The organism is Longimicrobium sp. (genome assembly GCA_036377595.1).
Classification (GTDB): Bacteria; Gemmatimonadota; Gemmatimonadetes; order Longimicrobiales; family Longimicrobiaceae; genus Longimicrobium.
In genome coordinates, this window is record DASUYB010000208.1 from 1 (window position 1) to 41,587 (window position 41,587).

The following is a 41,587-nucleotide window of genomic DNA, read 5'->3' on the forward strand; positions in this document are numbered from 1 at the left end:
GCGCTCGCCCTCGACCAGCTGGAGGTAGCGGGCGTCGGGGCCGCGCTTGCGGGGTGAGACGACCTCGCGCAGGTACATGTGCAACAGGATAGGTGCATGCCTGTTGCTGAGTCAATGCACATCGAAAATCCGTGTACAACAAAAAATCGGTAAATCCAGTGTTTTGAGCGCGAAAAACCCAGGATTGGCGCCAATCCTGGGTCTCGCATGTAGCCGGAACTGTCGAACGCCTGCTGTGAGAGGCCTCAAGAAAAGCGGGCGCCGCACGAGATCCTCGTGCGGCGCCCGTCGATTCTCAGCGCGATCAGGCTGTGGATTCGGGAGGCCGGCCGAGGTCGCGCTTCCCGAGGCGGCCGATCTCGATGTGGACCTTGGTCAGGTCGCCGGACAGGTCGGTGATCTTCTCGGTCAGGTCCAGCACGGCGCGCACGCCGTCGCCCCACACCTCGGCCACGTAGCGGTCGCCGGCCTTGAACATCACCCGCTGTGCCTCCTCCAGCGTCTGGATGGCCTCCCACAGCATCTCGCGGGCGCGCTCCAGGTGCTCGTTCGCGTTGGGCTCGTGCTCGGACATGCGCGGTGGAACGAGGTGGGCGGGAAACGTTCGGCCATCTACAACCTAGCGCCTCGCGCCGATGCCGTCACGATGCGCACGCCACCGCGTCACTTCACGTACGGCTGTACGGTCACGAGGCCCGGCACCGAACGGAAGTGCTTCACGTTGAACGTACACAGCTCGGCTCCGATCTCGATCGCCGTCGTCGCGATGAGCGAATCGAGCAAGCCGAGGCTTTGCGACAGGTGAAGGGTGGAGAAGATCGTGAGCGCTCTCGCGCAGCTTTCACGATCCGGCCAGACCACCGGCATCCGCGAGACGAATCGCAGCGCCCGTTCTACTTCACGCGTGTTCCTCGCCGACTGTACCAGCTCCATGACCACGAAGCCCGGAACCGCGGGCGATTCCGGGAGCGAGTAGAGCCATTCCGCAGCCGGCGCATAGCCACGCTGAACGTCGATGAGAACGTCGGTATCCAGCAGGTACACGGCTATTCGCGGATCCGGCGCTCCGCCCGCCGCCGCAGCTCTCGCGCGTACTCCACCGAATCGGTGATGTCCGGCCGATCGCCGATCAAACCTTCACGCCTCCAGAAGTCGACCAGCTCCGCACCGGTCCGGGCAATCGGGCTCTCGTCAGCAGAAACGCGGCCCTCCGCCAGCACGCGAAGCGCATATTCCTCGAGAGGGATCCCGAGCTCGGCGGCCTCGGCAGCCAGAGCGCGCTCGAGCTCGTTGGGCAGATCAAGGGTGAGGGTCACGTCCATCCTCCATCGGACTTGTTCCTGCCATCCGGACGGTGCTCGCCAAGGTGACAATTGTAATCTGCCGGCCTCGTGCCCATCCGTCCATCTCACCGCCGCGCCAGCGTCGCCAGCCGTTCGGCGGCGGCGGTGAGGGTCGCGTCGGTCTTGCAGAAGCAGAAGCGCACCTGGCGGTCGCCGCCCAGCTCGCGCGCGTGGTCGGCGAAGTAGAACGACGAGCCGGGTACCACCGCCACCCCCACGTCGCGCACCAGCCAGCGGGTGAACTCCACGTCGTCCGCGTGCCCCAGGTGCGCGAACGGGGTGATGTCGGTCATCACGTAGTACGCCCCGTCGGGGTCGGTGAACGCGAACCCGGCCTCGCGCAGCGCGCCGCACAGGAAGTCGCGCCGGCGGCGGTAGGCGGCCTGCAGCTCGTCGTAGTACTCGCGCGACATCCGCAGCGCGTGCGCGCCCGCGGCCTGCAGCGGCGCCGCCGCGCCCACCGTCAGGAAGTCGTGCACCTTGCGGATCCCGCTCGTGATCTCCGCCGGCGCGATCGCCCATCCCACCCGCCACCCGGTCACCGAGTACGTCTTCGACATCGAGTTGATCACCACCGTCCGCTCGCGCATCCCCTCCATCTGCGCCATGGAGATGTGCTCGCAGGGCCGCTCGCCGGCCGGGTAGAGGATGTGCTCGTAGATCTCGTCCGAGAAGCAGAGCACGTCGTGCTCCACGCACAGCCCGGCGATGAACTCCATCTCCTCGCGGCTGAACACCTTCCCCGTGGGGTTGTTGGGGTTGCAGAGGATGATGGCGCGCGTGCGGTCGGTGAACGCGGCGCTCAGCTCGTCGCGGTCGAAGCTCCAGTCGGGCCACCGCAGCGGCACGTAGCGCGGCGTGGCATCGGCGAGGATGGCGTCCGGCCCGTAGTTCTCGTAGAAGGGCTCGAAGACGATCACCTCGTCGCCCGGGTCCACCGTGGCCATCATCGCCGCGATCATCGCCTCGGTCGAGCCGCAGGTGACCACGATCTCGCGCTCGGGGTCCACGTCCAGCCCCAGGTGCCAGCCCGCTTTATCGGCGATGGCGTCGCGCAGGTCCTTGGAGCCCCAGGTGATGGCGTACTGGTTGACGTCGGCGGCGATGGCGCGCGCGGCCGCCTCCTTGATCGCCTCGGGCGCGGCGAAGTCGGGGAAGCCCTGCGACAGGTTCACCGCGCCGTGCTTCAGCGCCTCGCGCGTCATCTCGCGGATCACCGACTCGGTGAAGCGCGCGGCCTTGCGCGACACGCGCGCGTGCGGACTCAGGAGCGTGGACATTCGGGTCTTGTGGATGGGGAGGATGGACGACGCTCGACCGGTCCCGAACCTTCGCACCGTCGTCGCGCGGAAGCAAGTCGCCATCACCGCGTCCACCACACGGATGCCTCCTTACGCGACGTAATATTGGTTGATCCGGAAGTCCGCGGAGGCGGACTGTGTGCCGTTGTAGCCGCGGTTTCAGCCTCATCGTCCTCCCCCTGGTTCCCCCGTCGTCTTTCCCTCGATCGCGGTCGATCCCCGTTTCGATCAGCCCCGTTCCGGATCGTGATCCCCATCCCCCGCAGCGCGACTGCCTGATTGCGCCCCGGCGAGGGACTTGCGGCGTGGCTCGCGCGGGACGCATCATCCGTCCCCCTGATCCCGATCGAACCGAACGACCCTTCGCCGCGCGGCCGGAGACCCACGATGGCATCCACGGAACAGACGCTCGACACCCTGCTCCAGGAAGACCGCACCTTCCCGCCGCCGCCCGATTTCGCCGCGCGGGCGCACGTGCGCGACCGCGCCGTCTACGCCGAGGCAGAGCAGGATCCCGAGGCGTACTGGGCGCGCTGGGCCGAGCAGCTGCACTGGTTCCACAGGTGGGACCGCGTGCTGGAGTGGGAGCCGCCGTTCAGCAAGTGGTTCATCGGGGGACGGATCAACGCCAGCTACAACTGCCTGGACCGTCACGTCGAGGACGGCCGCGGCGGCAGGACGGCGATGATGTGGGAGGGCGAGCCGGGCGACCGGCGCGCCTTCACCTACGCCGAGCTCCGGCGCGAGGTGGCGAAGGCCGCCAACGCGCTGAAGAAGCTAGGGGTGAAGAAGGGCGACCGCGTCGCCATCTACCTCCCCATGATCCCCGAGGCGGCCATCGCCATGCTCGCCTGCGCCCGCATCGGCGCGCCGCACAGCGTGGTGTTCGGGGGATTCAGCGCCGAGAGCCTGCGCGACCGCATCCGCGACGCCGAGGCGCGCGTGCTGATCACCGCCGACGGGGGATACCGCCGCGGCGGAACCGTCGCCCTGAAGCGCGCGGCCGACGAGGCGGTGGAGGAGGAGGGTGGCTGCCCCACCATCCAGCACGTGGTCGTCGTCCGCCGCCACGGCGCCGGCGGCGAGGCGATGGGTGACGCGAAGATGAAGGACGGCCGCGACGTCTGGTGGCACGACCTGGTCGCCGGCGAGTCGGAGGAGTGTCCGGCGGAGGAGATGGACAGCGAGGACCTGCTGTACATCCTCTACACCTCCGGCACGACGGGGAAGCCGAAGGGGATCATGCACACCACCGGCGGCTACCTCACGCAGTGCTACGCGACCACCAAGTGGGTGTTCGACCTCAAGGACGACGACATCTACTGGTGCACGGCCGACGTGGGCTGGGTGACGGGGCACTCGTACATCGTCTACGGCCCGCTGGCCAACGGCGCCACCGTGCTGATGTACGAGGGCGCGCCCGACTGGCCCGACCGCGCGCGCTTCTGGAAGCTGATCGAGGACTACCGCGTCACCATCTTCTACACCGCGCCGACCGCCATCCGCGCGTTCATGAAGTGGGGGACGGAGCATCCGGCCCGGCACGACCTCTCCTCGCTCCGGCTGCTGGGCACGGTGGGCGAGCCCATCAACCCCGAGGCGTGGATCTGGTACCACAAGCACATCGGCCACGAGCGCTGCCCCATCGTCGACACCTGGTGGCAGACGGAGACGGGGGCGATCATGATCACCCCGCTCCCCGGCGTGACGGAGACGGTGCCCGGGTCCGCGACGACGCCCTTCCCCGGCATCCGCGCGGAGATCCTGACGCTGAACGGCGAGGTGGTGCCGCAGGGCGGGGGATTCCTGGCCCTCCGCCGCCCTTGGCCGTCGATGCTGCGCGGCATCTGGGGCGACCCCGAGCGCTACCGCAACACCTACTGGAGCAAGTGGGAGGGGAAGACGGTTTCCTCGGGAGACGACGCGCAGCCGGGCGAGAGCGTCTACTTCCCCGGCGATGGCGCCAAGCGCGACGAGCGCGGCTACTTCTGGGTGATCGGCCGCATCGACGACGTGCTGAACGTGGCCGGCCACCGCATCGGCACCATGGAGGTGGAGTCCGCGCTGGTCGACCATCCGGCCGTCGCGGAAGCCGCGGTGGTGGGGAAGGCGCACGAGCTGAAGGGCCAGGCCGTGGCCGCCTTCGTGACGTTGAAGGAGGGGCAGACGCCCACCGAGGAGCTCAAGCGCGAGCTGAGCGACCACGTGGTACGGAAGATCGGCGCCATCGCCCGCCCCGACGCCATCCTCTTTGCCGGCGATCTGCCCAAGACAAGATCGGGCAAGATCATGCGCCGCCTCCTCAAGGACATCGCCGAAGGCCGCGCGCTGGGCGACACGACCACCCTCGCCGATCCAAGCGTCGTCGCCCGCCTCAAGGGCGAGTACGAATCCCGCGAAGGGTGATCACTTCAGGAGTGGAGATAAGTAAGGAGGCGCCGACGCGAAGTCGGCGCCTCTTCTTCATTGGGGGCGACACGCAGTCTTGGGAGAGACGTCATCCTGAGGCCGGCCAGACCGTAACCGGCGTCTACGCAACCGCTTGCAGGCCGAAGGATCTATCATCGACGCCGCACGATCATCTCCAACCCGCATCGACACCTGACCGCGGGGATTCGATCTACCGCGGCCGCGAGCTCTGCATCGTCGTGTAGATGAAATCTCCCAGCGGCGAGTCGTCCTTGTTCGCCGATGTCCCCGCGGCGTGGAAGACGACCTCGCCCGCGGCCGGATCGGGCGCCGTCCACTCCACCGTCCACTCGACGCGGCCGGCGGTGGTGAGCTGGATTCCAGGCCGCGTGTGGCTGGCGTACTGCACGCCCGACGGCGCTGCCTTCACCTGCACGCGATCGTCCGTCGTGCGCAGTGTCCCAGCCTGCTTCCCCGCCGACGGCCCATCCTTGACCCGCGCCGCCAGTTGGAACCCGCCCGCCTGCATCGCCCCGCGCTGCAGCGCGATGGTGATGCGATACGTCTGCCCCGGCACGTAGCCCTGCGGCAGGCCGGAGATGGTGAGCGATCCGCCCGCCGCGTTCTCCTCCCCATCGAAGTGGCAGGCGTGGCAGGTCTGCTCGCCGAACCCGCCCGTCCGCGCGAGCGGCGGCCCATCGGGAAACGCCGGTCCGGGGTGATCCGCGCGCCCGATCGACGCCCCGCCGGCGAGCGCGAACCCGATCGCCCCGGCGAGCAGCGGCACGCGGTACCTCACGGCAGCTTCGCGCGGCCGATGGTGTTGTTGTCCGTGCCGAACCAGATCTCGCGCGCGGGCCGGTGGAAGAACATGTGCCGCACCACGCCGCCGCCGCTGGGAATCGGAGTGATGCCGAAGAACTGCTCCGTCCGGGGATCGAAGCCGACGAAGCGGTTCGGCTGCGCACCTGTCTCTACCGCCCAGATCTTGTCGGTGTCGTCGACCGCCATCGCGTAGGGGCGCGCTTGGGCGCCGCCGGGCATCTGCCACTCCTTGAACTGCCGCGTGGCCGGGTCGTAGCGCCCGAGGTAGCCGCCCGCGTAGTCCACGTACCACAGCTTCCCGTCCGAGGTGATGCCGATGCGCCGCCCGCGCGCCGACTCGCGCGGCATCGCCACCTCGGTGAGCTGCATCGTGGCCGGGTCGATGGTGCCCACCTTGTTGGTGCCGAACAGGTTGAACCACGGCCGCCCGCGCGCGTCCAGCACGATCCCGTACGGCCGCGATCCCGGCGTCGGCATCCGCACCAGCCGCACCTCGCCGCCCGCGCTCATCCGCCCGACGAAGTTGCCGCCCTGCACGGTGAACCAGAAGTCGCCGTTCGGCGCCTGGATGAGCGTGTGCGGGTCGCGCGCGGCCGCGTCGGGCATGCGGATGATGCGGATCTGTCCCGTCGCAGGGTCCAGCCGGCCGATCGAGCCGTTCCCGTTCCCCGCATACCACACCGCGCCGTCGCGACCCACGACCAGGTTGTGCGGCAGCGCGCCGTCCTCGAGCTCGTAGCGACGGAACTGCCCGCTCGCCGGTTCGAGGTAGGCGACGTAGTTCCCCCGCTGCCCCACGAACCACACCCGCCCCTGCCCGTCCACGTACGGATCGCGCGGCCGGCTCTGCTCCCAGGGCACTGGCCACTCGCGGATCTCGACCTGCTGGTAGGAGCCAGCCGCGACGCTCGCCGCCGAAAGCGCAAGGATGACGGTTTTGTTCAACATCATAGCTCTCCCGGTTGGATCCATTGGCGAATTCGCGGTGGGGCCGAATGCCTAGGATCCATGATGCTTGCGAAGCTGCAGATGTCAACCGTTCGGCAGGAGATCAACGCGCAGTTTGATGCGAGGCGAGACTTTGCACCATCGGTAATTAATGCCTCACTGCGAGACGCCCTTCTCGCTGATGATTCACAGCTTTCGCGAGAAAAACCCATCCACGGAAAATCCGCTGCTGCCGGCCATCTGTTTGTTCGTTCCGCGCCGCCTTTCAAGGGCGCAGCACCTCCTGCGTTTATCAGGAAGAGCATACCATGCATACTTCATCGGACAACACCGCCACACTCAACCGCTATCGTGGACCGCGGTCAGCGCTCCGCGAGATCCCCCGCCTCAAACGGAAAGCCATCCGTCGGGAGGTGTCGTGGTGTACAACCGTTATGGTTGCGACGGTGTCCCTCGTATGCTCGCCGCTCGCGGCACAACGGCACCAGACGGTGAAGAACCGCTGCAACAACGCGAATGGTGACATCGTTCATGTGCAGTGGCGGCTGAAGGGCGACACGCTTCCCTGCGAGACCACGCTGCATACCGGTGCAGTGGTTCGCGTCACGGTACGCGGAGCCAATCCGGCTGTCGCGCAGTACTCGCTCAGATCCGCATCCGTGACAGTCGATTCGGTCGCGACGGCCCCGCGAGTCCCAGCACCGTCGGATTCATCGACCCAGAGCATTGCGGCCCCGGCTCGCCCGGTGCTTCTAGACAACAACATCCCGCAGCGACCCGCCTTCCCGATCTTCGTTTCGGTCGCGAATAAGGAAGAGCCGGACACCATGACGAAGCGGGCTCAGAACCGGTATCACATCGTCGAGCATCTCGACTTGGCGAACCGGCTTCTGGAGGAGATCGCCAGCGCGAGAGCGGCGAAGCGGCCGGAGATGGACGTCATCTGCGACGGGTATGCTCCCAGGATGAGCACGCTTACCATGCAACCGAACGACTACTGGGCTGTCGCAGAGAATGCCGTATTTCTTCGGCGGACTGTACGAAACGCACTTAAAGAGGTGCTTCCTCCCGTCCGGCCGACCCAGTTGCGGAATGCGCAGCGGTGCATCGATGAGCTGACTTCTTCACCAACGTGGGGTGCTTTCATGACACTTGGGGCTGCGACGGCAGGACAGGCGTACGCGGAGTCCCGGGCGCTGCTACGTAGCTACGTGCAGCGTGCGACACCGCTTCGAGACACCCTGCAAAGCCTCGCGATCTCCACGGCAGGGTGGGATCCTGGCCAGCAGGAAGCAATCACCAACTACCGGAACGCGCTGCTCGTAAGCCTCACCCAACTGATAAACTCGGCCCAGATCGCGTACGACAACGATTTCACCTCCGATGGGCTCGCCAGCGTCACGGCCGGGTTGCGGGACGCTGCACGCTGGGCGGACGTGATCGCCCGATCGGACAGCATTGCCATCGTTCAAACGACTGTCAGCGGCGGGCGAGGACGCTCGCGAAACCTCGAGTTGGACTGGGTCCCGAACGCGGGGATTCCGAACGCGCAGTCCGGTTCCGAAATCGTACTGGTTGACCGGTTTCGTGGATTCCTACTGACCGTCACCGGTGCCGCTGGATTCGCGGGAACCCAGGTGCACGATGTGGTGACGCGCGCGGCGTTCACCCCTCAAGGTGTACTGATCGCGGATTCTCTCGATGTTGTCGAGAACCGTCACCTGGTATGGCGACCGGCGCTTTCCACGGGCCTCTCGTTGAATTGGGTAGCGAGAAGTGGCTTCTTGGTGGGTCTGGGTACTGAGTTCGCGGTGCTCAGTAGCGACGCCGGCGGTGCCACCACACGGATCGTCGCGCCGGTGTTTCACTTCGGACGCGACGATCTGCGGATCTTCGTGGGGAACTTGCTCGGGGGTCAGGATCAGTTCTCTCTGCCACCGAACGTGGATCACCTGCGGATCGCACGCACTGATTCAATTCCCACGGATCTGGTCGTGCACCGGAGGCGTAACTGGCCTCCGGACTTCTACATTGGAATCGTGGTCGGGTCGAAAAGCCTGAATCCCACGACAACCCAGCATTGATCCCGGACCGATTGAGGCGAATGGCCGTGAGCACTTCTTCGGTCAGTCCGGAGCGCGTTCACACCGCCCCCAGCCCCGTGTTCGCGCGGACGTTGAGCTCGCTGTAGAGCTCGGCGTCCGGGCGGGCGCGTGTCAGGAGCGAGCCTAGAACCGCCGCCAGGAACCCCAGCGGCACCGACACGATCGCCGGGTTGTCGAGCGGGAAGATGGGCTCGGCCTGGATCAGGTGCTTCGTCGCGGCCGTCGGCGCGTCGATCCCCATCACCGCGGGGCTCAGGATGATGAGGACGACCGAGGCGAGCAGGCCCACCACCATCCCCGCCACCATCCCGTTGGTGTTGAACCGGCGCCAGTACAGCGTCAGCAGGATCGCGGGAACGTTCGCGCTCGCCGCGACGGCGAAGGCGAGGCCGACCAGGAAGGCCACGTTCAGCGTCCGCAGCGAAATCGCCAGGACGATGGAGAGCGCGCCGATGCACGCGGCGGCGATGCGGGCCACCAGCACCTGCTCGCGGTCCACGAAGCTGCGGCCGCGCTTGACCACGCTGAACCAGATGTCGTGCGCGAACGCGCTCGAGCTGGCGATCGTCAGCCCCGCGACCACGGCCAGGATCGTCGCGAAGGCGATGGCCGCGACGAAGGAGAGGAACACCTCGCCGCCCAGCTTCTCGGCCAGCAGCGGCGCGGCCAGGTTCTGGTTGGGCACCAGCGCGCCGTCCTTCATCACCCCGATGTTCTGCTTGCCGACCAGCGTGGCCGCGCCGAAGCCCAGGAACGTGGTCATGATGTAGAACGAGCCGATCAGGATCATCGCCCAGACCACGCTCGTCCGCGCGGCCTTGGACGACGGCACCGTGTAGAAGCGCACCAGGATGTGCGGCAACCCGGCGGTGCCGAAGATCAGTGCCACGCCCAGCGAGATCAGCGACAGCGGGCCCCACTTCCCGTGGTAGTACAGCCCCGGCTGGGTGAAGTCGCGCGTCACCGGCGCGCCGCCGCCGGGGCAGGCGCCGTCCTTCAGCGCGCCCACCTCGCAGTACTTCCCCGTCACCTTCGCCACGGCGCCGAAGAACTCGGTCAGCGAGAAGCCGAAGCGCGCCATCACCAGGATCGACAGCAGGATGGTGCCGCCCATCAGCAGCACCGCCTTGATGATCTGCACCCACGTCGTGGCCAGCATCCCCCCGAAGATCACGTAGACGAGCATCAGCACGCCCACGATGACGATGGCGGTGCGGAAGCCGATCTGCGGGATCAGCAGCGAGACGATAGAGCCGGCGCCCACCATCTGCGCGATCATGTAGACCAGGGAGACGACGAGGGTGGAGATGGCGGCCACGGTGCGCACCGCCGGCTGGCGGAAGCGGAACGCCAGCACGTCGGCCATCGTGTACCGCCCCGTGTTGCGCAGCGGCTCGGCGACGAGGAGGAGCACGGTCAGGTAGGCGACCAGCCAGCCCACCGAGTACATGAACCCGTCGTAGCCGTAGAAGGCGATCAGCCCCGCGATCCCCAGGAACGACGCCGCCGACATGTAGTCGCCCGCCACCGCCCACCCGTTCTGGAAGCCGGTGATGCTGCGCCCGGCGCTGTAGAACTCCGTCGTCGTATGCGTGCGCCGCGACGCCCAGTACGTGATGCCGAGCGTGAGGAGGATGAAGGCGATGAACATCACCAGCGCGGTGCTCACGAGGCCCTCCCCGCGTGCCGGCCCACGATCTCGTGCTCGCGCGCGTCGAAGTCGCGTGCGCGGCGGACGTACATCGCCATTACCACCCACGCCATCGCGAACTGCGACAGGGCGAAGAGATAGGCCACGTTGATCTCCCCGATCACGTCCTTCTCCATCATCCCCGGGAAGTAGCCCACGAGGACGGGAAGGGCGAAGTAGTAGACGATGAAGAAGACGGTGGCGGGGAGGATGAACCGCCGCTTGGCGCCGACCAAGTCGCGGAAGGCGGGCTCCGCCTCGATCGCGGGCCAGTCTGGCGCGGTGGGGGGATGGGGATGCGGCGTGGGATCAGGCATCGCGCGCTCCGGCGAGGGTTGGGCGGCGGTCCGTCCTGCACTGGGCTGGAGATTGGGAACGCATGGTACGCGCCCGGCCTGTCTTCCACAAGAACGGACGGCCTCACGCGGAGACGCGGAGTCGCGGAGAGCTCACCGCACGGGCTGAGTTTCTCCGCGACTCCGCGTCTCCGCGTGAGAGCCGGCGATCTCCGTCGAACGAGCGATCAGCGCCTCCGCGGGAGATTGTAGAGTCGCATCAGCGCTGTTTCCGCGAGACGGTCGGCGTCGCGCGAGGTGACGGTGTGGTGGTTGACGATCATCGAGAACACCATCGGCTCGCCCGCGGCCGTGGTCATGTAGCCGCTGAGCGAGCGGACGTTGCTCACCGTCCCGGTCTTCGCGTGGACGTTCCCCTGCAGCGGCGTGTTCTTCATCCGGTTGGCCAGCGTCCCGTCCACCCCCGCGACGGGGAGCGCGTTGTAGAAGACGTCGAAGCGCGGGCTGCGGCGCATGTGCTCCAGCAGGGCGATCAGGAACGACGGCGCGACCAGGTTGTAGCGCGACAGCCCCGATCCGTCCGCCTGCGCCAGGCGCCGCGCCGACAGCCCCCACGCGCGAGCGGCGCTGTCGATCACGGCGATTCCCGCGCGCGCCGTCCCCTCGTCGCGCAGCACGCGGCCCTCCGTCTTCAGCAGCAGCTCGCCGATCTGGTTCTGGCTGGGCTTCATGAACCCGTGCAGGATCTCGCCCAGCGGCGGCGACGTCTGCGTGAACAGCGTGTCGCGCACCACGGGCGCCGGCGAGATCTCGTCCTGGTCGCCCGCCTGGCCGCCGACGGAGATGCCCGCCGCCACCAGCGTCTCGCGCAGCACGGTGGCGAAGTACGCGGTGTTGTTGCGCACGGTGAAGCTCGTGCGCACCGCCGGCGTGTCGGCGGGGATCTCGCCGGTGATGAGGATGCCCGGGCCGTCCTCCTGCCGCCGCAGGGCGATGCTCTCCGCCGCGCCGGGCGCCGCCGTCCGCGCACGGAGCGTCGTCGGCACGTACGCGGTCGGCGGGTCGAGCGCGACGTTCGCGAAGCTTCCCGCCGCGCCGGCGCCGGAGACGGTGACGCCGACCACGCCCAGGTTGAACTCCAGCCCGCCGATCTCCGCCGAGTAGTCGTCGTCCATGTCGTCCCACGCCCACCCGCGGCCCCAGGGAACGTCGTCGAACACGTCGTCGTTGCCGATCACGCGGCCGGTGATGCGGCGGACGCCGTGCGCGCGCAGCGAGTCGGCCCAGGCGCGGAACACGGCGCGCGCGTCGCCGCCGTGGAAGTCCGCGGCGATGGTCGGGTCGCCGCTGCCGATCACCACCAGGTCGCCGCGCAGTTCGCCGTTCGCGACGGGCCCGGTGGCGGCGACGGCGGTGCGGTAGCGGAAGTCGGGGCCGAGCAGTTCCAGCGCCGTGCTCCCCGTCACGATCTTCATGTTCGACGCGGGGACGAACATCTTGCCGCCGTTCCGCTCGTACAGCGTCTCCCCCGTCGCCAGCGACTTCACCACCACGCCCCAGTTGGCGCCCGCGAAGGTCGTGTCGCCGAAGATGGAGTCCAGCGCCGCCGCGAACGCGCTCGGCCTCGCCATCGTCGGCGTGGGGGATGGAGCAGGCGGCGCCGCCGAAGCCGCCGCGCACGACGCGAGCGCCGGCGCCAGGAGAAGGGTGGCGATGCGTCGGGGGAGATGAATCGTCATGTGCCGGAGGGAGTCCAGGGGCGCGCGAGATTGGCCTCGAGGCGCTCCTTCACCCCGGGCCACTCGTCGTCGAGGATGCTGAAATAGACGGTGTCGCGAAAGACGCCCGCGTCGTTGGCCATGTGCCGGCGCAGGGTCCCCTCCTCCTTCGCGCCGAGGCGGAGGATCGCGTTGCGCGAGCGCTGGTTGAGCGCGTTGGTCCGCAGCTCCACGCGCACGCATCCCCACGTCTCGAACGCGTGGCGGAGCATGAGATACTTCGCCTCGGTGTTGACCGGGGTGCGCTGCCACGGCCGCCCGATCCACGTGTACCCGATCTCCACCCGGCGATGCGCGGCCTCGACGTTGTGGAAGCGCGTGCTTCCGATCACCCGCCCCGTCGCCGCCTCCGTCGTGGCGAAGGGGAGGGCGATGCCGCGCGCCCGCGCCTCCAGCGCCTCGTCGACGTACCGCCGCACGTCGTCCTCGCAGCGCGGGTGGTTCAGCGTCCAGCGCCAGATGTCCTCGTCGTCCGCCACCGCCCACAGCGCGGGCACGTGCTCCGGCGCGAGCGGCACCAGGCGCACGTGGCGGCCGGCCAGGGTGACGGGCGAGAGATCCATCGGGTGCGAAAGTGCGAGAGTGCGAGGGTGCGAGAGGGAAATCCTACGCTGCGCGGGATTGTCGCACCAGCCAGGCTCCGCGGCGGCGGCGATTCACTCTCGCACTTTCGCACTCTCGCACCTTCGCACTAGCTGTTCCGCACCTCGCTCATCAGCGCGGCCACGTTGTCCTCGCTGTCGCGGAAGAAGCACATCCACAGCTCGTGGTCCGGCATCCGCGCGATCAGGTGCGGCTCGTCCTCCACCCGCGCGCCGCCGGCCCGCAGCGTCTCGTACGCGGCGCGGATGTCGGGCACCCTGTAGTAGACGACGGACGCGGCGTGGTCGAACTCCGGCGTCTCCGGCTTCGCGAGATAGAGCCGCACCGAGCCTGCCTGGAAGAAGGCCGCGTTGGGGATCTCGAACAGGAACGGCAGCCCCAGCACGTCGCGGTAGAACCCGATCGCGCGCTGCACGTCGTGCACGTTGATGGCGATCTGCCCCACGTCGGTGATCCCGACCGGCGTCGATGTCCCGTTCATCGCCCCCCTCCTCCCGCTGATGTGAGATGCCCGTCAAATCGACGTTCTTGATTATTTAGTTTGGCTAACTAAATTGTCAAGCATGGTGATCGAAGATCTCGACCAGAAGATGCGCGAGCGCGTGGAGACGGCAGCGGACCGGCTGCACTCCGCCAGCATCCACCTGCTCCGTCGCGTGCGGCGGCAGGACGACGAGAGCGGGGTGACGGCGCCGCACCTTTCCGCGCTCTCCGTCCTCGTCTTCGGCGGCGCGCGGACGCTGGGCGAGCTGGCCGCCGCCGAGCAGGTCACGCCGCCGTCGATGACGCGCATCGTCCGCAACCTCGAGGCGGACGGCCTGGTCGAGCGCGAGGTGGACCCCGCCGACCGCCGCGTCGCCCGCGTCCGCGCGACGGAGAAGGGGCGGCGGATCCTGATGGACGCCCGCGCCCGTCGCATCGCCGACCTCGCCGCGCGCATCGCCACGCTCGACGACGCCGACCTGGCCACCCTCGAGCGTGCGGCGGAGATCATCGAGACCGCGCTTCGCTGAACTGCAATCTCACGCAGAGGGCGCAGAGGTCGCAGAGAACTAATCGCCGTTCTCTGCGACCTCTGCGTCCTCTGCGTGAGACTCCTTTCCATTCCTGAATCTCCACGCCGCCGTTCGCTGCACCCGCGGCGCAGCCCGCCGCGGAATCCCCGCATCTCGCCGCAAACGCGCAACACGCATCGCCCTACGCTCGTTCAACTCGCAACCACGGCGGGAAACGCCCGCGGGTTGAACCGATCCCCTGGATGGAGCGAGCGAGGCGAAGATGAAGACGAATGCAGCGTTGGCGATGATCGTGCTGGCGGCCGCGGGGTGCGCGGATGCGTCGCAGCCCGGGCCCGTCGCCGTGACGGCGCAGCCGCGCGCCGAGTCGTGGCGCGTGAACCTCAAGGAGGCGCGGCAGGAGCTCCTCGCCGCCGACGCGGCCTGGGCCCAGGCCGCCGCGGCGAACGTTGTCGACGGCTTCACCAGCGTGATGACGGCCGACGTCCAGTTCCTCCCCTCGCGCGTGGACGTGCTGACCGGCATCCCGGCGGCGCGCGCCTACCTGCAGGGCTCGGTGTTTTTCGGCGCCATCCAGTGGAGCGCCGTCCGCGCCGACGTCTCGGCCGACGGCAGCACCGGCTACACCATCGACTACGGCACCACCACCCGGCGCGACAACGGCGTCACCGTCTACCTGCGCATGATCACCTGGTGGCAGAAGCAGGCGGACGGCTCGTGGAAGGTGAAGGCCAACGTCCCCGGCCTCTTCCTCAACCCGTCGATCGACGCCCCCGCCGGCTTCGGCACCCCGACGGACAACGGCGTGCAGGGCGCCCCCGCGTCGGCGGCGACGGCGGAGGACGTGATGCAGGCCGACCGCGACTTCGCCGCGATGTCGCTGGCGCAGAACGCGAAGGTGGCGTTCGTGACCTTCGCCGCGCCCACGGCCATCGCCGTGGGAACGCCGGACTACGGCCCCGAAGCCATCGGCCGCGGCTTCGGCGACGGCACCGGGTTCGTGCTGAGCTGGGGCCCCATCGCCGGCGGCATCAGCGGCAGCGGCGACCTGGGCTACACCATCGGCTACGCCAAGACGCAGCTGCTGAACCCCGACGGCACCCCGGCCGGCGCCAGCTTCAGCAAGTACGTCACCATCTGGCAGCGCCAGCCGAACGGGCAGTTCCTGTACGTGGCGGACGGCGGCACTTCGCGCGCCCCCGGCGCGCACTGACCCGCGGGCTCGCACCCCAACGGCACGTGCGCGGCGCCCGGCCCCCAAGGCCGGGCGTTCGCCGTTCCGTCCGTCTCCGTCGAAACTCCATCTCCCGATTCCTCGTAAATCGCTGCCGCGCATGCAGTGAAGCTTGCGCGGCCGACGCGGCGGCGCAGATTTGGAGGCGCGCCTCCGCCACAGTATCCCCCCGGAACCGAGAATCCGCCCCATGGGCCTCTGGGACTTCGTCAAGAGCGAGCTGATCGACATCATCCAGTGGCTGGACGACACCGGCGACACGATGGTGTGGCGGTTCGACGGGCACGACAACGAGATCAAGAACGGCGCGCAGCTGATCGTCCGCCCCGGCCAGGCCGCCGTGTTCGTGAACCAGGGGCAGGTGGCCGACGTGTTCGGCCCCGGCCGCCACGAGTTGCGCACGCAGAACCTCCCCATCCTGTCCACGCTGCTGGGGTGGAAGTACGGCTTCGACTCGCCCTTCAAGGCCGACGTCTTCTTCGTGGCCACCAAGCAGTTCACCGACCAGAAGTGGGGGACCAAGACGCCGGTGATGCTGCGCGACCCGGAGTTCGGCCCGGTGCGCCTCCGCGCGTTCGGCACCTACGTGGTCCGCGTGATCGAGCCCGCCAAGTTCGTCGCGCAGATCGTGGGGACGAACGGCATGTTCAAGACGGGCGACGTGGGCGAGCAACTGCGCTCGCTGGTGACCTCGCGCTTCATCGATGCGCTCGGCGAGGCGAAGGTGCCGATGCTCGACCTGGCCAGCCGCTACGACGAGATCGGCGCGTTCATCCGCGGCAAGATGGCCGAGGACTTCGGGATGTGGGGGCTGGAGCTGACCCAGTTCCTGATCGAGAACATCGCCCTCCCCGAGGAAGTCGAGAAGGCGCTCGACAAGCGCAGCAGCATGGGGGTGATCGGCGACATGGGCGAGTACACCCGGTTCCAGACCGCCGAGTCCATCCCGCTGGCCGCGTCGAACCCCGGCGGCACCGCCGGCGCGGGGATGGGGATGGGGATGGGCTTCGCGATGGCGCAGCAGATGGCCGCCGCGCTGGGGCAGCAGGGGTCGCAGCCCGGCGCCGCCCCCACGCCGCCGCCGCTCCCGCAGCAGTCCAGCTACTTCGTCGCCGTGGACGGCCAGCAGACCGGCCCGCACGGGATGGACGCGCTGCGCCAGCAGGCCGGCGCCGGCGCGCTCGGCCGCGACACGCTGGTGTGGAAGCAGGGGATGGCCGCGTGGACCCCCGCCGGCCAGGTGGACGAGCTCGCCTCGCTCTTCGCCGCCGTCCCCCCGCCGCTGCCGCCGCAGTAACCACGGCGTTTTCGGCAGATGGCATCGCGGCCCCGCTCGGACATCCTGGCGGGGCCGCGCTGTCTTGGAATCTCACGCAGGGTTAGCAGAGTCAGCAGAAAACAGCAGAGAAACCGCTGAAGTTGCTGCTGACCCTGCTAACCCTGCGTGAGGTCCTTCTGTTGAATCTCGCTCACCATTATACTGCCAAGGTGCGGGTGGGCGGGTAAGTATCCCGCCGCGCCATACCCACCGAATGGTAACCATGGGGATCACGGAAACCCGCGGCGACGTGTGCCTCGAGCAGTGCGGCTCGCGGCAGGTGCTGGACCTGATCGCCGACAAGTGGGCGGTGATCGTGATCTACGTGCTTGCGCGCGGCACCCGGCGCTTCGGCGAGCTGCAGCGCACGGTGGGCGGCGTGTCGCAGAAGATGCTGACGCAGACCCTCCGCGGCCTGGAGCGCGACGGGCTGGTCGAGCGCAAGGTCTTCGCGGTCATCCCGCCGCGCGTGGAGTACTCGCTCAGCCCGCTCGGCGAGACGCTGGTGGAGCCGCTGGGCGCGCTCTGCCGCTGGGCCGAGGATCACTACTGGGAGGTGGAGCGCGCCCGCGGCACCCAGGCCACGGCCGTCGCCGGGGCATGAGCCACGTTCATCTCCCGCCGGTGTATTACCCGATCGACGCGCGCCGGAAGGACGATCCGCCGCCCCCGCGGCGGGACGGAGGGCGCGGCACGGGGACGGAGCGCGAGGAGGGCGTCGCGGTCGCCGAGCGGCCGAGGACGCGCCGGCCCACCATGTACCGCGTGCTGCTGCACAACGACGACTACACGAGCATGGACTTCGTGGTCGAGGTCCTGGTGCGCCACTTCGACAAGTCGCCCACCGAGGCCACCCGGGTGATGCTGCAGGTGCACCACATGGGGATCGGCGTCGCGGGCACCTACACGCGCGACGAGGCGGAGACCCGCATCGAACGCGTCACCACGGAAGCGAACGCCGCCGGGTTTCCATTGCTCCTGACGATGCAGCCGGAATAACCCCGGCAGACGAGACTCACGCTCAACCCGATCGTACGCCCAGGCCTGCACCGATGTCGAGCCCCGCCTTGCGTCCCGAGCTGGAGATCAGCCTGCACCTTGCCGTCCTCGAGGCGGAACGGCGCGGCCACGCCTACGCCGGCCTGGAGCACCTCCTCTTCGCGCTCCTCCACGACGAAGCCAGCGCCTCGGCGGTCGCCTCCGCCGGCGCCGACGTGGAGCGGCTGAAGCGCCGCATCGACCGGTTCCTGATCGACGAGGTCGAGGCCGCGCACGACGGGCCGCCGGAGTCGGTGACGCCCACGCTCGCCTTCCGCCGCGTGGTGCAGGAGGCCGCGCTGCAGGTCCTCCGCTCCGGCCGCGAGGAGGTCACCGGCGTGCACGTGCTCGTCGAGATGTTCGCCGAGGACGAGTCGTTCGCCGTGCACTTCCTGCAGGAGGAGGGCGTCACCCGGCTGGCGATGATGCGCGCCGCCGCGCACGGCCCCGGCCGCCCCTCCACCGGCGTCACCCGCCGCGTCGAGGTCGGCGCCGACGGCGAGGCGGCGGGGGAGGGGGATGAAGGGCGAACGAAGCCGGGCGAGGCGCTGCAGCGCTTCACCGTCGAGCTCACCCGCCTGGCCGCCGAGGGGAAGCTCGATCCGCTGATCGGCCGCGAGAAGGAGATCAGCCGGGCGATCCACGTGCTGGCCCGGCGCCGCAAGAACAACCCGCTCTTCGTCGGCGACCCCGGCGTCGGCAAGACCGCGCTGGCCGAGGGGCTCGCGCTGAAGGTGCACGCGGGCGAAGTGCCGTCTCCCTTGCGAAATGCGGAGATCTACGCGCTGGACATGGGCGCCCTCCTGGCCGGCACGCGCTATCGCGGCGACTTCGAAGAGCGGCTGAAGGGGGTGCTCGGCGAATTGCAGCAGCGGCCCCGCGCAATCCTTTTCATCGACGAGATACACACCGTGGTTGGCGCCGGTAGCACCTCGGGCGGCTCCATGGACGCCAGCAACCTGCTGAAGCCCGCGCTGGCATCCGGCCTGCGCTGCATCGGCTCGACGACCTACGAGGAGCACCGCTCGCACTTCGAGAAGGACCGCGCCCTCGCGCGGCGCTTCCAGAAGATCGACGTGCTCGAGCCGGGCGTCGACGAGACGGTGCGGATTCTCGAAGGGCTGCGCGGGCGCTACGAGGAGTTCCACCGCGTCCGCTACACGCCCGGGGCCCTCCGCGCCGCCGCGGAGCTCTCCTCGCGCTACCTGCACGACCGCCGCCTTCCCGACAAGGCCATCGACGTGCTCGACGAGGCCGGCGCCGACGTGCGCCTCGCCACGGCGGAGGACGACGAGGCGTGGCCCACGGTGGGCGAGGAGGTGGTCGAGCGCATCCTCGCCTCCATGGCGCAGGTGCCGCCGAAGACCGTGGCCGGCAGCGACCGCGAGCGGCTGCGCACGCTGGAGACGGAGCTCAAGCGGCGCGTCTTCGGACAGGATGCCGCGCTCGGGCAGATCGCCGCCGCGATCAAGCTCTCCCGCGCCGGGCTGCGTGATCCGCGGAAGCCGATCGGATCGTTCCTCTTCACCGGCCCAACGGGCGTGGGAAAGACGGAGGTCGCCCGCTCGCTCGCGGAGGTGATGGGGATCGAGCTGATCCGCTTCGACATGAGCGAGTACATGGAGCCCCACACCGTCTCGCGGCTGATCGGCGCGCCGCCGGGCTACGTGGGCTTCGACCAGGCGGGGCTGCTGACCGAGGCGGTGAGCCGCACCCCGCACGCGGTGCTCCTGCTGGACGAGGTGGAGAAGGCGCACCCCGACGTCTTCAACCTGCTCCTGCAGGTGATGGACTACGGCAGGCTGACCGACAACAACGGGAAGCACGCCGACTTCCGCAACGTGGTGCTGGTGATGACCAGCAACGTCGGCGCGGAGGAGATCTCGCGCCGACGCGCCGGCTTCACCGCCGGGATGGTGGGAGGAGACGACGACCGGGCGTTCGAACGCACCTTTCCGCCCGAGTTTCGCAACCGGCTCGACGCGCGCATCTCCTTTGCGCCGCTAAACCTGGCGGTGATGGAGCGGATCGTGGACCGGCTCGTCGGCGAGGCGTGTGACCGACTGGCCGCCCGGAACGTCCATCTGATACTGGATGCAGGAGCACGCGCCTGGCTCGCCGAGCGCGGCCTCGACCCGCTGATGGGCGCCCGCCCGCTCGCGCGGCTGATCCAGGACGAGCTCCTCCGCCCGCTGGGCGACGAGATCCTCTTCGGCCGCCTCGAGCAAGGCGGCACGGTCACCGCTGGAGTGGAGGGCGGCCGGCTGGCCTTCCGCTACGCGGATGCGGTGGACATAGTTGCCATAAGCGCGCCGATGGTGTAAGATTATTCGGCAACGCCGAGGCCGAAGAGGATCGGAGCGGATCTCGTACCAGAATGGTGCAGGAGTTGCTTGCGGGCGGGAGGTGTGGCGGATTGGGCGTTATTTCTGCTACCCAGCCCCGGAGCAGCGGCACGAAAATTCTGGCGCTTCGCCCCCGCGGCGCGTATCGTATACAGAAAGTGTACACAACCGTACCCCACGTGGGCCCCAAGTTCGACACACACGGAGACGATAGATGAAGTCCTCCCGTACACGTACTGCGCAACCCCGCGCTCCCCGCCGCTGGCGCACCCCGCCTCCGCTCACCCGCGGCTCCGCCGAGACGCTCGAGGGAATGGAGATCCTTCGCGAGGTTCCGGGCGAAACCGGCGTGCTGCTCTGGCAGGCGTACCGCAACGTGATGTTCTGGGCCACGGCCGAGCCCCAGGAGCGCGGCAAGCTCTTCGCCGCCGACGCCGGCCAGCACCGGCTCGAGGACCTCCTCGCCGCCGACGTCCCCTCAGGGATCGTCGACGCGCTGGTGGCGGTGGGCCGTCTGCTGAGCGCCGCCGACAACACCAGCGGCGAAACGGTCTCGCAGGCCTGCCGCACCATCGCCGAATGGGCCTCCAGGGAAAGCTTCGACGCGACGGCGCTGTCCTTCACCCAGGCTGCCGCCCTCGCCACGCCGCGCAGCGCATCGCTCGCGCTGGCGGTGGCCCGACTCGCCCGCCAGCGCGGCGAGATGCCGCGCGCCGAGACCTGGTACCGCCACACCATCATGGTCGCCCGCCAGGCGGGCGACTGGGAGGCGTACGGGCGGGCCTACGTCGCGCTCGGCAACATGGCGCGCGACCGCGGCAACTTCCCGCTCGCGCAGCGCATGCACATTAAGGCGCTCCGCTCCGGCAAGCGTAAGGGCCTCATGCCGATTGTTGGCCAGGCATCGCACGACCTGTTCGTGCTTGCCACCGATGCCGGCCGTACCGAGCAGGCAGAGTATTTCGCGCGGCAGGCATTCCGTGCGTATGGGCCAGAGCACCCCAGGCTTCCTGCCCTGGCTCACGATATTGCGTACTCTTGGATGAGCCAGGGGTACTTCGGCCGTGCGCAACAGGTTTTCCAAGCGCTTCTACCGTTGCTGCCCGACATTAAACATCAGCTGACGGTACGTGCGAACATCGTCCGCTCGGCGGGTGGAGCCGGAGATCGCGAAACGTTCCGCAAGAGTTGGAACGAAGCGATGAAGCTCACGCGTGAGCCGGCAATCATGGGCGTTGTTGCTGACGCGATGCTCGAGATGGCGCGTGGCGCCGCAAGCATGGGCGAATGGGATCGTGCCGAGCAAGTTGCTGAGCGGGCGATCGCGATTGCATCCGAGCGGAGCGACGCGACTTCTCTCGTTCGCGGCGAGAGCATTCTCGAGTCGATCCGGAATGGGCGCTCGGTCGAGAAGGCGATTGCCTCGCGCACGAGTCGCACTGTCGATCACGCAGATGCGCTCGCAAATGAGATGGTCCGCTCGCTCGAGACACGAGTCGCAGTTGGCGCCTGACGTTGCAAGAAAAAAACGAGCCGACCGAGTGCAACCCGGTCGGCTCGTTTTTTTCTTGGCCCTAAGCTCAACCGCCGCTACCCAGCATGCCGCCGCTCTCGTACAGGCACTGCTCGCTGGTGGTGCCATCGGCGTTGATGACGACGATCTTGATGCAGCCGGTGGCCGACTGCGATTCGCCGCTGTCACCCGGGGTGATGTCGGCGTGCGGACGCGCCGGCGCCGTGGTCGCGGGTGACGTGATGGTGTCGCTGCCGCAGGCGGCAAGGACGGACGCGGCGGCGCAGGCCAGGAGGAACCGGGCGGTCTTCATGGGTGTTCCAGTTTGTGGGGGAGATCTTCGACAGAGACGCAGACAGCGTCCACGCGCGTGAAAAGTGCAGCCTTTCGCACCTGCGCGCCCATTCTCCTTTGCCCTCCCACCGTATAATTCACGACACCCATGGGAACGAGTCCGCGCCAGCTCATCGTGATGCACTCGAATGGTGCGTTCCGGGAGCTGGTCCGGCGTGTGACCAGCGGGACCTTCGAGTGCACGTTCCTCCCCGACTGGGAGTCGCTGCGGGCCATCATCCCCGACGCGCCGCCGGCGGCGATGCTGCTGGTGGACCCGTACGCGTCGGGAAGCCGCGACGGGCTGCAGCTGTCGCAGGCGCTGCGGGCGCTGCTTTGGGAGTTCCCCTCTGCCACGGTGGTGGCGGCGATGGAGCTTCGCCCCGGGCGCTCGCACGACGTGCGGACGCTGGGCGAATGGGGCGTCACCGACATCATCGCCATCGGCGAGGAGGACACGCAAGAGGCCATCAACCGCCGCCTTCGCTCGGCGCAGGGCCGCCCGCTGCAGCATCTCCTGCAGCGCTGCCTCCCCTCGAGCGTGTCGGGGCGGTCGCGGACGCTGCTGATGACGGCGGCCGAGGTGGTGTCGATGGGCGGGCGCGGGCGGGACCTGGCCAAGGCGATGCACCTTTCGGAGCGCACCGTGCTGCGCTGGTCGGAGCGCGCGGCGCTGCCGCCGCCGCGGCGGCTGATGGCGTGGATGCGCATTCTCCTCGCCGCGTCGCTGCTGGACGATCCGGGGCGCACCGTGCTCGGCGTGGCCTACGCGTGCGGGTACTCGTCGGACAGCAGCCTGCGGCGCGCGATGCAGGACTTCCTGGGCACCATCCCCACCACGCTGCGGCGGGAGGGGGCGTTCTCGCGGGCGTCGCGGCGGTTCCTGGACGAGCTGGCGGAGGTGAAGACCTGGGGGAAGGACACCTGGAAGGAGAAGGCGCTGGAGGAAACCCGGCGAAAAAGGCGGAGACCACGGCGGAGATCGCGGGGCTGAGCGGGGTGCGCTCGGCCCTGTTTCGTGGCGCGCGCACTCGGACGAGGGCGATCGAGACTGCGCCAGGGACGAGGCGAGTTCGGTCCCCGAGAACGGATCACGTCGTCGAGGACCGAGCGTTTCCGCGCGCAACTCCCAGCGTGGAACCTCGAACCCGTCGCGCACGTGCGTGAGGGATGCGCGCCCGAAGGGCCGGGACACCGCCGCGCGTGCGCCGTCACCGACGATCAGCGCGAATGGTTGGCGCGGCGGGGGCCCGGCGCGGTTGGGCACAGTTGTATCGTGCCCTACCGCGCGCGCAGCCCGGTTTGGCGTCTCGGCGCCAAACACGCCCGAACCCGACCGTTCTCTTACCGCTTCTGGGGGATGCCGAGCGGACGGGCGGGGTTCCAGTCGAACAATCGCAGCGTCCAGCCGCCGCCTTCCACCGCGAGCGCGCCGAGCCAGCCGGGGCCGGGGTCCAGCTCGCGGAGCGTCCACCGCGCGGCCTCGTCGGGGCGGCCGCGGGTGCAGAGGAGGTGCGCGGGCTCGCCGGGGCGCAGCGTGACGTCGAAGCAGTGGAGCGGCATGGTGAGCCCCTCGCCGATCGCCTTGATGTACGCCTCCTTGCGCGTCCAGCAGGTGAAGAACGCCGCGTCGCGCTGGTCGTCGGCGATGGTGTCGTAGACCTCGTTCTCGGGCACGGAGAAGAAGCGGCGCGCCACCGCATCGCGGTCGCCGACGGGGAGCAGCGCCTCGAGGTCCACGCCCAGCTCGCGGCCGCGCGAGACGGCCACCAGGAGCCCGTCCTCGGAGTTGGAGACGTTGAACTGGAGACCGCCGTCGGCACAGGGGCCGTCGAGGGCGGGCTTGCCGTGCTCGGCCAGGCGGTAGCGGAGGGCCGCGGGGTCGACGCCGAGGTAGCGGGAGAGGATGCGGCGCTGGATCCCGCGGCCGGCCACGAAGCGGTCGCGGTGCACCTCGAACCTGAAGCGCGCGGCGCGGGTGCGCTCGTCGTCGGAGAGCAGGGCGTGGTGGAGCGCCAGCTCGGCCGGCGCGGCCGCGAGCGAGGCGCGCCAGACGTGCACCTCGTCGCCCGCCAGCGTCAGGGAGGGCGGCGCGGGCTCCCAGCGGTCAGGCATACATCGGATAGGCGCCGAGCCGCGCCAGCAGCGGCCGCAGCTCGGCGTTCAGCGCGGCCAGCACCCGGGCCTGGTCGCCGATCAGGAAGAAGTGGTCGCCGGGGAACATGCGGAGCTGGAAGGCGGCGCTGGTCTGCTCGCGCCACGCCTCCACCTCTTCCGGCGCCACCTCCGTGTCGCGCTCGCCGCCGTACGCGGAGATGGGGACCGCCAGCGGGGGCCCGGGCGTGTAGCGGTACGTCTCGCCGAGCGCGAAGTCGGCGCGGAGCATGGGCGCGATCAGCCCCATGATCTCCGGGTTCTGCAGCACCTCTTCCGGCGTGCCGTTGAAGCGCCGCAGCGCGTCCAGGAACTCGGGCTCGGGAAGGTCGTGCAGCGGCGGGTCGCTGAGCTCCACCTGCGGCGCGGGCCGGCCGCTGGCGAACAGGTGCTCGGGCATGCGGCGGCCGGTGCGGCGCAGGAGGCGCGCCAGCTCGAAGGCCATCAGCCCGCCGTTGCTGTGCCCGAACAGCGCGAACGGTCGGTCCATGAACGGTGCCAGCTCGGCGCCGAGCTTCTCCGTCAGCTCCGCCATGTCGCTGTACGGCGTCTCGACCAGGCGGCTCTCGCGGCCGGGGAGCTGCACGGCCAGCAGCTCCACCTCGGGCGGCAGGTGGCGCGCCCACGGCGTGTAGACGGACGCGCTGCCGCCGGCGAACGGGAAGCAGAACAGCCGCAGCCGCGCGGTCGGCGTGGGGCGCGGGATGACGACCCACGGGCTGGGGCGCGCGGGGCGGCTCTGCGAGGGAGGCGCGTGAGACACGATCGGATCCGGACTGCGTCGTCGAAAGCTCGCGATCAGGTGCGTCGCCGGATTGGCCGGCGAAGCGGGAACTGCTTGAACTGCACGATTCGGGCGTGTTTGGCGCTGAGACGCCAAACCGGGCTGCGCGCGCCGTAGGCCACGATACCACCGTGGCCAACGGCGCCGGGCCCCCGCCGCGCCAGGCACCCGCGCGAACCTCAACATCCTGGCGCGCGCGGCGGGGTCCCGGCCCTCCGGGCGCGCATCCCTCACGCGGGTGCGGCGAATACTTAAGCAGAGACTTAAGTATTGGGTATCACCCGCGGGAGACCCGCAGCGCCTCCAACTCGGCGCGCGCGATGGCGACCTGCTGGATCTGCGTGCTTCCCTCGATGATCTCCATCACCCGCGAATCGCGCAGGTAGCGCTCCACCGGGTACGCCTCGGTGACGCCGTTGGCGCCGTGGATCTGCACCGCATCCAGCGCCGCGCGCGTGGCCGCGGTGCTGGCGAAGTACTTGGCCACGAACGTCTCGTGCGCGGCGGCGGGGTCGCCCTGGTCGCGCAGCCAGCCGGCTCGCAGGCAGAGCCAGTGCGCGGCACGCCACTCGGCGGCCATGTTCGCCAGCATCCGCTGCACCAACTGGTGCTCGCCGATGGGCGCGCCGAACTGCCGCCGCTCCGCCGCGTAGCGCAGCGACGCGTCCAGGCAGGCGCGGACGATCCCCGCCGCGCCGCAGGCCACGCTGTAGCGGCCCACCTCGAGCGTGGCCACGGCGATCCCCAGCCCGAAGCCGGCGCCGCCCAGCCGCGACTCCCTGGGCACGCGGCAGCCGTCCAGCCGCAGCTCGGCCAGCATCGACGCCCGCGTGCCGGTGACGCCGTGCAGCGGCTCGACGGTGAACCCCGGCGTCCCGCGCTCCAGCAGGAACGCGACCGGCTTCCCCTCGGTCTTCGCGAAGAGGAGGAAGACGTCGGCGATCTGGCCGTACGTGGTCCACTTCTTCGTCCCGTGCAGCACGTACGCGTCGCCGTCCGCCGTGGCCGTCGTCTCCACCGCCGCCGCGTCGCTGCCCACGGCGGGCTCGCTGAGCGCGAACGCGCCGATGGCCTCGCCGCGCGCGAGCGGGCCGAGCCAGCGCTCCTTCTGCGCGCGGCTTCCCCAGCGCAGCACGGCGTGGGTGGCCATGCTGTGCACGGTCAGCAGCGAGCGCAGCGACGAGCAGCCGCGGCCCAATTCCTCGTTCAGCAGCCCGAAGGTCACCCAGTCCATCCCCGCGCCGCCCTGCTCGCGCGGGACGACGGCGCCCAGCCAGCCGGTCGCCGCCAGATCCCGGATCACCTCGCGCGGAGTCGCCGCGGCGCGGTCCCACTCCCCCGCGTGCGGGGCGACGTGGGCGTCGACGTACGTGGCGAACTCCGCGCGCGCGGCCTCCTGCGCGGAGCCCAGCTCCATGCGGAGCGCGGCCTCGGCAGAGGAGGACACGGGCGGGGCGGCCAGGTCGGTCACGCGGCGGGCGCGCCCAGCTTGCGCCCCACGAAGGCCGAGAGGGCATCGATCGAGCGGAAGTTGTCGAGGTCCAGGTCCTCGCTCTCCACCGTCACGCCGAACTCGCCCTCCACGAACTGCACCAGCTGCATGGCGAACATCGAGTTCACGTAGCCGGTGGCGAAGATGTCCTCGCCGTCCTGCAGGTCGTGCCCGCGGAAGAAGCGGCTCACGAACTCGCGCAGCCGCTGGCGGATCTGTTCGTCGTTCATCTCGTGCTCATGCGTTGAACGGCCTCGGAAAGCCCCGGTTGCGAAGGGCCGGCCACCAGCCGCGTCGATTGGATTCTTCGGTCGCTCGGGGGACGAAGGTGCAAGGAAAACCTCGGCGTGCGGGCTCCCCCGGAATGACATCGTCGGGATCCCGGCATCCATCCTCATCTACGCCGCACCGGCGACGGTGTAGTCGTAGAAGCCGCGGCCGTTCTTGCGGCCGTGCAGCCCGGCGTCGACCATCTTCTTCAGCAGCGGACAGGGGCGGTACTTGCTGTCGTTGTAGCTCTCGTACAGCACTTCCACGCTGTAGAGGATGGTGTCCAGCCCGATCAGGTCCGCCGTCTCCAGCGGCCCCATCTTGTGCCCGAAGCAGGTCTTGAAGATGCGGTCGACGTCCTCGGCCGCGGCCACCTGGTCCTGCACCAGCCACACGGCCTCGTTGATGGTCAGCATCAGCACGCGGTTGCTGACGAAGCCGGGCATGTCGTTCACCACGATCCCCTCCTTCCCCATCGCCCGGAGCAGCGCCTGCGCGGTGTCGACCGTCTGCTGCGAGGTGTGGAAGGCGCGGATCACCTCCACCGTGGGTTTGAGGGGGACGGGGTTCATGAAGTGCATTCCCAGCACCCGGTCGGGCCGCCGCGTGAGCGAGCCGATGCGGGTGATGGAGTACGCCGAGGTGTTGGCCGCGAAGCAGGCGTGCGGCGGGCAGACCTCGTCGAGCACGGGGTAGATCGGGCTCTTGATCTCCCACTTCTCCGTAACGTTCTCGATCACGAAGTCGGCCTCCGCGAAGCCGTCGTACGAGGTGGTGAAGGAGATGCGCGCCAGCACCTCGGCCGCGGGCGGACCGCCCTTCTGCCGGCTGAACATCCCGTGGAAGCGCAGCCCCTTCTCGATCTCCGCGCGGGCGCGGGCGAGGACGTCGTCGCCCACGTCCAGCAGCAGCACGCGGTGGCCGGTCTGCGCCAGGTTCTGCGCCACCCCCACGCCCATCACGCCGGCGCCCACCACCCCCACGGTGGCCGGCGCCCCCTGGTTCTCGGTCATTCCGTTTCCGTAACGAATGGAGTTTCGCCTCCCCGGCGGAGAGGCGACCATCGCTCGCCCGCGAACGCGGCGAGGGAGGCGGGCGCCCGGCGGCGGGCGCCCGCGCGGCGGCTCAGTCGAGCCCCGCCTCCTTCATCTTGTCGCGCAGCGACTTGGGCCGCATGTCCGTCCAGACCTCCTCGATCCAGGCCAGGACCTCGGGCTTCAGGCCGTGCTTGCCGGCGTCGCGCCACCCCAGCGGCAGCTCGCGGTCGGCGGGCCAGATGGAGTACTGCTCCTCGTCGTTCACCACCGCCATGTAGATGGTGGTATCTTCGCGTTCGTCGCTCATCTCGTGCGCTCTCAGGGTAGATGGGTTGGGTTGGACTGCGATGGAGCCGCGGGTCACCCCGCGACGGCCAGCTCCGCGCCGGCCTCGTCGGGCGCGGCGGCGGGGTGCGGCGGCGACTGCGGATGCGGCGCGTCGGCGACGTCGCGCTCGACGTGGCGGATCCGGGGAACGAGCCAGGCGATGGTCGCGGTCAGCATCACCAGCGCGCCGAGGACCACGAACATCAGCGCCACGCCGCGCCCCTTCCCCACGCCGACCAGCGTGCCCGCGGTGCCGGCCAGCGCGCCGCCGGGGGCCATCAGCGGCTCGAAGACGCGCTCGGCCAGCGGGCCGGCGATCAGCACGGCCAGCGGGATCATCGACATGAACGCCATCCGCCGCACCGCCATCACCCGCCCCATCAGCGCGTGCGGGGTCTTGCTCATCCAGATGGCCGAGCTGCTGGTCGCCAGCAGCGGCGAGGCGAACGCCCAGGCGAACATCGTCGCGGCGACCCAGGGGATCGACGTCCTCACCCCCGTGGCGGCGATGCAGGCGCCGACGATGAACACCGCGCCCAGCACCCCGGCGATGCGGTGCCTGGGCCCGCCCCACGCGCCCACGACGATGCCGCCGGCCACCGCGCCCACGCCCACCGCCGCCTGGACGGTGGCCAGCGCCACGGGCGAGCCGAAGCTCAGGATCATCGGCGCCAGCAGGGGATTGACGAACCCCGTCCAGAAGTTGACGAGCGCGACGAAGGCGAGCAACCCCAGCAGCCCCGGCCGCTCGCGCACGAAGCGCCACCCCACCGCCGCCTCGGCGCCGAAGCGGCGCGCGGCGGCCAGCCAGGCGGGACCGTCGTCTTCCGTCGACGCGACCTCCACGCGGGCGGGGCGGGGGATGGCCACCAGCGCCAGTCCCGCGATGGCGGCCAGGTAGGTGACGCCGTCGACCACCATGATCCCGCCGAGGCCGATCGTGACCAGGAGCGCGCCGGCGACCACCGGCGCCACGATCATGCTCACCGGCCCCAGCAGCTGCATCAGCCCCACCGCGCGTCCGTACTGGTGGCGCGGAACGATGGAGGCCATGGCGGCGGTGAAGGCGGGCTCCTGGAACGAGGAGATGAACGAGGCGAGGGCCGAGGTGACGAAGAGATACCACACCTCGAAGTGGCCGGCCAGCACCAGCGCGGCGGTGGCCAGCGTCAGCAGCGCCGACCCCGTGTCGGCGGCGATGAGGACGCGGCGGCGGTCCCAGCGGTCCACCAGTGTTCCCGCCACGGGCGAGAGGAGGAGCGAGGGGAACATCCACGCGAAGATCAGCAGCCCGAACTGCTCGGCCGAGCCGGTCTTCTGGTACACGGCCACGGCCACGGCGAACGAGGTCAGCCCCGAGCCCAGCGCCGACACGAGCTGCCCCGCCCAGATCAGGAGGAAGGGGCGCAGCTCGCGCACGGACTGGCGGAAGGATTCCCCTCGCGCTGGCTTCATCGGCTCCAGAAAGTCACGGAGCCCGTCCTGACCGGTGGGTTCAGGGCGGGCCTGCAACCGCTTCGAGATCATCGGGTTGGCGCATCCGCGCGGCGCGGAGCGCACGATCACGCCTCCGACTTGGCCGCGGCCGGGGGGCGCAGGGCCGCCAATCTAACACCTTTGCCGCGCGTTTTGAATCACCCCCGTACGGATTCGCCAATCCGGCACAGCGTGCACGCGCGGCGTCGTCGTCGCATGCGCATCGGCCGCCGCGGCGGGAAACGCGGAGCGGGCGCCGGGAGGGTGGCGCCCGCTCCGTTTTCGCCAGCGGCGGATCAGTCGCCGCCGGCGCGCTCGGCCAGCAGCCGCTCGGCCTCCTCCTCGCTCAGGCTCTCGAGCCAGGCCAGCAGCTCGTCGTCGGGCCCGGCGGCGGCGCGGCGCTCGTCCACCAGCGCCGCGATCCCCCGCACCGTGGGGTGGTCGAAGATGACGCCGACGGGGAGCTCCACCCCCAGCCGCGCGCCGACGCGGGTGAGGATGCGCGTGGCGCGGAGCGAATGGCCGCCCAGGTCGAAGAAGTCGTCGGTGGCGCCCACGCGCTCCAGCCCCAGCACCTCGCGCCAGATCTCCGCCACCGCCTCTTCGGTCGCCGTCGCGGGCGGCGCGAAGGCGGCCTCGGGGTGCGCGGCGCCGGCGTCGGGCGCGGGGAGGGCGCGGCGGTCGACCTTGCCGCTGGGGGTCTTCGGCAGCGCGTCGAGCACGGTGAAGGTCGCGGGGATCATCCACGCCGGGAGGCGGCCGGCTAGGTGCTCGCGCAGCTCGGCCAGAGAGACCGTCCGCCAGTGCGCGGGCGCCACGTACGCGGCCAGCTGGCGCTCGCCGCCGTCCTGGCGCGCGACGACGGCGGCCTCGCCCACGGACGGGTGCTCGTGCAGCACCGACTCGATCTCCCCCGGCTCCACCCGGAAGCCGCGGATCTTCACCTGGTCGTCGGCGCGGCCCAGGAACTCGAGTGCGAAAGTGCGAGAGTGCGAAGGTGCGAAAGTGGTTTCGTCGCGAGGTGAGTCGCTTTCGCACTCTCGCACTTTCGCACTCTCGCACTCCTTCCACCTCGTCCGATCCCCCGTCCGGTACATCCGCGCGCCGGGCGTGGGGGAGAACGGGTCGGGGAGGAAGCGCTCGGCGGTGAGCGCCGGACGGCCCAGGTAGCCGCGCGAAAGCCCTTCGCCGCCCGCGTACAGCTCGCCGGGGATGCCGGCGGGGATGGGGCGGAGCGCCTGGTCCAGCACGTACGCCGTGGTGTTGGCGACGGGGCGGCCGATGGGAACGCCCGTGGCGCCGGGGGGGACGGCGCGCACCTCGTGCCAGCTGGTGTAGGTCGTGTTCTCGCTGGGTCCGTAGATGTTGACCAGCCGCACGGAGGGGCACGCCTCCACCACGCGGCGGAAGGCGGCGGGGTCGGCCGCCTCGCCGCCGGCCAGCAGGTGGCGCAGCGGCGCAAAGGTCTCGGGCGCCTCGTGCGCCACCTGGTGGAAGAGCGCGCTGGTCAGGAACATCGCGTCGATCCGCCGCTCGCGGATCACCGCGGCCAGACGGTGCGGCGAGAGGACGTCGTCGCGGTCGACGACGACCAGCGTGCCGCCGTTGGCCAGGGGCGCCCACACCTCCCAGGTGGCCGCGTCGAACGACGGCGCGGCGGTGTGGCCGATGCGGTCGCCCGGCCGCGGCTGCAGGTAGTCGGCCCCGCGCACCAGCCGCACGAACGCGCGGTGCGTGAGCATGCTCCCCTTGGGCGCGCCGGTGGAGCCGGAGGTGTAGACGACGTAGGCGACGGCGTCCGAGCCGAGGTCCGGCGCAACTGGTTCGCCCGCGGGCGCATCATCGAGGCGCGCGAGGGAGAGGACGGGGCCGTTCCACCCCTCCAGCGAGGCGGGGACGCGGTCGCGCACCACCAGCGCGGCCGCGCCGGAGTCCGCGAGCATGTAGCTCAGGCGCTCCGCCGGATACGCGGGATCGAGGGGGACGTACGCGGCGCCCGCCTTGAGCGCGCCGAGCATCCCCATCGCCTCCTCGGGCGAGCGCTCCATCGCCACGGCCACGCGGCCCTCGGGGCGCACGCCCATCGCCCGCAGCGCGGCGGCGATGCGGTCTCCCGTCACGTCCAGCTCGGCGTAGGTGACGGTGCGCGCGCCGTGCTCGATCGCCGCCGCCTCGGGCCGCAGCCGCGCCTGCTCGGCGACCAGCGCGTGCAGGGTGGCCTCGCGCGGGTAGTCCGTCGCCGCGCCGGCGAGGGCCAGGACGGCGCGCTCCTCCTCCGCGGGGAGCATGCGGAGACGGGAGACGCGGGTCGATGGATCGGCGAGCGCGTCGGCCAGCACCGCCTCGAAGTGGCCGATCATCCGCGCGACGGTGGCCGCGTCGAACAGGTCCTCGGCGAACTCCCAGATCATCACCACCTCGCTCCCCGCGTGCTGGTGGGCGCGGGGGATGACGATGACGTTGAGGTCGAACTTGGCGGACTCGTTCCCCAGCCCCTCCTCGATCTCAATCTCCGCATCTCCAAGCTCGAGATCGGGATAGGGCGCGTGGTGGAAGTTGAAGGCGACCTGGAAGACGGGGAGGTGCCCGCGCGAGCGCTCGGGGTGCACTGCGGCCACGATCTCCGCGAAGGGCACGTCCTGGTGCTGATACGTCTCCACCGCGGCGGTGCGGACGCGCTCCACCAGCTCCTCGAACGCCGGGTCGCCGGAGAGGTCGGCGCGGATGGGGATGGTGTTCACCACCATGCCGATCAGGTCCTCGCTCTCCCGCAGCCGCCGCCCCGCGACGCCCGAGCCGACGCAGAAGTCCGTCTCGCCGGTGTAGCGGTGCATCAGCGCCTCGAACGCGGCGAACAGCGTCATGAACAGCGTGACGCCGTGGCGCCGGCTGAAGGCATCGGCCGCGTCGTACACCGCGCGGGACAGGCGCACGCGGTGGCTGCTGCCGCGGAAGCTCATCTCCGCCGGGCGCGGCCGGTCCGCCGGGAGCTCGAGGACGGGGGAGACGCCGGCCAGGCGGTGCTTCCACCACTCGAGGTGCGCGCGCGCCTCGTCCGTCTCCATCCACGCGCGCTGCCACGCCGCGAAGTCGCCGAACTGCACGGCGGGCTCGGAGAGATCGTGCTCGCGGCCGCGCGCGAAAGCGTCGTAGATGGCCTTCAGCTCGCGCAGGAACACGCCGAAGCTCCACCCGTCGTGCACCAGGTGCTGCTCGATGGCCAGGAAGACGTGCTCGTCGTCCGCCAGCCGGAACAGCGTCCAGCGGACGAGGGGAAGCGCCTCGAAATCGAACGGCCTGCGGAACTCCTCCCCGAGCCGCCGCTCCAGCTCCGCCCGCCGTTCATCTCCCGAAAAGGCGGTGAGATCGACGAGCGGGAGATGGACGGTCCACGGCGCGTGCACCACCTGCGCGGGCGCGCCGTCGACGGCGGGGAAGGTGGTGCGGAAGATCTCGTGGCGGCGGACGATCTCGCCCAGCGCGCGCTCCAGCGCTTCCCGGTCCACGGCGCCGCGGATGCGGACCGTCGCCTGGAAGTTGTAGGAGCGCATGTCCGGCTTCAGGTGGTGGAAGAACCAGACGGTCTCCTGCGGGAAGGAAAGCGGGAGCGGCCGGTCGCGCGGCGCGCGCGGGATGCGCAGCGCGGTGTCGAGCGGGGACGCGGCGTCGGCCAGCTGCCGCGCCAGCTCTTCCACGTTCGGCATGGCGAAGAGCGTCCCCAGCGGCAGCTCGATCCCCATCCGCTGGCGCACGCGCGCGACGATCTGCGTGGCCAGCAGCGAGTGGCCGCCCAGCGCGAAGAAGTCGTCGCGGACGCCGACGCGCTCCACGCCCAGCACCTCGCTCCAGATGCGGGCGAGCGCCGCCTCGTCGGGGGTGCTCGGCGCGACGTACTCCGCGCCGGCCTCGCGCTCCGGCTGCGGGGCTGGAAGCGCCAGCCGGTCGACCTTGCCGTTGGGCGTGTGCGGGAGCTCGGACAGGAAGGTGAACGCGTCCGGCACCATGTACTCGGGGACGTGCCCGCGCAGGTGCTCGCGCAGCTCCGCCGTCCCCGGCGCGGCGCCGTCGGGGACGACGTACGCGGCCAGGCGCTTCTCCCCCCGGTCCTCCCACGCGGTGACCACGGCTTCGCGCACGGCGGGGTGGGCGGCCAGCGCGGTCTCGATCTCCCCGGGCTCCACGCGGAAGCCGCGCACCTTCACCTGGTGGTCCATCCGCCCCAGGCACTCCAGGTCGCCGTCGGGAAGGACGCGGCCGAGGTCGCCGGTGCGGTACATCCGCGCGCCGGGGGCGCCCAGCGGGTCGGGGCGGTAGCGCTCGGCCGTCATCCCCGGCGCGCCCAGGTAGCCGCGGCTGACGCCCGCGCCCGCCATCCACACCTCGCCCGTCTCGCCGTCCGGCACCGGCCGCAGCGCCGCGTCCAGCACCCGCGCCGTCGTCCCGCTCACCGCGCGGCCGACGGTCATCGCCCGCTCACGCCCCTTCTCCACCTCCTTGCAGGTCGAGTAGGTGGTGTCCTCCGTCGGCCCGTAGAGGTTGAGCACGCGGTCCACGTGGCCCAGCGCGTACAGCCGCTGCGCCAGCTCGTTGCGCAGCGGCTCGCCGCCCAGGAGGAAGGTGCGCGCGCAGGCGGGGATGGCGCCCATGCGCAGCAGCTCGGCCGCCGCGCTGGGAACCATCGCCACGGTGTGGACGGGCTCGCCGAGCGAGGCCAGGGAGAGCGCGTTCTCCACCAGCACCAGCGTGCCGCCCCAGCACAGCGTCCCGAAGATCTCCGCGATGGAGACGTCGAAGCAGACGGAGGTGGAGGCGAGTACGGACGCGCGCTCCTCGTCCGTCACCGTCGCCCGCAGCCAGCGGAGCACCTCGACGGTGTTGCGATGCTCGATCTGCACCCCCTTTGGCCGCCCGGTCGATCCCGAGGTGTAGATGACGTACGCCAGGTTCTCCGGCCGCACCTCCACCTCCGGCGGCGAGGACGGCCGCGCGGCGATCTCCTCCCGGTCGACGTCGACGCAGACGGCGGCGCCGCGGTACTGCGGCACCCGCTCCGCCAGCGCGCCGGTGGTGACGAGGAGGGGGACGCGCGTGTCGCCCAGCATGTACTCCACGCGCTCGGGGGGATACGCGGGGTCGAGCGGCACGTATGCCGCGCCCGCCTTCAGCACCGCGAGCAGGGCGACGACGAGGTCGGGGGTGCGGGGGAGGAAGACGCCGGCGGGGACCTCGGGGCCGGCGCCGAGCGCGCGGAGGTGGTGGGCCAGCCGGTTGGCGTGCGCGTCGAGCTCGCCGTAGGCGAGGGTCTCGCCGCGCCAGCGGAGCGCGCAGCGGCCGGGATGCGCCGCGGCCTGGGTCTCGAAGAGGGAGTGGATGCAGCCGGAGGGGAGGGCGTTCGCGTTCATGTCCATCCAGAGGTCGTCATTCCGGAGATGCCTCCGCCCCGCGGACGGCGCGTGGCCGTCCGCAAAGGCGCGGAGAGGAGTCCTGCGGAGTGTGACCCGGAGCCGGTGGGCGGCGTGCGGATCGGGACCTGCGGGTGGGGCGTGCTGCCGTGGTGAAGGAGACTAGGCCGCCGCGCGCGGACGGGAGGCGCGCGCCGCGCGGCCGAGCCGCTCGATCCCCTGCTCGATCTGCGCGACCGAGGGGAAGCTGAAGTTGAGCCGCATCCCGCGGCTGCCGCCGCGGCCGTCGAAGCTGAAGGCGGTGCCGGGAACGTACGCCACGCCCTCGCGCTCCAGCGTGGGGAGGAGAAGGTCCGCCGTGTCGTAGCCGTCGGGAAGCTCGGCCCAGACCAGCGCGCCGTGCCGCGGCACGCTCCACCGCGTTCCCGCGGGGAAGTGCGTGGCGATGGCGCCCAGCATGGCGTCGCGGCGCTCGCGGTAGGCGTCGCGCACGCGCTCCAGGTGCGCCTCGAAGCCGCCCGCGCGCAGGTACTCGGAGACGAGGCGCTGCGCGAAGGTCGAGGTGTCGATGTCGGCGCCGTCCTTGGCGCACCCCAGCATCGGCACCAGCTCTTCGGGCACCACCGTCCAGCCGCAGCGGAAGCCGGGCGCCATCACCTTGCTGAACGAGCCCACGTAGAAGACCCAGCGGTCCTCCATCGCCCGGATCGGGGGGAGCACGTCGCCGTAGTGCAGCAGCCCGTAGGCGTCGTCCTCGATGATGGGAACGCGGTGGCGGCGCGCCAGCTCGGCCAGGCGGATGCGCTTCTCCAGGCTCACGCTCACGCCCAGCGGGTTGTGGCCGTCGGTCACGCAGTAGATGAATGCCGGGCGCGCGCCGCCCTCCAGGTACGCCTCCACCCGGTCCACGTCCAGCCCCGTCTCCAGGTCGCTGTTCACGGCGAGGATCTGCGGCCGGTACGACTCGACCACCTGCTGGAAGCCCATGTAGATCAGCCGCTCGCAGACCACCTGGCCCTCCGGCTCCAGGAAGAGCCGCGCGAGCAGCGCCAGCGCCTGCTGCGCGCCCGTGGTCAGGAACACCTGCTCGGGGGCGCAGCGCACGCCGCGGCGCGCCATCAGCTCCACCACCTGCTCCTTGAGCGGGGCGTAGGGCACCTTGTACTGCAGCGCCCCCGTGTCGGCGCGCAGCACGCGGTCGGCGGCCGCCACGTAGTCGTCCACCGGGAACAGCTCCGGGGCGGGAAGCCCCAGCGCGAACGAGATCACGCCCGGCCGCGCCATGTGGCCCATCATGGCCTGGATGGTCGACGGGCGGAGGAAGCGGGTCCACTCGGCCAGCGGAAGCGCGTCGAGGGCCGTGGCCGACGCGGACACGAGCGCCGGAGCGGGTGCGGATGAAACGCGAGTCATGTCACCTTTGTGGGGTCCGCGATCCTTCGCGGAGCAGGCGGCGGACGGGATGCCGCGTTTCCTGAGCCTGGACCGGCCGCGGCGGGTGGACGATGGGCGTCCGTGCGGCCGGATGAACTACTGACAGAGTGGCGCGTCGGTGGCGGTCGCGAACCACCCCGCCCGACGCGCGGACCGCAAGCATAACCACGTGTACGATTCAGGGCAAGTGCAGGCCGGTAAACTGATACACAAAGAACACGACGCGTCCCAAAGCTCACGGAATCTCTCGGAAACAAATGTAACCATGCGCACGGAAGGGCCGCCGGGACCCGCACGCAGCGGCGGGAAACATCCAGATTCGCGGACGGGACGCGAGGTGCGGCGGGAGAGGCTTCCCCGCGCCGCTCCGTTCACGGGAGACTGGACTCGCGCGGCGGGAGAGATTAGTTTGATGTACGTCTCGCGTATGACGCGAGACGACACCCGAATGACGTACCTCAACCGGGAACGACAGGATATGCAACCGGTTCTCCGTCCGCTCATCGTGCTGCACTCCGACGCGGTGTTCAAGGAGCGCCTGCGCCGCATCGGCAGCCAGCGCTTCAAGAGCCAGTTCGTGAACGACTGGGACGGCCTGCGCACGGCGCTAAAGGAAGCGCCGCCCGCCGCGCTGGTGGTGGTGGACCCGTACACCCACAGCTACGGCGCCGAGGCCGAGCTGGCGCCCGAGCTGCGCTCGCTGCTGTGGGAGTACCCCACCGCCACGGTGATCGCCGCGCTGGAGGTGCGGCGCCAGCGCGTGCGCGACCTGCGCACGCTGGGCGAGTGGGGGGTGAAGGAGGTGATCGCGCTCGACGAGGAGGACACGCTCGAGGCCATCAGCCGCCGCCTGCGCGCCGCGCAGGGCCGGCCGCTGCAGAGCCTGCTGGAGCGCTCGCTGCCGGGAACGCTGAGCGGCCGCGCGCGCGCGCTGCTGATGGCGGCCGCCGAGGTGGTGGCCGAGGGCGGCCACGGGCGCGACCTGGCGGCCAGCCTCCGCCTGTCGGAGCGCACGCTGCTGCGCTGGGCCGAGCAGGCCGACCTCCCGCCGCCGCGCCGCATCCTGGCGTGGATGCGCGTCCTCCTCGCCTGCGAGCTGCTGGACGACCCCGGCCAGACGGTGCTGAGCGTGGCCTACACCTGCGGCTACGCCAGCGACAGCTCGCTGCGCCGCGCGGTGCAGGAGTTCACCGGCGTGCTGCTGACCGAGCTGCGGCAGGAGGGCGCCTTCGCCACCGCGTCGGAGAAGTTCCTGGCCGAGCTGGAGGACACTCGCGAGAGCGGCCGCGCCCGCCGCAAGGCCGAGCGCGCGGCGGCCCGTGCCGCCGCCGTGGCGGCCGCCACCGCCGCCGCCGGCGCGCCGAACTGATCTTCCGGTCGATAGTGACGAGAGCCCGGGCCGCGGCCCGGGCTTTCGTCGTTGAGTGCGAAAGTGCGAGGGTGCGAGGGTGCGAGGGTGCGAAAGTGCGCCAGGTTCAACGCACTCTCGCACTTTCGCACCTTCGCACTCACGCACCGGAAAAGAGAAGGCCCGGAGCCTGGGAGGCTCCGGGCCTGACTCGGGGGTCGGGCAGCGCCGAAGGGCGTCGGGGGCGGGGAGGTGGTGCGGGTAGGCGGGGCGGGCGGTTGCTGCGGGTTCTCGGTTTGATACTGCCAGGGTCCTGCGGTCGCTGTCCCCCCGGTTCTTCGCTCGCATGACAAAGCAATCGCGAGGCCAGACGCGGCCCGTCTGGCATCTCGTTGCGGCGCAATCACTTGGATTTTTGGTGGCTCGGAAACAGGTGGGGCGGTGGGACCTGGGGAGGACACCCTTTGGGACATCGGCGCCTCATCTCCCTCCATCCGTCGTGGGAGATGGCTCCAAGTGGTGCGGAAATCGCCCCGCGGTGCTCTGGAGCGGCCCGCCGGGTGGGTGTAAGTTCAGGAACCGGCTCGTTCCGGGGTGGAATTCTCGTCTCGGTGAAGGAACGGATGGCCAGGAAGTACGGGATCAGGGAAGTGTTTCCCACGCTGCAGGGCGAGGGCGCGCAGGCGGGGTCGCCCGCGGTGTTCCTGCGCTTCGCGGGGTGCAACCTGGGCTACGACGTGTGCCCCTGGTGCGACACCGACTGGGTGAAGGCGGTCTACAGCGAGGACGTGGACGGCACCCTCGCGCTGGTCCGTGCCGCGGCGGAGGAGGGGTTCGGCGGCGAGCGGCCGGGCCTTCTCCTCGTGGCCACCGGCGGCGAGCCCAGCCTCCAGCTCGACCGGCCGCTCTCCGACGCGCTGCGGGCGCGGGGATACCGCATCTCCATGGAATCCAACGGCTCGCGCCCGGTGGACCGCTCGCTGGTGGACTGGCTCACCATCAGCCCCAAGCAGCCCGAGTTCGCGCAGAAGGAGGGCGACGAGCTGAAGCTGCTGTTCAGCGGCACCGCCGCGCTCGGCATCACCCCCGACGTGGCCGCGGTGCGCCGCATCGCCGCGGGAACGCGCTTCGGCCACTACTTCCTGCAGCCGATCGACATCCCCGCGCACGGCGGGCCGAACTACGAAGAGACGGTGCGCGCGGTGATGGAGCTCGGTCCGCCGTGGCGCCTGTCGGTGCAGACGCACAAGGTGATGGGGATCCCCTGAGCCGAAGTGCGTGAGTGCGTGAGTGCGGGAGTGCGACGGAGCCCGTCGTCGCTTCCGCCTGCTGTCCCCTGTACCCTGTTCCCTGTCCCCTGAAGGCGTTCTACACGGACCGCTTCGTCCTTCCCCTTCCGCCGGGGCACCGCTTCCCGATGGTGAAGTACCGCCGGGTGCGCGAGCGCTGCCTGGAGGAGGGGATCATCGCGCCCGCGGACCTGGCCGAGCCGCCGGCCGCGGCGTGGGACGAGCTGGCCCTGGCGCACGACCGCGCCTACCTCGACGCGGTACGCGAGGGCGCGCTCCCGCCGCTGGCCCAGCGCCGCATCGGCTTTCCCTGGAGCCCGGAGATGGTGGAGCGCTCGCGCCGCTCCGCGGGGGCCACCATCGCCGCCTCGCGCGTCGCCCTGGCCGAGGCGGCGGAGCGGGGATGGGGCGTCGCCGCCAACCTCGCGGGCGGCACGCACCACGCCGGCCCCGACCACGGCGAGGGCTTCTGCGTGTTCAACGACGCCGCCGTCGCCGCGCGCGTCCTCCAGCGCGAGGGCGTGGTCCGCCGCATCGCCATCATCGACTGCGACGTGCACCAGGGGAACGGCACCGCCGCCATCTTCGCGCGCGACCCCACCGTCTTCACCTTCTCCATCCACGGCGCGCGCAACTTCCCCTTCCGCAAGGAGCGCGGCTCGCTCGACGTCGATCTCCCCGACGGCGCGGAGGACGACGCCTTCCTGGCCGCGCTGGAGCTCCATCTTCCCCACGTGCTCGACGACTTCCGCCCCGAGCTGGCCATCTACCTGGCCGGCGCGGACCCGTGGCGCGACGACCGCTTCGGCAGACTGGGGATGACCAAGGAAGGGCTGGCCGAGCGCGACCGCTACGTCCTCCACCTCCTCCGCGACGCCGGCGTCCCCACGGCGATCGCGATGGCCGGCGGCTACGCGCGCGACACCGAGGACACCGTCGACATCCACGTCACGACTCTTCGCATCGCCGCGGCGATGCACCGGCAGAACGGCAGGTCTCACACGGAGCCACCGTCGCCCTCGGGGCAAACCCGCCCCCGGGTGGACCTCCGCTGACTCCGATGACTCCGTGCGAGTCTCTTTCCTGTCCAGGCGAACGAGCCGGGAGCTGACACCGCACCCGGCTCGCTCATCTATTCCCGCAGCCCGTTGTTTTCCGATCCAGGGCCGGCGCGCGGGCATTCGATCCGCGCCGGCCCGCCTGCGTTCAGGCCGCCATCGCCGGGCGGCCGTACGTGAGCACCGACTCCAGCGGCAGCCGCGGCGCCCGGGCGCTCGGCGCGCCCGCCACGCCCACGCGGAAGAGCAGCAGCCGCGTGTTTCCTTCCGCCGCCTCGAACAGCGCGTCGAAGCGCGCCCGCAGCTCGCGCAGCTCCTCGCGCTCGCGCGCCGAGAAGACCGTGGCCGCGCTGCCGTCCAGCATCTCGAACATGTAGATCAGCGCGGTCACCGGCTGCACGGCCAGCCCCAGCGACGTCGCGGTCAGCCACACCCGCTCCACCGCCCGCCCGCCGCGCAGCGCGCACGCCGCCGTGCCGCCCCCCACCGTCACCAGGCCGACGGCGGACGAGCGCAATACCGCCTTCTCCACCCGCTCCTGCAGCACCCGGCCGCCGCCCAGCTCGCGCAGCGTGGCCGCCACCTCGGGGCGCTGGGTCACCCGCAGCGCCGCCCGCTGCGCCGCGGTCAGCTCCAGCGCGTCCACCGGCACGCCGTCGCCGGCGCGCTGGGCCTCGTCGGGGGTCCAGCGCAGCTCGCGCATCATCTCGCGGTGCAGTTCGCGGGTGAGCTGGCGGATGCGCTCGCCGGCGCCCAGCAGGTGCGCCAGCTCGGCCAGCCCTTCGTCATCCGTCACCATGTCCAGCCGGGCGCCGCGCACCCGCGCCGCGTCGGCCAGCGCCGTCAGCGCGTCGGCGCCCAGCGGCACGCGCTTGCCCGTGCGCCGGTTGGTGACGCGCGTGGCCAGGTGCGCGAAGAGCGCCGCGTCGTCCTCGGGATCGGCCCCGGCGCGCTCGAAGGTGATGGCGGCGGCCACGCCGGGGTCGCGCGGGCGCGGGAAGGGCTCCATCCGCGCGCGGTAGCCGCGGTGCGCGGCGGCCACGGCCACGTTCTCCACCGCCGCGCCCAGCGCCACGTGCGCCGCGCGCTGGTGCGGGTCCAGCAGCGAGGCCGAGCGGGCGCGGTCTTCCAGCACCCACAGCCGCTCGCCGTCCCAGCTGAAGCGCCACGGCTGCCGGTTGGCGGACGACGGCGCCAGCACGCCGTGCTGCACGCAGAAGCGCACCAGCTCGGGGATGCGCCCGTCCACGCCGCCCAGCGCGCGCCCCGGCTGCCACCCCGCCGCGGCGGTGATCGGCGTGACCGTGGCCTCGCCGTCCGCCAGCACGGCGTGGGGATCCAGGTGCCGCCGCCCGCTGGGAAGCGGCTGCCCCAGCGCCAGCCGCCGCACCGCCATCGCCACGGCCGCGCCCCCCAGCGCC

35 protein-coding genes are annotated in these 41,587 nt (G+C 70.6%); 13 read left to right on the top strand and 22 right to left on the bottom strand.

What is annotated here, in order from left to right:
• Nucleotides 1–304: 304 nt before the first annotated feature.
• From VF092_31795 to VF092_31810, 4 genes are all read right to left on the bottom strand, one after another.
• A complete protein-coding gene (locus VF092_31795) occupies nucleotides 305–574 on the bottom strand; it encodes a hypothetical protein (protein ID HEX6751921.1) in 270 nt (89 codons plus the stop codon).
• 89 nt (nucleotides 575–663) lie between these two features.
• Nucleotides 664–1,044, bottom strand: a complete 381-nt coding sequence (locus VF092_31800) for a type II toxin-antitoxin system VapC family toxin (GenBank protein HEX6751922.1) — start codon at nucleotides 1,042–1,044, stop codon at nucleotides 664–666.
• Nucleotides 1,045–1,046: 2 nt separating this feature from the next.
• Nucleotides 1,047–1,322: a hypothetical protein gene (locus VF092_31805; GenBank protein HEX6751923.1), complete on the bottom strand. Its 276-nt coding sequence runs from the start codon at nucleotides 1,320–1,322 to the stop codon at nucleotides 1,047–1,049.
• Between the two features lie 86 nt (nucleotides 1,323–1,408).
• Complete coding sequence (locus VF092_31810) at nucleotides 1,409–2,623, bottom strand: aminotransferase class I/II-fold pyridoxal phosphate-dependent enzyme (GenBank protein ID HEX6751924.1); 1,215 nt, start codon at nucleotides 2,621–2,623, stop codon at nucleotides 1,409–1,411.
• A gap of 408 nt (nucleotides 2,624–3,031) precedes the next feature.
• Between VF092_31810 and acs the strand changes: the two genes are divergently transcribed.
• The gene (gene acs, locus VF092_31815; GenBank protein HEX6751925.1) at nucleotides 3,032–5,050 is read left to right on the top strand and encodes an acetate--CoA ligase; all 2,019 of its coding nucleotides are present in this window, start codon (nucleotides 3,032–3,034) and stop codon (nucleotides 5,048–5,050) included.
• 214 nt (nucleotides 5,051–5,264) lie between these two features.
• On the opposite strand, the gene VF092_31820 is transcribed toward acs, so the two are convergent.
• The gene (locus VF092_31820; GenBank protein ID HEX6751926.1) at nucleotides 5,265–5,840 is read right to left on the bottom strand and encodes a choice-of-anchor V domain-containing protein; all 576 of its coding nucleotides are present in this window, start codon (nucleotides 5,838–5,840) and stop codon (nucleotides 5,265–5,267) included.
• Nucleotides 5,841–5,848: 8 nt separating this feature from the next.
• Nucleotides 5,849–6,826 (bottom strand): hypothetical protein, encoded by a 978-nt coding sequence (locus VF092_31825; GenBank protein ID HEX6751927.1) that lies wholly within the window; start codon nucleotides 6,824–6,826, stop codon nucleotides 5,849–5,851.
• Between the two features lie 491 nt (nucleotides 6,827–7,317).
• Between VF092_31825 and VF092_31830 the strand changes: the two genes are divergently transcribed.
• On the top strand, nucleotides 7,318–8,910 hold the full coding sequence (locus tag VF092_31830; protein ID HEX6751928.1) for a hypothetical protein: 1,593 nt from the start codon (nucleotides 7,318–7,320) through the stop codon (nucleotides 8,908–8,910).
• 58 nt (nucleotides 8,911–8,968) lie between these two features.
• On the opposite strand, the gene VF092_31835 is transcribed toward VF092_31830, so the two are convergent.
• From VF092_31835 to VF092_31855, 5 genes are all read right to left on the bottom strand, one after another.
• Nucleotides 8,969–10,600, bottom strand: a complete 1,632-nt coding sequence (locus VF092_31835) for a cation acetate symporter (GenBank protein HEX6751929.1) — start codon at nucleotides 10,598–10,600, stop codon at nucleotides 8,969–8,971.
• On the bottom strand, nucleotides 10,597–10,938 hold the full coding sequence (locus tag VF092_31840) for a DUF485 domain-containing protein (protein ID HEX6751930.1): 342 nt from the start codon (nucleotides 10,936–10,938) through the stop codon (nucleotides 10,597–10,599). The genes VF092_31835 and VF092_31840 overlap by 4 nt, the downstream gene beginning before the upstream one ends.
• A gap of 206 nt (nucleotides 10,939–11,144) precedes the next feature.
• Nucleotides 11,145–12,656: a D-alanyl-D-alanine carboxypeptidase/D-alanyl-D-alanine-endopeptidase gene (gene dacB / locus VF092_31845; GenBank protein ID HEX6751931.1), complete on the bottom strand. Its 1,512-nt coding sequence runs from the start codon at nucleotides 12,654–12,656 to the stop codon at nucleotides 11,145–11,147.
• Nucleotides 12,653–13,258 (bottom strand): GNAT family protein, encoded by a 606-nt coding sequence (locus tag VF092_31850; protein ID HEX6751932.1) that lies wholly within the window; start codon nucleotides 13,256–13,258, stop codon nucleotides 12,653–12,655. The genes dacB and VF092_31850 overlap by 4 nt, the downstream gene beginning before the upstream one ends.
• Nucleotides 13,259–13,386: 128 nt before the next feature.
• A complete protein-coding gene (locus VF092_31855; GenBank protein ID HEX6751933.1) occupies nucleotides 13,387–13,779 on the bottom strand; it encodes a VOC family protein in 393 nt (130 codons plus the stop codon).
• Between the two features lie 82 nt (nucleotides 13,780–13,861).
• Here VF092_31855 and VF092_31860 point away from each other — a divergent pair, with 82 nt between their 5' ends.
• From VF092_31860 to VF092_31890, 7 genes are all read left to right on the top strand, one after another.
• Nucleotides 13,862–14,311 (top strand): MarR family transcriptional regulator, encoded by a 450-nt coding sequence (locus tag VF092_31860; GenBank protein HEX6751934.1) that lies wholly within the window; start codon nucleotides 13,862–13,864, stop codon nucleotides 14,309–14,311.
• Nucleotides 14,312–14,576: 265 nt separating this feature from the next.
• Nucleotides 14,577–15,527, top strand: coding sequence for a DUF4440 domain-containing protein (locus VF092_31865; GenBank protein HEX6751935.1), 951 nt, complete (start codon nucleotides 14,577–14,579; stop codon nucleotides 15,525–15,527).
• 211 nt (nucleotides 15,528–15,738) lie between these two features.
• Nucleotides 15,739–16,845: an SPFH domain-containing protein gene (locus tag VF092_31870; protein ID HEX6751936.1), complete on the top strand. Its 1,107-nt coding sequence runs from the start codon at nucleotides 15,739–15,741 to the stop codon at nucleotides 16,843–16,845.
• A 244-nt stretch (nucleotides 16,846–17,089) separates the two neighbouring features.
• Complete coding sequence (locus VF092_31875) at nucleotides 17,090–17,470, top strand: helix-turn-helix domain-containing protein (protein ID HEX6751937.1); 381 nt, start codon at nucleotides 17,090–17,092, stop codon at nucleotides 17,468–17,470.
• A complete protein-coding gene (locus VF092_31880; protein HEX6751938.1) occupies nucleotides 17,467–17,865 on the top strand; it encodes an ATP-dependent Clp protease adaptor ClpS in 399 nt (132 codons plus the stop codon). The genes VF092_31875 and VF092_31880 overlap by 4 nt, the downstream gene beginning before the upstream one ends.
• A gap of 53 nt (nucleotides 17,866–17,918) precedes the next feature.
• Nucleotides 17,919–20,228 (top strand): AAA family ATPase, encoded by a 2,310-nt coding sequence (locus tag VF092_31885; protein HEX6751939.1) that lies wholly within the window; start codon nucleotides 17,919–17,921, stop codon nucleotides 20,226–20,228.
• A 334-nt stretch (nucleotides 20,229–20,562) separates the two neighbouring features.
• Nucleotides 20,563–21,762, top strand: coding sequence for a hypothetical protein (locus VF092_31890; GenBank protein HEX6751940.1), 1,200 nt, complete (start codon nucleotides 20,563–20,565; stop codon nucleotides 21,760–21,762).
• Between the two features lie 67 nt (nucleotides 21,763–21,829).
• Here VF092_31890 and VF092_31895 read toward each other — a convergent pair whose 3' ends face one another.
• Nucleotides 21,830–22,075 carry a hypothetical protein gene (locus VF092_31895; GenBank protein HEX6751941.1) on the bottom strand — a complete coding sequence of 82 codons (246 nt, stop codon included), beginning with the start codon at nucleotides 22,073–22,075 and terminating at the stop codon, nucleotides 21,830–21,832.
• 129 nt (nucleotides 22,076–22,204) lie between these two features.
• Between VF092_31895 and VF092_31900 the strand changes: the two genes are divergently transcribed.
• On the top strand, nucleotides 22,205–23,089 hold the full coding sequence (locus tag VF092_31900; protein ID HEX6751942.1) for a helix-turn-helix domain-containing protein: 885 nt from the start codon (nucleotides 22,205–22,207) through the stop codon (nucleotides 23,087–23,089).
• A 350-nt stretch (nucleotides 23,090–23,439) separates the two neighbouring features.
• On the opposite strand, the gene VF092_31905 is transcribed toward VF092_31900, so the two are convergent.
• The 9 genes from VF092_31905 to VF092_31945 all read right to left on the bottom strand — a co-directional run bounded on the left by VF092_31905 (nucleotide 23,440) and on the right by VF092_31945 (nucleotide 36,414).
• Entirely contained in the window at nucleotides 23,440–24,210 is a 771-nt protein-coding gene (locus VF092_31905; protein ID HEX6751943.1) for a 4'-phosphopantetheinyl transferase superfamily protein, read from the bottom strand.
• On the bottom strand, nucleotides 24,203–25,012 hold the full coding sequence (locus VF092_31910; GenBank protein HEX6751944.1) for an alpha/beta fold hydrolase: 810 nt from the start codon (nucleotides 25,010–25,012) through the stop codon (nucleotides 24,203–24,205). The genes VF092_31905 and VF092_31910 overlap by 8 nt, the downstream gene beginning before the upstream one ends.
• 298 nt (nucleotides 25,013–25,310) lie before the next feature.
• Nucleotides 25,311–26,504: an acyl-CoA dehydrogenase family protein gene (locus tag VF092_31915; GenBank protein HEX6751945.1), complete on the bottom strand. Its 1,194-nt coding sequence runs from the start codon at nucleotides 26,502–26,504 to the stop codon at nucleotides 25,311–25,313.
• Complete coding sequence (locus tag VF092_31920; GenBank protein ID HEX6751946.1) at nucleotides 26,501–26,755, bottom strand: acyl carrier protein; 255 nt, start codon at nucleotides 26,753–26,755, stop codon at nucleotides 26,501–26,503. The genes VF092_31915 and VF092_31920 overlap by 4 nt, the downstream gene beginning before the upstream one ends.
• A 168-nt stretch (nucleotides 26,756–26,923) precedes the next feature.
• Nucleotides 26,924–27,808: a 3-hydroxyacyl-CoA dehydrogenase NAD-binding domain-containing protein gene (locus tag VF092_31925; protein HEX6751947.1), complete on the bottom strand. Its 885-nt coding sequence runs from the start codon at nucleotides 27,806–27,808 to the stop codon at nucleotides 26,924–26,926.
• A gap of 112 nt (nucleotides 27,809–27,920) precedes the next feature.
• Nucleotides 27,921–28,139: an MbtH family NRPS accessory protein gene (locus VF092_31930; protein ID HEX6751948.1), complete on the bottom strand. Its 219-nt coding sequence runs from the start codon at nucleotides 28,137–28,139 to the stop codon at nucleotides 27,921–27,923.
• Between the two features lie 53 nt (nucleotides 28,140–28,192).
• The gene (locus VF092_31935) at nucleotides 28,193–29,614 is read right to left on the bottom strand and encodes an MFS transporter (protein HEX6751949.1); all 1,422 of its coding nucleotides are present in this window, start codon (nucleotides 29,612–29,614) and stop codon (nucleotides 28,193–28,195) included.
• A 317-nt stretch (nucleotides 29,615–29,931) separates the two neighbouring features.
• Entirely contained in the window at nucleotides 29,932–35,037 is a 5,106-nt protein-coding gene (locus tag VF092_31940) for an amino acid adenylation domain-containing protein (GenBank protein ID HEX6751950.1), read from the bottom strand.
• 162 nt (nucleotides 35,038–35,199) lie between these two features.
• On the bottom strand, nucleotides 35,200–36,414 hold the full coding sequence (locus VF092_31945) for a PLP-dependent aminotransferase family protein (protein ID HEX6751951.1): 1,215 nt from the start codon (nucleotides 36,412–36,414) through the stop codon (nucleotides 35,200–35,202).
• Between the two features lie 535 nt (nucleotides 36,415–36,949).
• Here VF092_31945 and VF092_31950 point away from each other — a divergent pair.
• From VF092_31950 to VF092_31960, 3 genes are all read left to right on the top strand, one after another.
• Entirely contained in the window at nucleotides 36,950–37,840 is an 891-nt protein-coding gene (locus tag VF092_31950; protein HEX6751952.1) for a helix-turn-helix domain-containing protein, read from the top strand.
• A 602-nt stretch (nucleotides 37,841–38,442) separates the two neighbouring features.
• Nucleotides 38,443–39,087 (top strand): hypothetical protein, encoded by a 645-nt coding sequence (locus tag VF092_31955; protein HEX6751953.1) that lies wholly within the window; start codon nucleotides 38,443–38,445, stop codon nucleotides 39,085–39,087.
• Nucleotides 39,088–39,101: 14 nt separating this feature from the next.
• Nucleotides 39,102–40,163, top strand: coding sequence for a histone deacetylase (locus VF092_31960; protein HEX6751954.1), 1,062 nt, complete (start codon nucleotides 39,102–39,104; stop codon nucleotides 40,161–40,163).
• A gap of 151 nt (nucleotides 40,164–40,314) precedes the next feature.
• Here VF092_31960 and VF092_31965 read toward each other — a convergent pair.
• Nucleotides 40,315–41,587: hypothetical protein (locus tag VF092_31965; protein HEX6751955.1), on the bottom strand; the 1,273-nt coding region annotated here is incomplete at its 5' end.

Bases quoted from the DNA above. Each gene is read 5' to 3' on its own strand.
- VF092_31795 (HEX6751921.1), bottom strand. From the start codon at position 574: ATGTCCGAGCACGAGCCCAACGCGAACGAGCACCTGGAGCGCGCCCGC.
- VF092_31805 (HEX6751923.1), bottom strand. From the start codon at position 1,322: ATGGACGTGACCCTCACCCTTGATCTGCCCAACGAGCTCGAGCGCGCT.
- VF092_31810 (HEX6751924.1), bottom strand. From the start codon at position 2,623: ATGTCCACGCTCCTGAGTCCGCACGCGCGCGTGTCGCGCAAGGCCGCG.
- acs (HEX6751925.1), top strand. From the start codon at position 3,032: ATGGCATCCACGGAACAGACGCTCGACACCCTGCTCCAGGAAGACCGC.
- VF092_31825 (HEX6751927.1), bottom strand. From the start codon at position 6,826: ATGTTGAACAAAACCGTCATCCTTGCGCTTTCGGCGGCGAGCGTCGCG.
- VF092_31840 (HEX6751930.1), bottom strand. From the start codon at position 10,938: ATGCCTGATCCCACGCCGCATCCCCATCCCCCCACCGCGCCAGACTGG.
- dacB (HEX6751931.1), bottom strand. From the start codon at position 12,656: ATGACGATTCATCTCCCCCGACGCATCGCCACCCTTCTCCTGGCGCCG.
- VF092_31850 (HEX6751932.1), bottom strand. From the start codon at position 13,258: ATGGATCTCTCGCCCGTCACCCTGGCCGGCCGCCACGTGCGCCTGGTG.
- VF092_31855 (HEX6751933.1), bottom strand. From the start codon at position 13,779: ATGAACGGGACATCGACGCCGGTCGGGATCACCGACGTGGGGCAGATC.
- VF092_31860 (HEX6751934.1), top strand. From the start codon at position 13,862: ATGGTGATCGAAGATCTCGACCAGAAGATGCGCGAGCGCGTGGAGACG.
- VF092_31865 (HEX6751935.1), top strand. From the start codon at position 14,577: ATGAAGACGAATGCAGCGTTGGCGATGATCGTGCTGGCGGCCGCGGGG.
- VF092_31870 (HEX6751936.1), top strand. From the start codon at position 15,739: ATGGGCCTCTGGGACTTCGTCAAGAGCGAGCTGATCGACATCATCCAG.
- VF092_31875 (HEX6751937.1), top strand. From the start codon at position 17,090: ATGGGGATCACGGAAACCCGCGGCGACGTGTGCCTCGAGCAGTGCGGC.
- VF092_31880 (HEX6751938.1), top strand. From the start codon at position 17,467: ATGAGCCACGTTCATCTCCCGCCGGTGTATTACCCGATCGACGCGCGC.
- VF092_31885 (HEX6751939.1), top strand. From the start codon at position 17,919: ATGTCGAGCCCCGCCTTGCGTCCCGAGCTGGAGATCAGCCTGCACCTT.
- VF092_31890 (HEX6751940.1), top strand. From the start codon at position 20,563: ATGGAGATCCTTCGCGAGGTTCCGGGCGAAACCGGCGTGCTGCTCTGG.
- VF092_31895 (HEX6751941.1), bottom strand. From the start codon at position 22,075: ATGAAGACCGCCCGGTTCCTCCTGGCCTGCGCCGCCGCGTCCGTCCTT.
- VF092_31900 (HEX6751942.1), top strand. From the start codon at position 22,205: ATGGGAACGAGTCCGCGCCAGCTCATCGTGATGCACTCGAATGGTGCG.
- VF092_31905 (HEX6751943.1), bottom strand. From the start codon at position 24,210: ATGCCTGACCGCTGGGAGCCCGCGCCGCCCTCCCTGACGCTGGCGGGC.
- VF092_31920 (HEX6751946.1), bottom strand. From the start codon at position 26,755: ATGAACGACGAACAGATCCGCCAGCGGCTGCGCGAGTTCGTGAGCCGC.
- VF092_31925 (HEX6751947.1), bottom strand. From the start codon at position 27,808: ATGACCGAGAACCAGGGGGCGCCGGCCACCGTGGGGGTGGTGGGCGCC.
- VF092_31930 (HEX6751948.1), bottom strand. From the start codon at position 28,139: ATGAGCGACGAACGCGAAGATACCACCATCTACATGGCGGTGGTGAAC.
- VF092_31935 (HEX6751949.1), bottom strand. From the start codon at position 29,614: ATGAAGCCAGCGCGAGGGGAATCCTTCCGCCAGTCCGTGCGCGAGCTG.
- VF092_31940 (HEX6751950.1), bottom strand. From the start codon at position 35,037: ATGAACGCGAACGCCCTCCCCTCCGGCTGCATCCACTCCCTCTTCGAG.
- VF092_31950 (HEX6751952.1), top strand. From the start codon at position 36,950: ATGCAACCGGTTCTCCGTCCGCTCATCGTGCTGCACTCCGACGCGGTG.
- VF092_31955 (HEX6751953.1), top strand. From the start codon at position 38,443: ATGGCCAGGAAGTACGGGATCAGGGAAGTGTTTCCCACGCTGCAGGGC.